This window comes from Mycobacterium sp. 94-17 (assembly GCF_035617725.1).
Classification (GTDB): domain Bacteria; phylum Actinomycetota; class Actinomycetes; order Mycobacteriales; family Mycobacteriaceae; genus Mycobacterium.
Genome location: NZ_JAPIYN010000004.1, coordinates 184,431 through 242,101, shown reverse-complemented (window position 1 = coordinate 242,101; position 57,671 = coordinate 184,431). Strand labels below are relative to the sequence as shown.

Annotated in this window: 51 protein-coding genes and 1 pseudogene (1 of these 52 only partly in view); 28 read left to right on the top strand and 24 right to left on the bottom strand. The window is 69.5% G+C overall.

The features are described 5' to 3' along the window. The 8 genes and pseudogenes from ctaD to OQ789_RS07385 all read left to right on the top strand — a co-directional run. A protein-coding gene (ctaD, locus tag OQ789_RS07420) for a cytochrome c oxidase subunit I (RefSeq protein ID WP_324684591.1) crosses the window boundary here: on the top strand, positions 1-1,301 show its 3' portion. The gene continues 460 nt to the left of window position 1, outside the view; only the last 1,301 of its 1,761 coding nucleotides appear in the window; its start codon lies beyond the left edge, outside the window; its stop codon occupies positions 1,299-1,301. A gap of 13 nt (positions 1,302-1,314) precedes the next feature. Beyond that, positions 1,315-2,550: a phosphoserine phosphatase SerB gene (serB, locus tag OQ789_RS07415; RefSeq protein WP_324684590.1), complete on the top strand. Its 1,236-nt coding sequence runs from the start codon at positions 1,315-1,317 to the stop codon at positions 2,548-2,550. A gap of 86 nt (positions 2,551-2,636) precedes the next feature. Next, a complete protein-coding gene (locus OQ789_RS07410) occupies positions 2,637-3,503 on the top strand; it encodes an ABC transporter ATP-binding protein (protein ID WP_324684588.1) in 867 nt (288 codons plus the stop codon). Continuing rightward, a complete protein-coding gene (locus OQ789_RS07405; protein WP_324684586.1) occupies positions 3,500-4,318 on the top strand; it encodes an NUDIX hydrolase in 819 nt (272 codons plus the stop codon). Before OQ789_RS07410 ends, OQ789_RS07405 begins: the two co-directional genes overlap by 4 nt. 8 nt (positions 4,319-4,326) lie before the next feature. Continuing rightward, positions 4,327-5,084 (top strand): annotated as a pseudogene (locus OQ789_RS07400) (enoyl-CoA hydratase). A 10-nt stretch (positions 5,085-5,094) separates the two neighbouring features. After that, positions 5,095-6,066: a class I SAM-dependent methyltransferase gene (locus OQ789_RS07395; RefSeq protein WP_324684584.1), complete on the top strand. Its 972-nt coding sequence runs from the start codon at positions 5,095-5,097 to the stop codon at positions 6,064-6,066. A gap of 17 nt (positions 6,067-6,083) precedes the next feature. Next, positions 6,084-7,271 (top strand): THUMP-like domain-containing protein, encoded by a 1,188-nt coding sequence (locus OQ789_RS07390; RefSeq protein WP_324684692.1) that lies wholly within the window; start codon positions 6,084-6,086, stop codon positions 7,269-7,271. A gap of 70 nt (positions 7,272-7,341) precedes the next feature. After that, complete coding sequence (locus OQ789_RS07385) at positions 7,342-8,025, top strand: esterase (RefSeq protein WP_324684582.1); 684 nt, start codon at positions 7,342-7,344, stop codon at positions 8,023-8,025. 33 nt (positions 8,026-8,058) lie between these two features. On the opposite strand, the gene OQ789_RS07380 is transcribed toward OQ789_RS07385, so the two are convergent. Both OQ789_RS07380 and OQ789_RS07375 read right to left on the bottom strand, forming a co-directional pair. Next, positions 8,059-8,448 carry a hypothetical protein gene (locus OQ789_RS07380; protein WP_324684580.1) on the bottom strand — a complete coding sequence of 130 codons (390 nt, stop codon included), beginning with the start codon at positions 8,446-8,448 and terminating at the stop codon, positions 8,059-8,061. An 18-nt stretch (positions 8,449-8,466) separates the two neighbouring features. Beyond that, on the bottom strand, positions 8,467-9,744 hold the full coding sequence (locus OQ789_RS07375; RefSeq protein WP_324684691.1) for a PQQ-binding-like beta-propeller repeat protein: 1,278 nt from the start codon (positions 9,742-9,744) through the stop codon (positions 8,467-8,469). Positions 9,745-9,925: 181 nt separating this feature from the next. On the opposite strand from OQ789_RS07375, the gene OQ789_RS07370 reads away from it, so the two are divergent. Beyond that, positions 9,926-10,663 (top strand): acetyltransferase, encoded by a 738-nt coding sequence (locus OQ789_RS07370; protein WP_324684578.1) that lies wholly within the window; start codon positions 9,926-9,928, stop codon positions 10,661-10,663. Between the two features lie 5 nt (positions 10,664-10,668). On the opposite strand, the gene OQ789_RS07365 is transcribed toward OQ789_RS07370, so the two are convergent. Genes OQ789_RS07365 through OQ789_RS07355 form a run of 3 tightly spaced genes read right to left on the bottom strand, consistent with a single transcriptional unit; the run spans position 10,669 to position 14,585 of the window. Continuing rightward, complete coding sequence (locus tag OQ789_RS07365; RefSeq protein WP_324684576.1) at positions 10,669-11,997, bottom strand: deoxyribodipyrimidine photo-lyase; 1,329 nt, start codon at positions 11,995-11,997, stop codon at positions 10,669-10,671. 12 nt (positions 11,998-12,009) lie between these two features. Then, on the bottom strand, positions 12,010-12,489 hold the full coding sequence (locus OQ789_RS07360; protein ID WP_324684574.1) for a TspO/MBR family protein: 480 nt from the start codon (positions 12,487-12,489) through the stop codon (positions 12,010-12,012). After that, a complete protein-coding gene (locus tag OQ789_RS07355; RefSeq protein ID WP_324684572.1) occupies positions 12,486-14,585 on the bottom strand; it encodes an MMPL family transporter in 2,100 nt (699 codons plus the stop codon). The genes OQ789_RS07360 and OQ789_RS07355 overlap by 4 nt, the downstream gene beginning before the upstream one ends. Before the next feature lie 123 nt (positions 14,586-14,708). On the opposite strand from OQ789_RS07355, the gene fni reads away from it, so the two are divergent. Next, complete coding sequence (gene fni, locus OQ789_RS07350; RefSeq protein ID WP_324684570.1) at positions 14,709-15,755, top strand: type 2 isopentenyl-diphosphate Delta-isomerase; 1,047 nt, start codon at positions 14,709-14,711, stop codon at positions 15,753-15,755. An 11-nt stretch (positions 15,756-15,766) separates the two neighbouring features. Continuing rightward, entirely contained in the window at positions 15,767-17,017 is a 1,251-nt protein-coding gene (locus tag OQ789_RS07345; protein ID WP_324684568.1) for a glycosyltransferase, read from the top strand. Here OQ789_RS07345 and OQ789_RS07340 read toward each other — a convergent pair. The 12 genes from OQ789_RS07340 to OQ789_RS07285 all read right to left on the bottom strand — a co-directional run bounded on the left by OQ789_RS07340 (position 17,014) and on the right by OQ789_RS07285 (position 29,133). After that, positions 17,014-17,586 carry a MarR family winged helix-turn-helix transcriptional regulator gene (locus OQ789_RS07340; protein WP_324684565.1) on the bottom strand — a complete coding sequence of 191 codons (573 nt, stop codon included), beginning with the start codon at positions 17,584-17,586 and terminating at the stop codon, positions 17,014-17,016. The two genes, OQ789_RS07345 and OQ789_RS07340, sit on opposite strands and share 4 nt — an antisense overlap. Positions 17,587-18,046: 460 nt before the next feature. Next, positions 18,047-18,415 (bottom strand): DUF2784 domain-containing protein, encoded by a 369-nt coding sequence (locus OQ789_RS07335; RefSeq protein WP_324684564.1) that lies wholly within the window; start codon positions 18,413-18,415, stop codon positions 18,047-18,049. A gap of 70 nt (positions 18,416-18,485) precedes the next feature. Beyond that, complete coding sequence (locus OQ789_RS07330) at positions 18,486-20,753, bottom strand: catalase (RefSeq protein ID WP_324684563.1); 2,268 nt, start codon at positions 20,751-20,753, stop codon at positions 18,486-18,488. A 144-nt stretch (positions 20,754-20,897) separates the two neighbouring features. Next, complete coding sequence (locus tag OQ789_RS07325) at positions 20,898-21,902, bottom strand: DUF5914 domain-containing protein (protein WP_324684562.1); 1,005 nt, start codon at positions 21,900-21,902, stop codon at positions 20,898-20,900. Then, the gene (locus tag OQ789_RS07320) at positions 21,899-23,425 is read right to left on the bottom strand and encodes an FAD-dependent oxidoreductase (RefSeq protein ID WP_324684560.1); all 1,527 of its coding nucleotides are present in this window, start codon (positions 23,423-23,425) and stop codon (positions 21,899-21,901) included. The genes OQ789_RS07325 and OQ789_RS07320 overlap by 4 nt, the downstream gene beginning before the upstream one ends. Beyond that, positions 23,422-24,141, bottom strand: a complete 720-nt coding sequence (locus OQ789_RS07315; protein ID WP_324684558.1) for a class I SAM-dependent methyltransferase — start codon at positions 24,139-24,141, stop codon at positions 23,422-23,424. Before OQ789_RS07315 ends, OQ789_RS07320 begins: the two co-directional genes overlap by 4 nt. Beyond that, entirely contained in the window at positions 24,128-24,439 is a 312-nt protein-coding gene (locus tag OQ789_RS07310; protein ID WP_324684557.1) for a lycopene cyclase domain-containing protein, read from the bottom strand. Before OQ789_RS07310 ends, OQ789_RS07315 begins: the two co-directional genes overlap by 14 nt. Then, positions 24,436-24,759, bottom strand: coding sequence for a lycopene cyclase domain-containing protein (locus OQ789_RS07305; protein WP_324684555.1), 324 nt, complete (start codon positions 24,757-24,759; stop codon positions 24,436-24,438). Before OQ789_RS07305 ends, OQ789_RS07310 begins: the two co-directional genes overlap by 4 nt. Further along, complete coding sequence (locus OQ789_RS07300) at positions 24,756-25,709, bottom strand: phytoene/squalene synthase family protein (protein WP_324684553.1); 954 nt, start codon at positions 25,707-25,709, stop codon at positions 24,756-24,758. The genes OQ789_RS07305 and OQ789_RS07300 overlap by 4 nt, the downstream gene beginning before the upstream one ends. After that, a complete protein-coding gene (gene crtI, locus OQ789_RS07295; protein WP_324684551.1) occupies positions 25,706-27,226 on the bottom strand; it encodes a phytoene desaturase family protein in 1,521 nt (506 codons plus the stop codon). The genes OQ789_RS07300 and crtI overlap by 4 nt, the downstream gene beginning before the upstream one ends. Positions 27,227-27,254: 28 nt before the next feature. Next, positions 27,255-28,370: a polyprenyl synthetase family protein gene (locus OQ789_RS07290; protein WP_420716061.1), complete on the bottom strand. Its 1,116-nt coding sequence runs from the start codon at positions 28,368-28,370 to the stop codon at positions 27,255-27,257. A gap of 319 nt (positions 28,371-28,689) precedes the next feature. Next, positions 28,690-29,133: an STAS domain-containing protein gene (locus OQ789_RS07285; RefSeq protein WP_324684549.1), complete on the bottom strand. Its 444-nt coding sequence runs from the start codon at positions 29,131-29,133 to the stop codon at positions 28,690-28,692. Positions 29,134-29,552: 419 nt separating this feature from the next. Between OQ789_RS07285 and OQ789_RS07280 the strand changes: the two genes are divergently transcribed. Beyond that, positions 29,553-30,278: a hypothetical protein gene (locus OQ789_RS07280; RefSeq protein WP_324684547.1), complete on the top strand. Its 726-nt coding sequence runs from the start codon at positions 29,553-29,555 to the stop codon at positions 30,276-30,278. Between the two features lie 4 nt (positions 30,279-30,282). On the opposite strand, the gene OQ789_RS07275 is transcribed toward OQ789_RS07280, so the two are convergent. Genes OQ789_RS07275 through OQ789_RS07260 form a run of 4 tightly spaced genes read right to left on the bottom strand, consistent with a single transcriptional unit; the run spans position 30,283 to position 35,333 of the window. Then, positions 30,283-31,638: a TIGR01777 family oxidoreductase gene (locus tag OQ789_RS07275; RefSeq protein ID WP_324684545.1), complete on the bottom strand. Its 1,356-nt coding sequence runs from the start codon at positions 31,636-31,638 to the stop codon at positions 30,283-30,285. Positions 31,639-31,658: 20 nt separating this feature from the next. Then, positions 31,659-32,903, bottom strand: coding sequence for a glycosyltransferase family 4 protein (locus OQ789_RS07270; protein ID WP_324684544.1), 1,245 nt, complete (start codon positions 32,901-32,903; stop codon positions 31,659-31,661). Between the two features lie 13 nt (positions 32,904-32,916). Further along, a complete protein-coding gene (locus tag OQ789_RS07265) occupies positions 32,917-34,503 on the bottom strand; it encodes a glycoside hydrolase family 57 protein (RefSeq protein WP_324684542.1) in 1,587 nt (528 codons plus the stop codon). Further along, on the bottom strand, positions 34,500-35,333 hold the full coding sequence (locus tag OQ789_RS07260; protein ID WP_324684540.1) for a class I SAM-dependent methyltransferase: 834 nt from the start codon (positions 35,331-35,333) through the stop codon (positions 34,500-34,502). Before OQ789_RS07260 ends, OQ789_RS07265 begins: the two co-directional genes overlap by 4 nt. Before the next feature lie 228 nt (positions 35,334-35,561). On the opposite strand from OQ789_RS07260, the gene OQ789_RS07255 reads away from it, so the two are divergent. The 6 genes from OQ789_RS07255 to mnmA all read left to right on the top strand — a co-directional run bounded on the left by OQ789_RS07255 (position 35,562) and on the right by mnmA (position 41,821). Beyond that, a complete protein-coding gene (locus tag OQ789_RS07255; RefSeq protein ID WP_324684538.1) occupies positions 35,562-36,353 on the top strand; it encodes an electron transfer flavoprotein subunit beta/FixA family protein in 792 nt (263 codons plus the stop codon). 53 nt (positions 36,354-36,406) lie between these two features. After that, positions 36,407-37,363 (top strand): electron transfer flavoprotein subunit alpha/FixB family protein, encoded by a 957-nt coding sequence (locus tag OQ789_RS07250; protein ID WP_324684536.1) that lies wholly within the window; start codon positions 36,407-36,409, stop codon positions 37,361-37,363. Between the two features lie 428 nt (positions 37,364-37,791). Next, positions 37,792-38,637, top strand: a complete 846-nt coding sequence (locus tag OQ789_RS07245; protein WP_324684534.1) for a GNAT family N-acetyltransferase — start codon at positions 37,792-37,794, stop codon at positions 38,635-38,637. After that, the gene (locus tag OQ789_RS07240; protein WP_324684532.1) at positions 38,634-39,533 is read left to right on the top strand and encodes a lysophospholipid acyltransferase family protein; all 900 of its coding nucleotides are present in this window, start codon (positions 38,634-38,636) and stop codon (positions 39,531-39,533) included. The genes OQ789_RS07245 and OQ789_RS07240 overlap by 4 nt, the downstream gene beginning before the upstream one ends. 33 nt (positions 39,534-39,566) lie before the next feature. After that, a complete protein-coding gene (locus OQ789_RS07235) occupies positions 39,567-40,748 on the top strand; it encodes a cysteine desulfurase family protein (protein ID WP_324684531.1) in 1,182 nt (393 codons plus the stop codon). Further along, a complete protein-coding gene (gene mnmA / locus OQ789_RS07230) occupies positions 40,745-41,821 on the top strand; it encodes a tRNA 2-thiouridine(34) synthase MnmA (protein WP_324684529.1) in 1,077 nt (358 codons plus the stop codon). The genes OQ789_RS07235 and mnmA overlap by 4 nt, the downstream gene beginning before the upstream one ends. Before the next feature lie 6 nt (positions 41,822-41,827). On the opposite strand, the gene OQ789_RS07225 is transcribed toward mnmA, so the two are convergent. Beyond that, positions 41,828-42,472, bottom strand: coding sequence for a sensor domain-containing protein (locus OQ789_RS07225; protein WP_324684528.1), 645 nt, complete (start codon positions 42,470-42,472; stop codon positions 41,828-41,830). Positions 42,473-42,570: 98 nt separating this feature from the next. Between OQ789_RS07225 and OQ789_RS07220 the strand changes: the two genes are divergently transcribed. Continuing rightward, positions 42,571-43,599, top strand: coding sequence for a methionine synthase (locus tag OQ789_RS07220; protein WP_324684527.1), 1,029 nt, complete (start codon positions 42,571-42,573; stop codon positions 43,597-43,599). Positions 43,600-43,617: 18 nt separating this feature from the next. Here OQ789_RS07220 and OQ789_RS07215 read toward each other — a convergent pair whose 3' ends face one another. After that, the gene (locus tag OQ789_RS07215) at positions 43,618-44,988 is read right to left on the bottom strand and encodes a PPE family protein (protein ID WP_324684688.1); all 1,371 of its coding nucleotides are present in this window, start codon (positions 44,986-44,988) and stop codon (positions 43,618-43,620) included. 1,038 nt (positions 44,989-46,026) lie between these two features. On the opposite strand from OQ789_RS07215, the gene ligA reads away from it, so the two are divergent. The 6 genes from ligA to OQ789_RS07185 all read left to right on the top strand — a co-directional run bounded on the left by ligA (position 46,027) and on the right by OQ789_RS07185 (position 53,891). Further along, positions 46,027-48,108 carry an NAD-dependent DNA ligase LigA gene (ligA, locus tag OQ789_RS07210; protein ID WP_324684525.1) on the top strand — a complete coding sequence of 694 codons (2,082 nt, stop codon included), beginning with the start codon at positions 46,027-46,029 and terminating at the stop codon, positions 48,106-48,108. A gap of 4 nt (positions 48,109-48,112) precedes the next feature. After that, positions 48,113-49,225 (top strand): cystathionine gamma-lyase, encoded by a 1,113-nt coding sequence (locus OQ789_RS07205; protein WP_324684523.1) that lies wholly within the window; start codon positions 48,113-48,115, stop codon positions 49,223-49,225. A gap of 53 nt (positions 49,226-49,278) precedes the next feature. Next, entirely contained in the window at positions 49,279-49,887 is a 609-nt protein-coding gene (locus OQ789_RS07200) for a TetR/AcrR family transcriptional regulator (RefSeq protein ID WP_324684522.1), read from the top strand. Between the two features lie 170 nt (positions 49,888-50,057). Beyond that, positions 50,058-50,504, top strand: coding sequence for an MmpS family transport accessory protein (locus OQ789_RS07195; protein WP_324684521.1), 447 nt, complete (start codon positions 50,058-50,060; stop codon positions 50,502-50,504). Next, positions 50,501-53,419, top strand: coding sequence for an MMPL family transporter (locus tag OQ789_RS07190; RefSeq protein ID WP_324684520.1), 2,919 nt, complete (start codon positions 50,501-50,503; stop codon positions 53,417-53,419). The genes OQ789_RS07195 and OQ789_RS07190 overlap by 4 nt, the downstream gene beginning before the upstream one ends. Positions 53,420-53,456: 37 nt before the next feature. Continuing rightward, positions 53,457-53,891, top strand: a complete 435-nt coding sequence (locus tag OQ789_RS07185) for a hypothetical protein (protein ID WP_324684519.1) — start codon at positions 53,457-53,459, stop codon at positions 53,889-53,891. A gap of 38 nt (positions 53,892-53,929) precedes the next feature. On the opposite strand, the gene OQ789_RS07180 is transcribed toward OQ789_RS07185, so the two are convergent. Next, entirely contained in the window at positions 53,930-54,586 is a 657-nt protein-coding gene (locus tag OQ789_RS07180) for an amino acid-binding protein (RefSeq protein WP_324684518.1), read from the bottom strand. Between the two features lie 110 nt (positions 54,587-54,696). Here OQ789_RS07180 and gatC point away from each other — a divergent pair, with 110 nt between their 5' ends. The 3 genes from gatC to OQ789_RS07165 all read left to right on the top strand — a co-directional run bounded on the left by gatC (position 54,697) and on the right by OQ789_RS07165 (position 57,582). Then, positions 54,697-54,996, top strand: a complete 300-nt coding sequence (gene gatC / locus OQ789_RS07175; protein WP_324684517.1) for an Asp-tRNA(Asn)/Glu-tRNA(Gln) amidotransferase subunit GatC — start codon at positions 54,697-54,699, stop codon at positions 54,994-54,996. Then, on the top strand, positions 54,993-56,474 hold the full coding sequence (gatA, locus tag OQ789_RS07170; RefSeq protein ID WP_324684515.1) for an Asp-tRNA(Asn)/Glu-tRNA(Gln) amidotransferase subunit GatA: 1,482 nt from the start codon (positions 54,993-54,995) through the stop codon (positions 56,472-56,474). Before gatC ends, gatA begins: the two co-directional genes overlap by 4 nt. A 76-nt stretch (positions 56,475-56,550) precedes the next feature. Beyond that, positions 56,551-57,582, top strand: a complete 1,032-nt coding sequence (locus tag OQ789_RS07165) for an ATP-dependent 6-phosphofructokinase (RefSeq protein ID WP_324684513.1) — start codon at positions 56,551-56,553, stop codon at positions 57,580-57,582. Positions 57,583-57,671 lie beyond the last annotated feature (89 nt).

Genomic DNA, 57,671 nt, shown 5'->3' with positions numbered 1-57,671 from the left:
ACACGCCGCTGTCTGACGCGGTGCACTCACCCGGTGCCGGCGGAGACCTGTGGATCACCGGTCTGATCGTCGCCGGTCTGGGCACCATCCTGGGTGCGGTCAACATGATCACCACCGTGGTGTGCATGCGCGCCCCCGGCATGACGATGTTCCGGATGCCGATCTTCACGTGGAACATCCTGGTCACGTCGATCCTCATCCTGATCGCGTTCCCGATCCTGACCGCGGCGCTGTTCGGGCTGGCCGCCGACCGACATCTGGGTGCCCACGTCTACGACGCCGCCAATGGCGGAGTGTTGCTGTGGCAACACCTGTTCTGGTTCTTCGGCCATCCCGAGGTGTACATCATCGCGCTGCCGTTCTTCGGCATCGTCACCGAGATCTTCCCGGTGTTCTCGCGCAAGCCCGTCTTCGGCTACACCACCCTGGTGTACGCCACCCTGTCGATCGCGGCGCTGTCGGTCGCGGTGTGGGCGCACCACATGTTCGCCACCGGAGCCGTTCTGCTGCCGTTCTTCTCGTTCATGACCTACCTGATCGCCGTGCCGACCGGAATCAAATTCTTCAACTGGATCGGCACGATGTGGAAGGGGCAGATCACCTTCGAGACGCCGATGCTGTTCTCGGTCGGCTTCCTCATCACCTTCCTGCTCGGCGGCCTGACCGGTGTGCTGCTGGCCAGCCCGCCGCTGGACTTCCATGTGACCGACAGCTATTTCGTGGTGGCACACTTCCACTACGTGCTGTTCGGCACCATCGTGTTCGCCACCTACGCCGGCATCTACTTCTGGTTCCCGAAGATGACCGGACGGCTGCTCGACGAGCGCCTGGGCAAGCTGCACTTCTGGCTGACCTTCATCGGGTTCCACACCACCTTCCTGGTGCAGCACTGGCTGGGCGACCTGGGCATGCCGCGCCGCTATGCCGACTACCTGCCCAGCGACGGGTTCCAGCCGTACAACATCGTCTCGACGGTCGGCGCCTTCATCCTGGGCGCATCGATGTTCCCGTTCGTCTGGAACGTCTTCAAGAGCTGGCGTTACGGCGAGGTCGTCACGGTCGACGACCCGTGGGGCTACGGCAACTCGCTCGAGTGGGCGACCAGCTGCCCGCCGCCGCGGCACAACTTCACCGAGCTGCCCCGAATCCGTTCGGAGCGCCCGGCATTCGAGTTGCACTACCCGCACATGGTGGAACGGCTGCGCGCCGAGGCACACGTGGGACGCCACGCGACGGCTCTCGAATCGCCGAAGGGCTTCGGTCCGCGGACCGAGGCCGATCGTTCGACTCCCGAGCAGTAGCGGGCCGTCGGGAGTGAACTCGCCACCCAAGGTGTCGGTGCTGATCACCGTCACCGGCGTGGATCAACCGGGCGTGACGGCGACGCTCTTCGAGGCCTTGTCACGACACGGGGTCGAGCTGCTCAACGTCGAACAGGTGGTGATCCGGCGCCGCCTGACGCTGGGCGTGCTGGTGTGCTGCCCGGTCGAGGTCGCCGACGGCGCGCAGTTGCGCGAGGATGTCGAATCGGCCATCCACCAGGTGGGCCTCGAGGTCAGCATCGAGCGCAGCGACGACGTCCCGATCATGAGGGAACCCTCCACCCACACCATCTTCGTGCTGGGCCGGCCCATCACCGCCGGCGCGTTCGGCGCGGTGGCCCGGGAGGTGGCCGGCCTTGGCGTCAACATCGATCTGATCCGCGGGGTCTCCGACTATCCGGTGATCGGCCTCGAGTTGCGGGTGTCGGTGCCGCCGGGCGCGGACGGATCGCTGCGGACCGCCCTGAACCGGGTGTCCCGCGAGGAACAGGTCGATGTGGCGGTCCAGGACTACAGCCTGGAACGACGATCTAAGCGGCTCATCGTCTTTGACGTCGACTCGACGCTGGTGCAGGGCGAGGTCATCGAGATGCTGGCCGCCCGCGCGGGCGCGGAGGGCAAGGTCGCGGCGATCACGGACGCCGCGATGCGCGGCGAGCTGGACTTCGCGCAGTCGCTCGAGCAGCGGGTGGCGACGCTGGCGGGCCTGCCCGCCAGCGTGATCGACGAGGTCGCCGGGGCTTTGGAGCTGATGCCCGGCGCCCGCACCACGCTGCGGACCCTGCGGCGCCTCGGTTACGCCTGCGGCGTGGTGTCCGGCGGATTCCGTCGCATCATCGAGCCGCTGGCCGAGGAGCTGATGCTGGACTATGTCGCGGCCAACGAGCTCGAGATCGTCGACGGCGCGCTGACCGGCCGTGTGATCGGACCGATCATCGATCGGGCCGGAAAGGCTTCGGCGCTAAGGGAATTCGCCGAACAGGTCGGGGTGCCGATGGCCCAGACCGTTGCGGTGGGCGACGGCGCCAACGACATCGACATGCTGGCCGCGGCCGGGCTGGGCATCGCGTTCAACGCCAAGCCGGCGCTGCGCGAGGTCGCCGACGCGTCGCTGAGCCACCCCTACCTGGACACGGTGTTGTTCCTGCTGGGCGTCACGCGCGGCGAAATCGAGGCCGCCGACGCGGTCCACGGCGAGGTCCGCCGCGTGGAGATCCCGCCCGGGTAATTCCGGCCGGCCGCGCGGCGACCCGGCACGTGTTCGGGCGTCGCGGTACGGCACGATGGTCGGGTGTCGGAGAACGGAAGCCGGAGGTGACACCCGGGGATTCGGGTGCAGCCGACCACAACAGCGACGCGGCCGACCCCGATCTGCTGCTCGACTTCAGGCAGGTGTCGCTGCGACGCGGCGGCAACGTCTTGGTCGGGCCGGTGGATTGGGCGGTAGAACTCGACGAACGCTGGGTGATCATCGGGCCCAACGGGGCCGGTAAGACCTCGCTGCTGCGGATCGCCGGGGCGGCCGAACATCCTTCGTCCGGCGTGGCTTTCGTGCTCGGCGAGCGCCTGGGCCGGGTCGACGTGAGCGAGTTGCGGTCCCGGATCGGGCTCAGCTCCGCGGCCTTGGCGCAGCGAATACCCACCGACGAGGTGGTGCGCGATCTGGTGGTGTCGGCCAGCTATGCGGTGCTGGGCAGGTGGCGGGAGAGCTACGACGACGTCGACTACCGGCGTGCGCTCGACATGCTCGAGAGCCTGGGCGCTGAGCACCTCGCGGACCGTCCCTACGGAACGCTGTCTGAAGGTGAGCGCAAGCGGGTGCTGATTGCCCGCGCGCTGATGACCGACCCCGAGCTGCTGCTGCTCGACGAGCCCGCCGCCGGCCTGGACCTGGGCGGCCGCGAGGAGTTGGTCGCCCGGTTGGCCGACCTGGCGGCCGACCCCGACGCGCCCGCCCTGGTGTTGGTCACCCACCACGTCGAGGAGATCCCACCCGGGTTCAGTCACTGCATGCTGCTCTCGGAAGCCGAGGTGGTGGCCGCGGGGCTGCTGACCGACGTGCTGACCGCCGAGAACCTGTCCACCGCGTTCGGCCAGGCGATCGCGCTCGACATCGTCGACGGGCGCTACTTCGCGCGGCGAGTTCGCACCCGCGCTGCCCACCGGAGGAGGCAGGAATGACCCCGAGCCCCGAGCCGCTGCCGACCCGACCGGCCGCCACCGTGATGCTGGTCCGCGACGTGCCCGGCGGCTTGAAGATCTTCCTGATGCGCCGCCACTCGAAGATGGAGTTCGCCCCGGGCGTCATCGTGTTTCCCGGCGGCGGCGTCGACGACCGCGATCGCAACGCCGATATCGCGTGGGCCGGCCCGCCGCCGCAGTGGTGGGCGCAGCGGTTCGGCATCGAGCCCGACTTGGCCGCGGCGCTGGTGTGCGCGGCGGCCCGGGAGACGTTCGAGGAGTCGGGGGTCTTGTTCGCCGGTCCGGCCGACGATCCGGATTCAATCGTGCGCGATGCCTCGGTCTACGCCGATGCCCGCCGCGCCCTGGCCGACCGGACGCTGTCGTTCGCCGACTTCCTGCGCACCGAAAACCTGGTGCTGCGCTCCGACCTGCTGCGGCCGTGGGCCAACTGGGTCACGCCCGAGGCCGAGCGGACCCGCCGCTACGACACCTATTTCTTCGTGGCCGCCCTGCCCGAGGGCCAGCGCGCCGACGGCGAGAACACCGAATCCGACCGCGCCGGCTGGGCGTTGCCGCAGGACGCCATCGACGACTTCGAGGCCGGTCGCAACATCCTGCTGCCGCCGACCTGGACGCAGCTGGACTCGCTGGCCGGGCGAAGCGTCGCCGATGTGCTGGCGGTGGAGCGCCAGATTGTGACGGTGCAGCCTCTTCTCGAAAAGCGAGGCGACAACTGGGTTTTCGAGTTCTTCGATTCCGACCGTTACCACCGGGCGCGGGAAGCGGGCGGTTCCATGAAGTGGCCATTGTGAGCGCACGGGTGAGCGAGTTCGTCAGCGTGGTGGTCAGCGACGGCTCGCGGGATGCCGGGCTGGCCATGTTGCTGCTGTCGCGCCCCCCGACCAACGCGATGACCCGCCAGGTCTATCGGGAGATCATCACGGCCGCAGAGGATTTGGGCCGGCGCGACGACGTCGCCGTGGTCATTCTCTTCGGGGGCCACGAGATCTTCTCCGCGGGCGACGACATGCCCGAGCTGAGGACGCTGCGGGGGCGGGAGGCGGACAGCGTGGCACGGGTCCGGCAGGAGGCCGTCGACGCCGTGGCGGGGATCCCCAAGCCGACCGTCGCCGCGATCACCGGATACGCGCTGGGCGCCGGGCTCACGCTGGCCCTGGCCGCCGACTGGCGGATCAGCGGGGACAACGTGAAGTTCGGCGCGACCGAAATCCTGGCCGGCCTGGTGCCCGCCGGCGATGCGCTGGCCCGCCTGACCCGGGCGGCCGGCGCGAGCAAGGCCAAGGAGCTGGTGTTCAGCGGCCGGTTCATCGACGCCGAGGAAGCCCAGACGCTGGGCCTGATCGACGAAATGGTGGCGCCCGACGACGTCTACGACGCCGCCGCCGCCTGGGCGCGCCGCTTTCTGGACGGCCCGCGGCAGGCGCTGGCCGCCGCCAAAGCCGGAATCAACGCCGCCCTCTGACCGCGATGCCGACCTCGGGCAGCCCGGTCGCTACGGCGAGGTGTTCTACCGCTGGTCAGGGCGGTGGCGACGGGGCGGCTCCCGCGGGCCGTTAGGCTTCCCTGCATGACCAGTTCGACCGACGCCGTTCCGACGCCCCATGCCACCGCCGAACAGGTGGAAGCCGCCCGGCACGACAGCAAGCTGGCCCAGGTGCTCTACCACGACTGGGAAGCCGAGACGTACGACGACAAGTGGTCGATCTCCTACGATCAGCGCTGCATCGACTATGCCCGGGGCCGCTTCGACGCGATCGTGCCCGACGAGGTGCGGCGCGAGCTGCCCTACGACCGCGCGCTCGAATTAGGCTGCGGCACAGGGTTTTTCCTGCTCAATCTGATCCAGTCCGGGGTGGCGCGCCGCGGATCGGTGACGGACCTTTCGCCGGGCATGGTCAAGGTCGCCACCCGCAACGGCCAGTCGCTGGGCCTCGACATCGACGGCCGGGTCGCCGACGCCGAGGGCATCCCGTACGAGGACAACACCTTCGACCTGGTCGTCGGGCACGCGGTGCTGCACCACATTCCCGACGTGGAGCTGTCGCTGCGCGAGGTGATCCGGGTGCTGCGCCCGGGCGGCCGGTTCGTCTTCGCCGGCGAGCCGACCAGCGCGGGCGATGTGTACGCCCGCGAGCTGTCTACCCTGACCTGGCGTATCGCCACCAACGTCACCAGGCTGCCCGGTCTGGGCGGCTGGCGGCGCCCGCAAGCCGAGCTCGACGAATCCTCGCGGGCCGCGGCGCTGGAGGCGATCGTCGACCTGCACACCTTCACCCCGGGTGACCTGGAGCGGATGGCGGTCAACGCCGGCGCCCGCGACGTGCGGACCGTCAGCGAAGAGTTGACCGCCGCGATGTTCGGCTGGCCGGTGCGCACCTTCGAGGCTTCGGTGCCGCCCGGGCGCCTGGGCTGGGGCTGGGCGAAATTCGCGTTCCACGGCTGGAAGACGCTGAGCTGGGTGGACGCCAACGTGTGGCGCCGCGTGGTCCCGAAGGGCTGGTTCTACAACGTGATGGTCACCGGGGTCAAACCCTCCTGAACCAAGCCGGTCGAGGCCTGTGCTTCAGCACGGACGACGTCAGCTACCTGCGGTCGCAAGCCGGTGCCGCGGCGCTGGCGACCGTTGCCGAGCTCGAACTGACGGACGCCACGCGGGTCGCCGACGTCGGCGCGGTGCGCGCCCGATTCGGAGACCGGACGGCCGTACTGGTGGAGACGACGCTGCTGCGCCGGCGCGCCTTTGAAAAACTCGAAAAACTCGGTGACGTGTCGGACTGGCTGTTCACCGATGAGGCGCTGCAGCAGGCGACCGCGGCGCCGGTGGCCGTGCACCGGGCGGCGCGGCTGGCCGGTGGCGGCAGCGGCGTCGTCGTGCACGACGTGACCTGTTCGATCGGCACCGAACTCGCCGCGCTGAGGGGCCGGGGGATAGCCGCGGTGGGCAGCGATATCGATCCGGTGCGGCTGGCGATGGCGCGGCACAACGTGGGCGAATCGGCCTGGATCTGCCGCGCCGATGCGCTGCGCCCGGTCACCCGCGACGCCGTGCTCGTGGTGGATCCGGCTCGGCGCACCGAGGGCCGGCGACGGCTGCGCATCGACGACTACCAGCCCGCCCTTGGCTCGCTGCTGGACGCCTACCGCGGCCGGGACTTCGTCGTAAAGTGCGCTCCCGGAATCGATTTCGAGCAGATACGCGGACTCGGTTTCGACGGGGAGATCGAGGTGACTTCCTTTCGGGGCTCCGTCCGCGAGGCATGCCTGTGGTCGGGCGGACTCGCGCACCCCGGCGTGGGTCGGCGGGCCAACCTGCTGGATCGCGGCGAGCGGCTCACCGACACCGACCCCGACGACTGCCCGGTGGGCCCGGTCGGGCAATGGATCGTGGACCCGGACGGCGCCGTGGTGCGCGCGGGGCTGGTGCGCCACTACGGGGCGCGGCACGGACTGTGGCAGCTCGACCCCGCCATCGCCTACCTCTCCGGCGATCGGCTGCCGGCGGCGGACCGCGGGTTCGAGGTGCTCGAGCAGCTGGTCTTCGACGAACGCCGGCTCTGCCAGGCGCTGGCGGCGCGGGACTGCGGGTCGCTGGAGGTCCTGGTGCGCGGGGTTCGGGTGGACCCGGACGCGTTGCGCAAGCGGATGCGGCTGCGCGGGAGCCGGTCGCTGTCGGTGGTCGTCACCCGCATCGGTGCACGCAACGCCGGCCGCGCGATGGCGTTCATTTGCCTACCCTCCCGGTAGCGCCGGGTACGCTGGCGGCGTCACGTCCGCGGGTCACCGGCCCTGGCGAGTTTGCGAGGACACTTCCACGATGCGTTATCTGATAGCCGCTGCGCTGGTCACGGCGGTGGTCTCGGTGGGCTGGCCGGCCACGGCCGCGCCGCCGTCGTGTGCGGGCCTGGGCGGCAGCGTCGAAGCGGGCCAGATGTGCCATATCCAGGCCGGCGGCCCCAACTACACGCTCAACATGAGCTTTCCCGCCGACTATCCCGACGCGCAGGCGATGGCCGACTACATCACCCAGAACCGGGACGGCTTCGTCGCCGTCGCGCAGAGTTCCGGGGGGCGCGACCGGCCGTACCAACTCGAAGCCACCACCGAGCAGCGCAACGCCGGGCAGCCGCCGCACAACACCCGCAGCGTCGTGCTCAAGTTCTTCCAGGATGTCGGCGGAGCGCACTCGTCGACCTGGTACAAGGCGTTCAACTACGACCTCGGCACCAAGCAGCCCATCACGTTCGACAATCTGTTCGCCCCCGGCACCGCGCCGCTGGACGCCATCTTCCCGATCGTGCAACGCGACCTGGAACGCCAAACCCCCTTGGGCGCCGCACTTTTGCCGTCGACGGGCCATGATCCCACGCACTATCAGAACTTCGCCATCACCGACGATCAGCTGATCTTCTACTTCGCTCCGGGCGAGATGCTGCCGGCGTTCGCCGGTCCGTTGCAGTCCCAGGTGCCGCGCAACGCCATCCCGCCGCTGGCGATATAGCCTTGCGGGCGCGGCCTGGCTCTGCGCAGCGGCTCAGACCGGTCCGGCCTGCAACTCCATCGCGACGGCGGCGAGCACCAGCGCCACCTGAGCGACGCAACCGATCAGCGGGACGAGAAAGGCCCGCCGTTTCCGGCGCACCAGGAGGTACCCGGCGACCCCGATGTCGGCGACCAACAGGGCGGCGCCGCCCCAGGTGCCCAACGTCATGGCCCGGTCGATCCAGGCGGGATCGCCGCACTTCTGGTAGCCGCAGGGGTCGGTGCTCATCACCAGCAGGCCCAGCAGCGCGAAGCTGGCCGCGTACAGGACGCCGTGGACGACCAGCAGGACGGCCGTCGCCACGGTGCCTGCGGCACCGAGTGGGCTTGCTGTGGTGTTGGTGGTCGCGGCGGCGGGCGCCGCGGGCTCGTTGATCGGCACTCCAGAGGTATGTCCCGGTCAGGCCGGCGCGAAACCGTAAACCTGGCCGTCGCTGGTGGCCGCCACCACCCGGCGGTCGGTGCCCACCGACACCCCGACCGGGTACCCGGTGGCCGCCGGCATCGGGTAGCTGGCCAGCGTGCGGCCGCTGCCCGGGTCGAAGACCAGCAGCGCCATGCCGGGCGCGCCGTCCGCCGGTGGCCCGCCGGCCACCGTGTATCCGACGCCGGTACCGGCCAGGCTCGACGACGACAGGGGCAGGACGTCATCGCGGCGCCACACCTGATCGGCGTGATCGCCTGCATCCTTGAACGCCGCCAGCCTGGTGTTGGGCCCGCCGCCGGCCACGATCAGACCCTGCGGGGTGACGGCGGGCGGCGTCTGCGCCAGGAACCCCAGCTGCACCGACCATTTCACCTTCGCGTCGGCCGCGCGCAGCGCCCACAGCCGCTGGTCGCGGCCGTTGACGTAGACCGTCGAACCGTCGGCCGACAGCACCGGGCTGGCGAGGACGCCGGCGCCCACGGCGTCGCTGGTCCATTCGCGGGTCAGCAGCGGGGTCTGCCCGGGGTGGTACTTCAGCCCCACCAGGCCCGCGGCCGCGGCACCGGGCTGCCAGACGCCGAGCACCACCATCCCGTTGGCGGGGGAGAAGGCGGGCGCCGCCGCGACGGGGCAACCGGGCCGCGCCTGCGCACAGTCGGCCAGCCCGCGTGTGGCGTCGGTGGGGTCGACGCCGTCGACCAGGTCGACCGGGCTGCCGGCGACCTGACCGCGGTGGGAGTCGAAGACCAGCACCTGGCCGAGGTGCGTGGCCACGAGCAGCTCGCCGTGCCCCAGGAACCGCGGCGTGGTGGGCATGCCGATCACCGGCTGACGCCACCGGGTCCACTGGGTCACCGGGAACGACAAGATCGCCCCCGGCTGGCCGACGTAGAGGTTGTCGAATCCGTCGAGCAGGGGGCCGCCGAAGCCGCCGCCCTGGACCAGCCGCACGCACCAGCGCTGCCGCCCGTTATCGTTGTTCTCCCATTCCATCAGCGAGCATCCCGCCGAGGTCTGGGCGTTGAAGGCCAGATAGCCGCGCGGGCTCAGCGCCGGCCCGGCGCCCAGAGTGCCCTTCACCGAACGGGTCCACTGCAGCGAAAGCTTGTCGGCGCCGCCGGTGGTGGTGTAACTGCTGTTGGCGGCGTCGGCATACTGCGCCGGCCAGCCCTGCGCGGCCGAGGCGTCGACCCACGGGTCGGTATTGCCGCAGGCGGCGAGCACGAGCGGCGGCACGGCCGCCAGCACCACGGACGACCAACGCCGGAGCCCACTGACGAGTTGTCGGGCAAGCACCTTCGGTTTCCCAAATCCTTCTTGCGGGGCGGGCCGCTCGCGGGCAGACCCGGCCGTTCGGGGGCAATCGAGTACAGGTGAGGGTAACCCGTGGCGGTTCGCGCGCCGGTAATCGATCGAGTTAGGCTGTCCGGCCATGACGAGCATGTGGGGTGCCCCGATCCATCGCCGCTGGCGTGGATCGAACCTCCGGGACCCGCGCCAGGCCAAGTTCCTCACGCTGGCCTCGCTGAAATGGGTGCTGCGCAACCGCGCGTACACGCCGTGGTATCTGGTGCGCTATTGGCGGCTGCTGAAATTCAAGCTGGCCAACCCGCACATCATCACGCGCGGCATGGTGTTCCTCGGCAAGGGTGTGGAGATCCACGCGACGCCCGAGCTGGCGCAGCTCGAGATCGGCCGGTGGGTGCACATCGGCGACAAGAACACCATCCGCGCGCACGAGGGCTCGCTGCGGTTCGGCGACAAGGTGGTGCTGGGTCGCGACAACGTCATCAACGCCTACCTCGACGTCGAACTCGGTGACTCGATGTTGATGGCCGACTGGTGTTACGTGTGCGATTTCGACCACCGGATGGACGACATCAACATGCCGATCAAGGACCAGGGCATCGTCAAGTCGCCGGTGCGGATCGGCCCGGACACCTGGGTGGGGGTGAAGGTCTCGGTGTTACGGGGCACGTCCGTCGGGCGGGGTTGCGTGCTGGGGTCTCACGCGGTGGTCCGCGGCGTGATCCCGGACTACTCGATCGCGGTCGGAGCGCCGGCCAAGGTGGTCAAGAACCGCCAGCTCGCCTGGGAGAGTTCGGCCGCGCAACGCGCCGAGCTGGCCGCGGCGCTGGCCGACATCGAACGCAAGAAGGCCGCCCACTAGCTCGGTCAGATGTTCTGGTAGCGCCGCAGCGCCTCGGCGCGCTCGGCGGCATGGTCGACCAGGGGCTCGGGGTAGCCGTCCGGCCGCCGGCCCTTGCGCAGGTGCGCGTCGTCGGCCGAGCGCAGTTCGGGCACCCAGCGCCGGATGTAGTCGCCCGCCGGATCGAACTTCTCGCCCTGCGTGATCGGGTTGAACACGCGGAAGTAAGGCGCGGCGTCGGTACCGCAGCCCGCACACCACTGCCAGCCGTGCTGATTGTTCGCCATGTCGCCGTCGACCAGCTGGTCCAAGAACCATTCGGCGCCCCACTGCCACGGCAGATGCAGATCCTTGACCAGAAACGAGGCCACGATCATCCGCACCCGGTTGTGCATGAAACCGGTGTCGCGCAGCTGACGCATCCCGGCGTCGACGACCGGAAAACCGGTCTCGCCGGCTTTCCACGCCTCGAAGCGCCGTTTGGCCTCGGCCCCGGTGTCGGTCGCAATGTTGTCGAAATCGCCGTTCCAATTGCGCCAGGTGCTGGCCGGCCAGTGGTGCAGCACGTCGGCGTAGAAATCGCGAAAAGCCAACTCCCGCAGGAAGGCCTGCGCCCCGCCGCTGCGCAGGTCCAGGTCGACGACCAGGGTGCGCGGATGAATGGCGCCGAACTTCAGGTGCGCCGACATGCGGCTGGTTCCGTGCAGGTCGGGCCGGTTGCGGTCGTCGGCGTAGCTGCGTAATCCGTTGTCGACGAACGACTTCCACTGCTTGCGGGCCGCCGCCTCGCCCGCGGCCACCTCAAGGGTGGGCCCGGGGTCGGGGATCTCGCACTGCTTGATGCGCAGCTGTGCCGGATCCAGCCAGCGCGCGGACTTCGCGTTCGACTTCGCCGGTTCGCGCCAGCCCGACTTGCGCCACTGGCGCAGAAACGGGGTGAACACTTTGTAGGGTGAGCCGTCCGGCTTGGTGACGCGCCCGGGCGAGACCAGATAGGGCGACCCCGTCGCCACCAGCGGGACCGAGTCCAGCGCCGCGCGCACCCACTCGTCACGGCGCTTGCCGAACGGCGCGAAGTCCTCGGAGATGTGCACCGAGGAGGCGTCGATTTCCTGGACGATGCGCGGAATCTGGGTGTGCGGCTGCCCGCGGGTGATCAGCAGCCGGCCGTCGAGATCGTCGCGCAACCGCCGCAGCGCATCACCCAGATACTGCAGCCGGCGTTGTCCCGACGACCCCTCCAGGCGTGGATCGAGCACGAAACAGGCGAGCACCTCCTCGTTCTCGGCCGCGGCGACGAGCGCCGGATGGTCACGCAACCGCAGATCGCGGCGAAACCACAACAGTGCCGGCATGATTCGAGGTCCTCAGCGGTTGAGTCGCCAGATGTGGGTGGACAGGGCGGTCGCGAAGCCGCACCACAGCGGGTAGGGCAGCAACGCCAGCCCGCCGCGCGGGGTCACTTGCGCCGTGCGGCGGACCAGATCGGCGCTGCTGGCGGTCAGCGCCGCGGCGCCCAGCGCGGACGCGCCGAGTTTGTGGTAGCCGAAGAACAGCCAACTCCAGCCTGCGTTGAGGAGCAGGTTCGCCGCCAGCGCCGCGGTGTAGGCGCGAGCCTTGTCTCGCTGGCCGCTCGCGCGGAACCGGTCCAGCGCCACCGCCGACGCGACCGCGATGTCGCCGTAGAGCGTGGTCCACACGGTGGGGAAGGCGGCGTGGGGCGGTTGGTAGGAGGGTTTGCGAAGCCGCGCGTACCACCGGGGAATGGCGTTGCTGCTAGCGATGCTTCCGCTGCCTGCGGCTGCGGCGACGGCCAGGCCGGTCGCGGCCAGTGTCGAGGGTCTCACGAAGTGCTCCGTTCTGGTTGTTTCTGGTTGGCTTGTCGCGCAACGGGTTTAGCGTGGCCAGGGTCTGCGCGCCACCAGATCCGGTTGCCGATGAGGGCGAACAGCGCCGGGATGACCAGCGTGCGCACCACGAAAGTGTCGAGCAGGATGCCGAGGCCGACGATGATGCCCAGCTGGGTCAGGACGACCAACGGCAACACCCCGAGCACGCAGAACACCGCGGCCAAAACGATTCCCGCGCTGGTGATTACGCCACCGGTGGCCGATACCGCGCGAACCATCCCCGCGCGGGCGCCGTGCTGCGCGGCTTCCTCGCGCGCCCGGGTGACCAGGAAAATCGTGTAGTCCACGCCGAGGGCCGCCAGGAACAGGAAGGCGAACAGCGGGGTGGTGTTGTCCAGCGCGGGGAAGCCGAAGACGTGCAGGCTCGCCCAGCCGCCCATGCCCAGCGCGGCCAGCGCACCCAGGATGGTCGCGGCCAGCAGCGTCGGTGGCGCCAGTGCCGAGCGCAGCAGGGCGTAGAGGACGACCAGGATGACGGCCAGGATCGCCGGGATCAGCACCACCCGGTCGTGCCTGGCCGCGTTGCGAACGTCCAGGGCCTGCGCGTCGGCGCCGCCCACCAGCGCGTGGGGGTCGGCGACGCATGTCGAATTCCGCAGCGCGGCAACGATCCTGAAGGCCTGGCGGGACGACGGCGGTGCGTCGATCACCACGGACCACTTGGTCAGGCCGGAACCCGACCGGCCGGATTCGGTCACCGAGACGACACCGGGGGTGGACGCGATGGCCTGCCGGACTGTCGACGCGTGGTCGGTGGGGCTGACCACCAGCGTCGGGTTGGCCAGGCCGGCCGGAAAGTGTTCGGCCACAATGCCGTAGCCCGTCACCGAGTCCGCGCGCACCCGGAACTGCTCGGTCTGCGACAAGCCGATGCGGGTTCCCAGCAGGCCGGTGCCGAGGGCCGCCAGCACCGCGATGGCGACGCCCGCGACCAGTGCGGGATGCCGGTCCACCCAGCGCGCGACCCGATACCAGCCACCGGAATCCAGCGTTTCGCCGTCGCCGGCCTGCGGGATGAACGGCCAGAACAGCCCGCGCCCGCAGAGGGCCAGCAGCGGCGGCAGGATCACCAGCACCGAAATCGCGGCGATTACCAGGCCACACGCCCCCAGCGCGCCGAGGCTGCGGGTGCTCGGGGTGGAGGCGAACAGCAGGGTGAGCAGCGCCAGCACCACGGTGGCGTTGCTGGCGACGATGGCCGGCCCCGCCCTTCGTACGGCGCGCCGCAACGCCGCGCGGTGCCCGGAATCGTGGCGGAGTTCTTGCCGATACCGCGAGATCAGCAATAGCGCGTAGTTGGTGCCGGCACCGAAAACCAGCACGCTGGTGATCCCGGAGGTGGCGCCGTCGAAGGTCAGCCCGGTCAGCGACGCCACCGCGGTACCGACGGTCGCGGCCACGCGATCGGCGAAGCCGACCGCGAGCAGCGGGAGCAGCCAGAGCACCGGGGAGCGGTAGGTGGCGATCAGCAGCAGCGCCACCACCGCAGTCGTCACCGCGAGCAGGGTGATGTCGGCATCGGCGAACGCGCCGGCGATGTCGGCGCCGAACGCCGGGCCCCCGGTCACGTGCGTGCGCAGATCAGCGGGCAGGCCATGCGCCGCCGCCGTGCGCAACGCGGTGACGGCGTCGGCGAGCGCAAGGCCCGACAGGCGGGCGCTGATCGGCACGATCCCGAGGGCGGCCTTCGCGTCTTGGCTGGGGATCAGCGGTGCGGCCGGCGCGGTCGCGCCGATTCGCGCGGCCGCGCGGTCGCGTGAGGCCTGGGCGGCCTGGATGTCGGACGGGCTCAGGACACCGCCGTCGCTGCGGCTGACCACCACGATCAGTGGGGCTTTGTGGCCGCCGGGAAACTGCTTGGACAGCGCGTCGACCTGGGCGGACTGCGCATCGAGTGGAACGGATTGCGGTGACGTTCCCGCCGCCGCGTTGGCGCCGACGAGGCACATCATCGCGACTCCCAGGAGCGCCGTGGCCACAGCGAGCAGCCATGAGCGCCGGCCGGTCACAGCAGCGGCCACAGAATCCCACACCCGACAACCCTTTCAATTTGTTAAACATTAATCAACTGAAATGAGGCATCGCCACGCGAGAGGGCACTATGGAGATTATGAACGCGGGGGCGGGGCGGTGCCGGATGCCAGGGGGTGCCCGCGATGAACGCTGAGCGGGGGGAGATGACCACGCGCAAGCGGCGGCACATCGACGTCTGTCTGCACGAGCCGGTCGGCTATGCGACCGTCACCACCGGGCTGGAGCGCTACGCACTGCCGTATAACGCGCTTACTCAGACGAATCTGGGCGATATCGACTTGTCCACCAGCTTTTTCGGCGTCGACCTGCGCTCGCCGATCCTCATCGGCGCGATGACGGGGGGCGCCGAGCTGTCCGGGACGATCAACCGGAATCTGGCCGCGGCCGCCCAGCAGCTGGGCCTGGGCATGATGCTGGGCTCGCAGCGGATCATGCTGGGCAGCGCCTTGGGGGAGCGCGCCGCGGACAGCTTCACGGTGCGCGACGTCGCCCCGGATGTCTTGCTGTTCGGCAACATCGGCCTGGCTCAGCTGGCGAAGGCCGCGATGCCGGATCTGGCGAAGGCGCTCGACCGGGTGGGCGCCGATGCCCTTGCCGTGCATACCAATCCGTTGCAGGAAGCGATGCAGCACAACGGTGACACCGATTTCTCCGGGTCGCTGAGCCGGTTGCGCGAGGCCGCCGACACCATCGACTATCCGATGCTGCTCAAGGAGGTCGGGCACGGGATCGGCGCCGCGGCGGTCGCGGAGCTCGTCGGTGCGCACAGCGAACTGCCGATCGCCGGAATCGACGTCGCGGGTGCCGGCGGCACGTCGTGGTCGCGGGTCGAGCAGTTCGTGCGATACGGCGAACTTCGCCATCCGCAGCTGGCCGATTGGGGGATCCCCACCGCCCGCGCCGTCGTGGAGGTGCGCGAGGCGCTGCCGGCGATTCCTTTGGTGGCCTCCGGCGGCATCCGTACCGGCATGGACGCCGCCAAGGCGATCGCGCTGGGAGCCGACGTGGTGGCGGTGGCGCGCCCGCTGCTGCCCGCCGCGATCGAATCGACTGCCGCCGTGGTTGATTGGCTGCAGCCCTTCATCGACGAGCTGCGGATCTGCCTGCACGGCTGTGGCGCGGCGAAGCTGGCTGACCTGCGTGACGTCGGCCTGCGCGGCGCGTCCTAGGCACCCGCGGCGTGGCAGTCATCCTGGCGTACGGATCGCCCGCCCTGGGGCACCTGCTGCCGACCGGGGCCCTGCTCGCCGAGCTGGCCCGCCGCGGGCATGACGTCCACCTGCGCACCATGTCTTCGGGCGTCTCGGCGATGCGCTCGGTCGGTGTGCACGCCGAGCCGGTCGATCCGGCCATCGAGACCATCGCCGGCAACGACTGGCAGGCGCGAAACGCCTTGGGAGTGCTGAAGTCGTCGATCGACGTTATGTGCCGGCGGGCGGTGCTGGAAGTCGACGACCTTCGCCGCGCGGCCGACGCGATCCGGCCGGATGCGGTGATCGTGGACGCGAACTGCTGGGGCGCCCTGTCGGCCGCGGACGCCGGACACATTCCGTGGCTGGTCTTCTCGCCGTTCACCCCGTACCTGCGCTCCCGTGGGGTGCCACCGTTCGGCCCCGGACTGCGCCCATTGCCCGGCATCGCCGGCGCCATCCGCGACGCCGGGGTACGACCGATCGTCAGGCACGTGTTCGACCGGCCGATGTTGCCCCGCATCAACGCCATTCGCGCCGGGCTGGGTGTGCCGCGGGTGCAGTCGGTGGACGAATTCATCCGGCGCGCGCCCCTGGTGTTGGCGGTCGGCGGCGAGCCGTTCGAATACCCGCATTCCGGATGGGCGGGCCTGGTGCACCATATCGGCGCGTGCGTGTTCGAACCCGCGCCGGCGGCGACACCGGAGTGGATCGACGCCATCGATCGTCCGCTGGTGCTGGTGAACACGTCCTCGTTGCGGCAGGCCGACGAGGTCCTGGGGCGAATTGCCTTGCGCGCGCTGGCCGACGAGGACGTTCATGTGGTGGCGACGTTCCCGGCCGGTATCCCCGCCGGCCTGCCGCGCGCGGCGAACGCGACCGTGTGCCGGTTCGTGCCGCACACGGCGATACTCGACAGGGCCGGCTGCGCCATCACGCACGGGGGGATGGGCACGACGCTGAAGGCCCTCGATCGCGGCGTACCGGTGTGCGTCGTGCCGTTCGCGCGCGACCAGGCCGAGGTCGCGCGGCGGGTGGAGGTCGCAGGCTGCGGTACCCGCCTGGCCGCGGGCAGGCTCACCGCCCCTCGATTGCGGGCCCGCGTGCGTGACGCGATGACGATGGTCGACGGCGCACACCGGGTGGCCGCCGGATTCGCCGCAACGGGAGGGGTCGCCCGCGGTGCCGAACTGATCGAGCAGCGGCTATTGGGCTGCGCCGCGGGGCGGCCGGTGCACTAGACGCCGCGTTTCACCGGAGTGCGGCGGCGTTTCGCCGCCGCCCGCTTCGGCTCGGCCTCGGACGCTTTGGGAGTTGTTGCGACGAGCCGGGATTCGAAGCTGGCCATCGCCTCGATCATCGTCGTCAACACCCGATGCGCCGCCGCCAGGTCGCGATCGGGAAGGCCGGCCAGCGCGGTATGTAGTTCGGCGCCAAGGGGAGTGAAAAACGACCGGGCCAGGGCCATGCCCGGTTCCTCGTAGCGGAGCAGGGTCTTGCGCCGGTCCTGTAGATCGCGTTCGCGCCGGACGTGGCCGGCCTCGATCATCCGATCCACGAGATAGGTGATCGCGGCCGGTGACACGTCCATGCGCCGTCGCAACTGTGCCGCGGTCAACGGTTCCCCGGCGCTCTCGGCAACCATGATGTGCAGCAATGCGTGGAAGTCGGTGCCGCTGACATCGTTCCTGCGGGCGAAGTGCCTACCGATGCGGTCGGACTGCGCAGTGACCGCGCGCAAATCGGCCGACATCAATTTCTCGAGTTCGGCCCGGTCTAATCGCCGGTCAGCGGCGGCGTGCTTGGTCACTTACCCGCATCCTTCTTGCAAGATACGCTGGTCAGCGTATCGGGCGACCGCTGATCGCGACCGGCGAAACGCTGGCGCGTTCGCCTTTGCATCTTGGGCAAACACTGTAGAGCAAACACGCCCGCAGCGTCCGCGGTGCGATCGGTGGGCCCCTCAGCCTACGGCACGGGGCACGGCTCGGCCCCACCCGGCGGGCACCACCGCCACTTCGCGGGATCGTGGGCCGAGCTCGTCAGCGGCTATCGCCACGGGCTCTCGTCGGGTTTGCCGGACGGGCGCCGCGCCCAACCGGCGGGTGGCCGACGCACCCGGGCCGCCCGGTGCCGAGAGTCGGTCATGGGCTCGCCGGCATGGATGCCGTTGGGGCGCAGGATGTTACGCCGCGTAGCGCCTCAGCTTTGTGCATCGCGCCCGCGCCCGTCTTGTTGCCCGTGCTGAATTCGGTGTCGCCCAAAGGAATTCACCCGATTTTGTGGGCCCGCCTGTGCGCGGCGACTGCCCAGGAGACGGCGGCGAGGGTGAACGCCGATACCTGTGCGGTGCCGACACGTCCGGACGGCACGAATCGATCCTCGACGTAGCGGCCGATGAACCCCGACGCCGGCAGGGGGTCCATGCCGGCGCGCCGGCGTGCCCACGATTCCAGCGACGTCAACGGACACCGGAGTCCGAGCACGACGACGGCGACTCCCCAGGCGACTGCCGCAATGTGCAGGGCAATGGTCCGCGGCCAGCGCAACGCGAGGAAGCCCCCGCCGGGCACATAGAGCAGGTAAGCCAGGTGGGCGCTGGCCGTCGCCGCGACGACGGCGGCGTAGCGGTTCGTCACGGCGGGCCATGCCTGGGAATCAACGTGATTCGATATCCCGCGGAACAGCCAGGCCGCCGCGGAACACCCGTCACGCGGGGACGACGCGGTCCCACACCCGGTGCTCCTCGAGGCGGTCGGCCAGCGACGAAACGAGCTCCGACACGTCCGCGCCGGCGAAGATGCCCTCTCCGTCCGCGGGAACGCCCGCTGCCGCAAGCAGATTCGTCCCCTCGGGCAGCGCGCCGATCGGTTTGAGGTGACGGAACGCCTCGTCGACGAGTGTCCGCGCACTGGCTACGGCCGGCGACCCGGCGACGAGAACGGCGTCGACTTCCACGGATCGGCCCGTCGAATACGTGCGGGAGACCGGCGGGCCGCCGCCGGGGTTGAGCGTTCCGCCGTGCGAAGCGAACACCAGGGGAACCAGCTTGGCCGCGGTGATCGCGGCCACCGCCGCCGTTACCTGTCCGGTGTCGGAGTCCGCGTCGGTGAGGATGCCGCCGCGGCGGCCCGCGACCGGCCACCGCTGTCCGATTTGGGACAGCGCCGGGCTGGCCGCCGGCGCGGCGGGCGCGTCGCCCGGGACGGGCGCCGGCAAACCCAGTCGCGCGGCGACGGCGGCACACAGCTCGGTGTCGATCTTCGCCAGGACAACGAGCTCGCGTTCCTTGATCGCCGGTTCGTAGCATTTGCCCAACTCGAAACCGAACGCGTCGATGACGTGGGCTTGTTCGACCGGCTGCAGGCTGCGGTAGAACAAGGTCGCCTGGCTGAAGTGGTCGTCGTAGCTCGCGGGGTTCGCGCGCCGTTTGGTCGACGCGGGCAGCGGTACGGGGGACTCGATGAAGGCGGCGAGATCGGCTCCCGCGGCGAATGGGCACCCGCCGTCGATCGAGTTCGGACGGTACGGCGCGTTACCGGGATGCACGCCGTGCTGGTGCAAGCCGTCCCGCAACATGTCGTTGACCGGCGCGTGCGGGCGGTTTATCGGGATCTGCGCGAAGTTCGGGCCGCCCAGCCGCGTGATCTGCGTGTCGAGGTAGGAGAACAGCCGCGCGTGCAGCAACGGGTCGTCGGTGACGTCGATGCCGGGCACCAGGTGACCGGTGTGGAACGCCACCTGCTCGGTCTCGGCGAAGAAGTTGGTCGGGTTGGCGTTGAGTTGCATGGTGCCGACGATCTGAACCGGTGCCAACTCCTCGGGCACAAACTTGGTCGAGTCGAGCAGGTCGATGCCTTCGAAGGTTTGCTCCGGGTTGTCCGGGAACACCTGGATGCCCAGGTCCCACTCGGGATAGGCGCCCGACTCGATGGCGTCGGCCAGGTCACGACGGTGGAAGTCGGGGTCGACCCCGGCGGCGATCTGCGCCTCCTCCCACACCAGCGAATGCACGCCCTGGCGTGGCTTCCAGTGGAACTTCACCAGCGACGTCGTGTTGTCCGGCGCGACCAGCCGGAACGTGTGGACGCCGAAGCCCTCCATCGTCCGATAGGACCGCGGGATCGCCCGGTCGGACATGGCCCACATGGTGTGCGCGGTCGCTTCGGTGTGCAGCGAGACGAAATCCCAGAACGTGTCGTGCGCGGTCTGGGCTTGCGGGATCTCGCGATCGGGGTGCGGCTTGGCCGCATGGATGACGTCGGGGAATTTGATGCCGTCCTGGATGAAGAACACCGGGATGTTGTTGCCGACCAGATCGAACGTGCCCTCGTCGGTGTAGAACTTGGTGGCGAACCCGCGGGTGTCCCGCACGGTGTCGGCCGATCCGCGTGCGCCGATCACGGTGGAGAACCGGACGAATACCGCGGTCTCGACTCCGGACTTGAGAAACCCTGCCTTGCAGAGTTTCTCGGCCGCGCCGTTGCCGCGGAACACACCGTGGGCGCCCGCGCCGCGAGCGTGCACCACCCGTTCTGGAATGCGCTCGTGATCGAAGTGGGTGATCTTCTCGCGAAGATGGTGGTCCTGCAGGAGTGTCGGGCCGCGTTCACCGGCCTTCAGCGAATGATCGGTGTCATACAGCCGCACACCGTCAGCGGTGGTCAGGTAGCCGTCCTGCTGGCCGCGCGCGGTCGCCGGGCCCTTCACCGGCGTCCCGGTCGCGGTGCGAAGATCCGGGGCGATTTGATCATTCTTGGGCGGCAACGGCTCTCGCGGCGTCGTCGGCTCGGCCGCCCCTGGGGGTTCGGCGCCCGGTGCGCTGGGGATGTAGCCGCTGGCCTGAGCCTTTTGGGCCTTTCCCTCGCGAACCAGATAGTCCTGGCCTGACACCGCGCCGATGGCCTGCTTGGCCGCTGCTTTGACGCCCTCGACAAGACCTTTGACCGGGCTGCTGCGCCCGTTGTCCTCCGCCATCGGATTCTCCTCGATAAGCCTGAATGTGATACGCCTGCCTGAGGCGTCAGGCGGCTTACTCCCGCGTTCCCGCCACCGGCGAGGCGAAACCCCGAGCGGCGTACCGAAGTGGAAACCGGCAGAACCCGCGCGCGTGAGCGCCCCCTACGACGTTGCGCGCACCTGATAGCGGCGTTCGGCGTACGCGAGGTCATCGCGCCAGAGCCTGGCGGCCGCATAGCGCATGAGGGGTGTGATCAGCGGCGCCGCCCGGGTGGCGCGCCGGAAACCGGGCCGGTCCGAGTGCGCGACAGTGGCTTCGAGGACCGCGGTGCGCGGTCGGCCGTCGGGCCCCAAACCGATTGGGGTGGCGTGGGTTTCGACGACGCTGCCGGTGCCCTCCCCGTCCACGATGCGCATGACGATGGTACGCGCCCCGGGGCAACTGAACTCCGCGACGACGGGAGCCCCCAGGCGCCCCAGGCGAAAGGTCACCGCCACCAGGAATCGGTCAAGCTGTTCGGTGGGTGTGGTGAGCACGTCGAGCCGGGTGAACGAGTAGGGGTGAAACCAGGCTCCGTGCCAAGGATCGAGCCTGTTGGCCACGACGTCGGTCGGCTCGCAGACGCCCGTCATGCGGGCGACCGCGCTCAGGGTGGCCCCGGCCGGCCGGTGCGCAGTCACCGGCCGGTCCAACGGTTCTTCCTTGCCCACCGCGTCGAGCCGCACCCATGCCAGGACGCCGTCGTCGTGGCCGGGCAACGGGCTCCAGCCGAATTCGCGAGCGTGCCCGTCCAATGTCAGCCCGTGCCAGCGGCAAATCAGCGCACCCCGGTGCACCGTGCCGGTGGCGAGGTCGGCGCCCAGATGGGGACAACTGCGCGGCCCCACACACAGCCGGGCCTGTTCGTCGCGCCAGGCGACGACGTCGACACCGGCGACGCGTGCGCCGAAGGGCCGCCCGGCGGTTACTTCCTCGCTGGCGGCGAACGCGTACCAGTTGCCGGTGGGCTTACGCTGCGAGCGCTGCAGCGCGGCCTCGATGATGGCGGGTTGTGCGTCCCGATAGGTCGGGCGCTGATCGGCCCACGACATGCGCGGGATAACCTGCAGCGGCCACCCCTTGGTCCCGGTGGCGCCGAGGCGTTGCAGCCGGTCGCGAATCGTCATGGTCGGGGCGGTCTTTCGCGGGTGGCAAGCCATCGCAGCAGTGATGACCGGCCTTGGGTGGGTACCGTGGCCAGCGGGTGTCCGGCCAACCCCCATCGTTGCAGGAGTTGGTTCGCGGCGCACCAGCCGGTGGTGGCGGCCCGCTCCATGAGCGCCACCGGCAAGTCGATGCGGATGGCGTCACCGGCGAGCACCAAGCCCGGCGTGGGCGTGCATACCGGCGGGCGGCAGGCATACGAGCCGGGCGAAAACAGTGGGCAGTCGTTGCGCTGCAGCAGCCTCTCGTGGACGATCTGCGCCGCAGCGGTTTCCGGATACACCCGGTGCAGCTGCCGCAGCGCGGCATCGCGCGACGGCGCGGAATGCAATGCGTACGAGTGCAATTCGACGACTGAACCATGGTGTGCGGCGGCCCAGCCGCGGGCCTGGCATTCGTAGCGCTCCAGCACGCTGATGTTGTCGAGCGGCTCGTGGCCGGCCGTGCCCAGGAAGGCCGGCCGGCGCGCGGCGACCGGACGGTCGAGCCACAATCGATGCACGGCGAACGGTGGCGCGGTGCGCAGCCGCGATATCCGGGCGCGCCAGTCGTCGGAGCCCACCTCGCCCGACGCCGCAACGATGCGCTGCAAACCCGCGAGGTCGGTGGCCAATACGACGGCGTCGACGTCGGCCTGCACGCCGGAATCGGTGTGCACGCGGAAGGGCTTGGCCCGCTGCGTGTCGATGCGCAGGACTTCGGTGCCGAGCCGGAACCGCACGCCCCGCCCCTCCAGGTAGCCGCGCAACGGCTGCCACAGGGCGGTGTCGTAGTTCGCCGAGGGCACGTCGAAGATCAGGCCTTCGGACGAGCCCAGGAAGTAGATGTGGAACATGGTCGCCAGCTCGGCCGCGGAAAGTGCGGCGGGGTCGGCGAAGAAGCTGCGGGAGAACACCTCGAACGCCAGGTGGCGGGCCGCGTCGGGGAATCGGATCTCCTCGAGAAACGTTGCGGCGTCGGTGTGGTCCAGGCGCTGGTAGGTGCCTGGCACCGACACGGCGGCCAGCGGTGCGGCGGCGCGGGCGTCGATGCGGGTGAAGTCACGAAGCCGGAACGTCGGGCTGCGCGCCGCGAACACCACGGCATTCAGCGGCGGGGTGCGCGGCAGCCCCCGAAAGCTGTCACGCCGCCCCGCCCCGTCGATCAGCGGGTAATCCGCGACGGGGGTGAGCATTCGCAACTGCCGGTCGATCCGGCTCAGCAGGGCGCGCAGGTTGTAGTACTGCCGGAAGAACGCGTGGAAGCCACGGTTCATCGCGAGCTCGGCGCCGTCGTCCCGCTCGGTCCAGCCGCCCGCGCGCCCGCCGAGGTAGCGCTCGCGTTCGATGAGCTCGACGGCGACGCCGCGCTCGGCCAGCCCGGTGGCGGCCGCCAGACCGGCGATCCCGCCGCCGACGACGGCCACCCGCGGGCGCGACGGCAGCGCATCGACGTTTGCCAATCCCATTGGGGCGGCGAAGGTTCGGCGACGACGATCGGGGCTCATCGCGGCGCGTCCGCGAGGAAGGTGTGCACGATCTGGGCCTCCCACCCCGGCATCGTCTCGCTGTGCACCGCGGTGAAGCCCGCATCTTCGAGGCGAGTCCGGAATCGCGCCGCGCCGTCGAATGCCAGCACGCTGCGCCACAGGTAGCGGTACAAGCCGGCGTCGCGGGTGCGCCACCACCCGGCGGGGATGATGATGCCCCAGCACACGGCGTGCCAGATGCGGGTGGCCGCGGGGGAGTCGCGTACCGAATACTCGTGCACCGCCAGTGTTCCCCCCGGGCGCAACAGCTCGCGGAACCTGCGCAGCTGCGCGTCGCGGTCGGCCACGTTGCGGATCAGGTAGGCGGCCAGGATCCCGTCGAACGGTCCGGTGATCCCGTGCTGTGCCAGCATTTCCACCGGGGTGTGCACGAAGCGGACCGAGGCGGGCCACCGTTTCGCGCTCGCCGCGTCGAGCATTCCCCGCGACGCGTCGACGGCGACGATCTCGGCCTCGGGCGCGGCGGCGAGCAACGCGGCCGTCGAGGCGCCCGTGCCGCATCCGGCGTCGAGCAGCCGTAACCCCTTGCCGCGGGCCGGAATCCGCATCCGGCGGGCTGACAGGATCAGCTGCGCGTGGTAGCCCGGACTGGCGCCGACCAGCCGGTCATAGGCCGGTGCACCCGCATCGAAGGCGGCCGCCAACTCAGCCGGGCGCGCGTCACCGACGCGCACGTTGCCGCTCCCACAGCAGCAGCACCGCGGTGACCAACGCGAAGCCGAACAGGAAGTCTTCGACCGGGATGTCGAACGGGAAACGCACGCCGCTGAGCTGCCGATCGTCGTAGCGGACGATGGGGGAACTGAGTTTGGTCAGCCAGCCGTCCACCGGGATCTGGAATCCGAGCACGATCAGCATCGACAGCCAGTAGGCCGGCCGCCGGAAGAGACCCGTCCGCAGTACCGCTAATTCCATTGCGCAGACCAGCAATACGGCCAGCACCGCCGGCAGGGTGTAGCCGAGCCCGGTCATCGGCGGTGCACCTTGTCCAGGATGGTGTTCACGGCGTTGTAGGTCAGCAGCGCGCACACCGGGATGACGAGGAAGAACAGCACCTCTTCGATCGGCACCCGGAACGGGATGCGCAGCCCGCACAGGTAGGCGCCGTCGTAAGTCCAGACGCCCGCGGCGATCGCGATCTCATCCCAGACCAGGAACACCGCGGCAACCGGGAGTACCGCTTTGCCGGCCCGCCGCCACTGGCGGTAGACGCCGGGGCCGAAAACTTCCAGGGGCGCGGTGACCGCCAGGCATGCGGCGAGTACGGCCAGGTATTGCCACCGATCGCTCATGCGGCCCCCGACTGACGAACGCCTCGCGCGCTGTTGCGCGCTCGCCACGACCGTAGCAGTCCCGCGCCGGCGACCCGAAGCCGTCGCGCCTTGCCCACGGTGGCCCGGTGATCGAACACCGCGAAGTCGCTTCGTTCGATGCAGTCCAGGATCTCCGAATACAGCGCGGCCGCGGTCGCCACGCACGGTCGCGAGCGGCGGGCGAGCGTGGCGATCCCCTTGCCGGCGAATCGGTAAGTCTGCCGGGCGATTTCGTGCTGGGCCACCAAGGCCCGCCGTACCCGCGGATCGGTGCGGCGGTGCGCGTGACACCACATCAACAGCTCGCGGTCGACGCCGTCGGCGGCCAGTTCGTCGGCGGGCAGGTACACCCGGCCGCGCTGCAGATCCTCGTCGACGTCGCGCAGGAAATTGGTGAGCTGAAACGCCCTGCCCAAAGCCGCGGCGTACGGCGCGGACTCCGCCACGGGCGTCACCGTCCCCAGTATCGGCAGCACTTGGAGCCCAATGGCTTCCGCGGACCCGCGCATGTAGTGGTTGAGAGCCTTGCGGTCGGGATAGTCGGTGACGGTGAGGTCCATCCGCATGGACGCCAGGAAGTCCTCGAAGAGTTCGGCGCCGATGCGGTAGCGCCGTGCGGTGTCGGTGACCGCGGCGACCAGCGGGTCGTCCAGCTGGGCACCGCCGGCGAAGAATCGCTCCGACAGCTGCTGCAGCCGCCGGGAGCGAATGTCGGCGCCGACCCGCGGGTCGAGATCGTCCAGGATGTCGTCGGCGTGACGGGCGAAGCCGTACAGCGCGTGCACGGGCGGGCGCTGGTCGGGCGCGAGCAGCCGGGTGGCCAGAAAGAAGGTGCGGCCGTGCGCGGCATTGAGCTCGCGGCATCGGCGGTAGCCGGCGCGCAGCCGCGGATCGTCGATACCGGCCGCGCTCAACTCGCCGCGCATCATGGCAGCCCGGCCTTCATGTCGATGTGCGTCCCCGACCGCGCGGCGATGCCGGTGATGCGGTCGGCGGCGAGCCGGCCGGAGATCAGCGTGGTCGGGACGCCGACGCCGGGCACCGTGGAGGACCCGGCGAGCACCGCGTTGTCGACGCCGCGCACCATGTTGCCCGGACGGAACGGCCCCGTCTGCCCGAAGGTGTGGGCGAGCGCGAACGGGCTGCCGGCCACCATGCCCCGGCGCGCCCAGTCGGCCGGCGTGACGACATCCAAAACCGTTGCATCGTAGGGTAAATCGGGCAGCAGCCGGTTGGCGACGTGGGTGATCAACTCCTCGACGTAGACGCCGGTGTCGCCCGCCCAGTCGATGCCGCCGCGGTCGAGGTTCGGCGCCGGGGCCAGCACGTAGAGCAGATCGCGTCCCTCCGGAGCCAGGGCCGGGTCGCCGGCCGTCGGCCGGGTCACCAGAAGCGACGGGTCCCGCATGACTCGCCCGTCGTCGATGATGTCGGTGAACGTTTGATCCCACGCGTCGCCGAACAGGATGGTGTGGTGGGCCGTTCCGGGTGCGACCGCGGGACAACCCAGATGTGCCACGACGGCCGAGGGGGAGGGGCGCAGCCGCGCCACGCGGCGCGGCGTGCGGCCCAGCAGCGCGTAGGTCTGCGGCAGTTCGGTGGTCAGCACCACCGAGTCGCAGGCGATACGACCGCACCCCTCGGCCACCACGGCCCTGACGCGGCGGCCGGCGCGTTCGAGCCCGGTAACGGTTGCGCCGTAACAGAATCGGACGCCCGCGTCGGCGGCGGCCGCGGCCAGCGCGTCGGGCAGGGCGCGCACGCCGCCGCGGGGGAACACCACACCCGAGATGGTGTCCATGTAGGCGATGACCGCATACACCGCCAGCGCGTCGCGCGGCGCCACGCCGGCGTACAGCGACTGGAAGGTGAAGATCCGCTGTAGACGTGGGTCGCTGATGTACCTCTTGACCATGCGGTCCCACTTGCGGAAGCCGCCGATCGCGATGAGCTGCGCCAACTGCGGGGTGAGCAGTGAGAGCGGGGAGTCGAAGTTTGCGGCGATGAAGCCGTCGAATTCGTTGCGGTACAACCGCGTCAACCAGTTCCGCAGCCGCAGGTAGCCCGCTGCCTGCCCGAAGCCGGCGAACTCTGCGACGGCGTCGGCCATCCGCTCGGCGTCTCTGTGCACGTCGAGCGAACTGCCGTCGGCGAATACGGCGCGATACGCCGGATCGACCTCGAGCAGCTCGAGGCGGTCGGTGAGTTGTTCGCCGACGGCCGCGAACGTCTCCTCGATGATGTCCGGCATGGTGAGCACCGTCGGCCCGGTGTCGATGCGATAGCCGTCGACGTCGAGGCGGCCCGCGCGGCCGCCCGGCCACGCCTCGCGCTCCACCACAGTCACCGCGCGCCCGCGGCCGGCCAGGTGCAGCGCCGCGGAGAGTCCTGCCAGCCCGGCGCCGACCACCACCACGTGATCCGAGCGCCCTTCGATGGTTCGCATGTTCAGCAGCCCTTCCGGTCGGTGCCGCTCATTGCGCGCGATCCGTGCAGACGGTCGCCATTTCGGTCAGCGCGGTGCGGACGGGCTCGTCGATCGGCAGGTCGCCGAGATGCCCGCAGGCCGAGGCGACGCGCTCGCCGATCATCCGCTCGATCATCAGCACCGCCCCCGTCTCGACGATCAGCGCCTTCCACCGCCCGATCGCGACGTCGTCGAGGGTTTCACGGTGTGCGAGCTCGCTGAATTCACGCCGGGTCGGCGCATCGGCCAGCTGGTGGGCGGCCACCACGACGCTGGTCGCCTTGCGCTCGAGCAGATCGCCGGCATCGGGCTTGCCGGTGAGCGCCGGTGCGCCGAAGACGCCGAGCATGTCGTCGCGAAGCTGGAACGCCTCGCCGATGGCGGCGCCGTAGCGGCCCAGCTGGGACAGCGTCCGGTCGTCGCACTGGCCCATGGCCGCGCCGATTTCCAGCGGCCGGCGCACCGTGTAGTTGCCCGATTTGCGCCGCGCGACGTCGAGCACGAAATCCAGGCCGGGGGTCTGTCGCGCGTCGTTGGTCAGATCCGCGAACTGCCCGACGGCCAGTTCGGTGCGCATGGCGTCGTAGCGCGGCCATGCGCGCTGCAGACGCCGTGGATCGACGCCGCTGTCGCGCAGCATCTGTTCGGCCCAGATGAGGCACAGGTCGCCCAGCAGGACGGCGGCGGATTCGCCGAATCGGCGCGACGAGCCGGACAATCCGCGGTCCCGATGCCATTGGCCGAACTGGCGATGCGCCGAGGGGCGGCCGCGCCGTTCGTCGGAACCGTCCATGACGTCGTCTTGCAGCAGCGCGAAGGCGTGCAGCAACTCGAAACTGGCCGTGGCCCGCCGCGCGGCATCGTCGGGCGGCGCGCCGCACAGCCAGCCCAGGTAGGCGAATGTCGACCGCAGGCATTTACCGCCCGAGACGAACTGGATAAGGATGTCGCCTGCGGCATCGACGCGGGCATCGTCGAGTTCGCCGACGCATCGCGCGGCGACGAAATCTGCCACATCGCCCAGCACCATCCGCCGCAGATTCGATCGCCATGCGCCGAAATCGTCAGCGCTGAGCCAGCCGATCGCGACCGACGGCGCAGCCGCGGCGGGTGAAAACGACAAAGCTCCGATAGTGCCCAAAACGCTCCCTCCCGAACGGGTTGGTGTCTGCCCAGGTCCGCGCGACCCAAACGCGTGCGGCCCAAACGCGCGATCAATCCGGGCATAACCGGGCAACGCTGACCGTCAGACGCGCCCTTGCGCCGCCCGCTTCGAGGTACCCGCGTTGTTCAATAACTTAAACATTAATTTAATGAACCGTGATCGGCCGCCGGCCGGGGGCGGGAGGCCCGGCGGGGGCGCAATAGGTGGCGCGTCGACGCGCTGCGGTGTTTCCGGGGCGAACTGGGCGGCCAGGCGAAAACCTGACCGCCGCAAGGGGTTAACCGGCCCTGCGCACGCTACGGCGCGGGTGGCGCGGACCCGACCGGGTGGTGGCCCCGGTCAGATCGGACAGAAACTGTCGCCGCGCCCGCAGAATGTCGTCGATGTCCTGGAAGGCCTCGGCCACCGAACCGGCTGTCCGCAGCCCATTGTGATGAACGATCAGCAACAGCGGCCGAACCGCCGCGCCGCCGACCACTCTGCAGTACACGTGGGCCTTGCGAAGCTCGTCGTTGAGGGACAGCAGCGCCCGGAAACCCTCGACGCTGACGAAGCGCAGACTGCTCAGGTCGAGGACCAGGGGAGTCTTGAGCCGGGTGAAATTCCGGATCGCGCGGGTGAGGTCCGTTGCGTTCGACGCGTCGATCTCGCCGTCGACGCGCAGGACGGTGCACAGACTTCGGGCAGCGACGGCCAGATGTGCCCGGTCGAAGTGAGCCACGTACCGGCAGTGTGCCGGGTCATGCCGGTCAGCGGACTGTGCGCAGTGAACAGCAGCCATGAGAGCGCCTATCGAAGTTGGTGAGTTGGGAGTGAACGGCGTTTCGCAAACCGCTCCCGTTGGAGACGCAGCTGTGAACTCAACTAAATCGGTAGCTTACCGCCGAAATGAGTGCTGGGATATCGCTTCACGGTGGCCCCCGGCGGCCTGGCGACCGTCCCGGGGGCGCGATCAGCGCGTGCACCGGCGTTCGATCGTTCATGCGTCCGCGAGTTTTCGTTTCCCGGCCTTTCGGTGCCGATAATCTGTTCGTTTGCGGGCCGAACGCTGGTGGTTTGGCGCTTTCGGAGGCGGGTATACGCGTGTGCAACAATAATCGCGGTAAACCCCTTGATGGACGTGAGAGGTGATGCGTCCCAATGGAAGAGCTCGGACGAAGACGCTGTCGGCTGGCAATCGCATGCGCATTCACCGCGACGCTTTTTGCCGGGGCGGGCGAGGCGGCCGCCGAGCCGGGCGGCGCCACCGTGTATCCGGGAATGCAGATCCGCCAAGGCAATACGGTGTGCATGGTCGGGCTCGTCGAGCCGCGGCTGCGCCTCGCCCTGACCAGTGGCCAGTGTGACGACGGCCAGCCGGTGGTGACCGACAGCGACCGCAGGCCGATCGGCAACGTCGTCCTCGGCCGCCGCCAGGTCGACACGGACTCGACGGGGGACACCTCGATGCTTCCAGTGGAGTACGAAGTCATCTCGATCGCGCCGGACGTGACGGCCACCGACGTGCTGCCGACGGGGCGCCGGCTGGGATCCGCGCCCGCGGCGCGCGCCCAGGCCGGCATGCCGGTGTGCCAGCTCCGCAGCGCGACCGGCCAGCAGTGTGGCTCGGTCAGCGCGGTGGGTAACGGCCGCTTCGCCGTCACCGAGATGGGCTTCGACCGCCGCGACTTCGGCGGTCCTGTCTATACCCTGACCGACGACCAGAACGCGGTGATCGTGGGACTGGTCGAGGGCACCTGGCGGTCGTCGCCCCAGATCGAGTCGTGGCAGGCGGTCATGGCGCAGGTGTACATCGACAGCCACACGTACAACCCGCCGCAAGAGTCGTCGTCGCCACGCATGATCAGCCGGCGCACCGCGACGTAGTCGGTCAGCCGGTGCGCCCCAACAGGTGACGCAGCGCCCCGTCGATGTCGGGCCTGCGGAACCGGTGTCCGGCGGCGGCGAGCACGGCGGGCGCCACGCGCTGGCTGGCGCATGCCAACTCGCGGGCGCCCTGGCCGCCCAGCAGCAGCCGAGGCCCCAGCGACGGCACCGGCAGCACCGCCGGCCGGTGCAGCACCCCGGCGAGGGCCGCGGTGTACTCGCTGTTGCGCACCGGTTGCGGCGCAACGGCATTCACGGGCCCAGACAACCTGGCGTCCCACAGCGCGCGGTGATAGACGTCCACTAGATCGTCGATCCCAATCCAGGACAGCCATTGCCGCCCGTCGCCGAGCCGGCCGCCCAAGCCGGCGCTGAACAGCGGGCGCATCAGCTTCAGCGTGCCGCCGGCCGGCGATTGCACGATGCCGGTGCGCACCTGCACCACCCGCATCCCGGCTTGCCGCGCGGGTGCGGTCGCCGCTTCCCACTCGGCCACCACGTCGGCCAGAAAACCGTCGCCGCGCCCGCTGTCCTCGGTGAGGGACTCATCGCCCCGGTCGTAGCCGTAGTAGCCGATCGCCGACGCCGAGATCAGCACGCCGGGCCGGCTTTCGTTGCGGCCCAGCACTTCGGCCAGCCGCCGGGTCGGCCCGATCCTGCTGTCCCGGACGGCCCGCCGGTGCCCATCCGTGAATCGGCCGGCGATCGAGGCACCCGCCAGGTGGATCACCGCGTCGACCCCGTCGAACAGACCCTGGTCGGGATGGTCGGGATTCCACCGCCGCTCATCGCCGGCGCGCGCGGAGTGCCGGACCAGCCGGATCACCCGATGCCCACCGGTGCGCAGGAAGGCGGTCAGCGCCGAACCGACGAGCCCCGAGGATCCGGTGACCGCGACGGTCAGGGGCCGCAGTCCACTCTCGGCGGCCAGCCGGTGCGCGGCCAAGTCGTCGGCCAGCTGCCGGTGCCGGTAGGCGAACATGGTTAGCAGCAGCGACCCGGGCACGCCCGTGTCGACCCTGTCGATCACCCTGGTGCGGTTGTCTCCGAGATCTTCGAACTCGTGGGTGTGGCGCCAGCGCAACGCAATTCGCGCCGGGAGCGTGGCCAGGCCGTCGCCGCCGATCGCGTCGACGAAACGCCGCGGCGGGTCATAGCCGTCGGGCTGATGGACGGCGACCCAGCGCAGGCCCCCGGGCAGCGCCAGCGTGGCCCGCCCGTCACGCAGTGAGCCGGCCTCGGTGACCAGCCGCATCGGCTGCCACGGCGGCGAGAGCCGGGCGAACGCACCCGGCCTGGCATACCAATCGAAAACGTCGGTGATCGAAGCGTCCACGACGCTCGAATAGTCCAGCCCCATCCCTCGAAGGTAGGAACGGTCTACCGGTTCGGCAAGGCGTGTTCGACGATGGGCAGCCGGGCCTGCGGCTGTCGCACCCCACGCTTGGCCGACAGATACACCTGCGCCGTCTTGTCGGCCACCGTCCCCCAATCGAAATCGGACGTGAGTCGCTTGCGGGCGGCGTGGGCGCGCCGCTGCGCGGCCTGCGGGTCGTCGAGCACGGTGCGCACGGCTGCCGCCAGCCGGGCCACGTCGCGAGGCGGGCATGACACACCGGTCCGGCCGTTGATCACCGCTTCGCCCAGGCCGCCGATGTCCGACGTCACCAGGGGGGTCCCGGCCGCGGCGGCCTCCAGCGCCACGATGCCGAACGGCTCGTAGTGGCTGGGCAGCACCGCGGCGTCGGCGCGGTGCAGGGCGGCCAACAGCTCGGCGTGTTCGAGGTGCCCGACGAAGCGGATTGCCTTGAGCACCCGGTGTTTACGGGCCTGCTCGGCCAGCCAGCCCTGCTGGGTGCCCTCGCCGGCGATGGTCAGCGTGGTGCCGGGGTGGCTACGCCTGATCCGCGGCAGCGCGGCGATCGCGTCGTGCACACCCTTCTCGTACTCCAGCCGGCCCACGTAGAGGAGTTCGGCCGGCCCGGTGCGCGGCCGGCGCGCGGCGAAGGGCCAGCGCGCCGTCTGGATGCCGTTGCAGATCACCGTGGTCTCGGCCAGTCCGGGGCCGAACAGTTCGGTGATCTCGTCGGCCATCGACGCCGAACACGTGATCAGCGAGTCGGATTCGCGCACCAACCATGATTCGATCGCGTGCACCTGACGGCTGATCGCGCCGCTGACCCAGCCGGAATGGCGACCGGCTTCGGTGGCGTGGACAGTGGAAACCATTGGGGCATCGTAGAATTGGGCGAGTGCGATCGCGGGGTGGGCCACCAGCCAATCGTGGGCGTGCACGACGTCGGGTCGCCAGGCCCGGCTGGTGCCCGGCCTGGTCAGGGGCAGCCCGGCGCGAATCATGGAGTGGCCCATGGCGAGCGTCCACGCCATCATGTCGGTGCCGAAACTGAACTCGTGCGGGTCCTGGGCGGCCGCGATCACCCGGACGCCCTCGCTGATGTGATCGGACGACGGATGGCTGCGGGGATCGGTTCCGGTGGGACGTCGCGACAGCACGACGACGTCGTGACCTGCGGCCGCCAACGCGGTCGACAGGTGATGCACGTGCCGGCCCAGCCCGCCGATGACCACCGGCGGGTATTCCCACGACACCATCAGGATTTTCACGCCGCGGCCCGCCTCATCGCGGCAACCTGCGGGCATCGAGGGCGCCGAACAGGCCGTCGGCGCGGTTCCATCCCTCCGCCAGCCGCTGCGCGCTGTCGCGGCGCCCCGATGCCAGCGCGCCGGCGATCTCGCGGGTGGCATGCGCGTGCAGGTGTGCGCGGTAGCGTGCGTAGTCGGCGGCCGAATCCTTGCTGACCATGAACGGCCAGTCGCTGGACACCGTGAGCAGCGTTTCGCGCAGGATCTGGTCGGCGACGTGATCGCGAGGCAGGGGCCCGTCCAGCGACGCCGTCTGAGGCAGCGCCTTGTCGACGGTGCTCAGCGCCATGTCGACCACTTCGTTGTTCAGCGTGACCAGGTCGGCGACCTGGTCGCCGGCCCACACCTGCCAGTCCTTGCCCGAGCCCCATGAGCTGGGCGGCAGGGCGACCGGGTCCCCGACGAAGCCGTCGGCGATGGCGTCGTTGAGCGTGCCCACCCGAACGCCGGCCTCCGGCAACGCCCGCAGCACCCGCTCCAGCCACGTCGGGCCCTCGTACCACCAGTGACCGAACAGCTCGGTGTCGAACGCGGCGACCACATGGGCCGGTCGCCCGATGCGCTCGGACTCCGAGACCAGGCGGTTGCGGACGATGTCGACAAAGTCGGCGACGTGGGTGTCGACGGCGTGATCGGCGCGCTCGGGATCGTAGGGCGCCTTGTCCTCCGAGGACACGTGGCGGCCCGTCACCCTGGCCGGCTTGAGGCCGGTGAGGTGGTCGTAGGTGTGGAAGTCGCGATATGCCGCGTGCCCGGGATAGCCGGATTTCGGTGACCACACCCGGTAGCTGACCTGCAGATCGCGGCCGAACGCCACCACATCGGTGTCGCCGACCGGCCGGCCCAGCGCGGTGTCGCCGTGCAGCGACGGGCCGTCGACCATGAAGTGGGTGACGCCCGCGGCGGCGTAGTCGTGCTCCATGCCCGGCGCGTAGGCGCATTCGGGAGCCCAGATCCCGCCCGGTCCTCGTCGCCCCCCGAGGCGCGCCTGCGCGTCGGCCAGTCCCTCGCGCAGCGCGAACTCTCGCAGCCGCGGCGCCAACAGCGGCTGGAACGGATGGGCCAGCGGGCCGCCGAGCAACTCCACCGCGCCGGCGTCGAGCAGGCTGCGCAGCAGCGGGCTGCCGCCGTGCCGCCACAGGGTGCCGAAGTCGTCGAGCGCCCGCTGGGCCTCGGAGGATTCGCGAATCCCCAAGTCGCGCAAGGCTTCCGGTGTACATGATTGGTAGCCGGCCGACTTCGAGCGGGGGGCGGATCGCACGCTGGTGGCCTCCAGTGCGCGCAGCCGCCAGTTGGCCAGCCAGTGATGCATGCCGTCCAGGCAGTAGGGATCGTCGAGCTGCGCGTTCACCACCGGCGTGACGCCCAGCGTGAGCACGCCCCGGCGGTCTTCGCCGGCCAAGGTATTCAGCACCCGCATCAGCGGCAGGTAGGCCGCCGCCCAGGATTGATACAGCCATTCCTCGCCGACCGGCCAGCGGCCGTGATGGGCGAGCCAGGGCAGGTGGGTGTGCAAAACCAACGTGAAGAGGCCGGGAACCCGGGTCTGCGGCGCGCTCACGGGGCTACCGCGATCGCGATCAGGTCGAGGCTGTCGTCGATGTGGTGGCCGGCGCGCGCGCCCGCGCCGGCCTCGACCAGCTCGAAGTCGGCGGTGGTGACCGAGGCGACGTCGGCGGCCAGCTCGGGCGGCCACGGCGCCCCGGGGTCGGCGGCCATCGCGCGCTCAATCTGTGCGTCGATGATCGAGCCGCCGTGCCGGGCATCCATCTCACGCAGCCGCGGGCCGTGGAACAGGCCGCTGATCGAGACGTTCGAGAAGCCGCCGTCGACGAGCAGACGGGTCAGCTCGGCGGCGTTGAGCTCGCGGGTGTGGAAGGGGTTGATCGGGGTGTCGCGGCCCGGGGAGAAGGTGATCCGGTTGGGCGTCGACATCATCAACAGGCCCGCCGGCCGCAGCACCCGGGCGCATTCGACGACGAACTGTGTCTGGTCCCACAAATGTTCGATCACCTGGAAGTTGACCACAACGTCCACCGACGCGTCGGGCAGCGGCAGCTGCGCGAGGTTGGCCTGCATGACGTCCACCCGGGGGTACCGGCTGCGGACATGGGCCACCGCGGCATCGTCGTAGTCCACCGCGATGACGCGGCGGGCGACACCGGCGATCAGGTCGGCACCGTAGCCCTCGCCGCAGCCGGCCTCGAGGACGTCGGCGCCCACGCAGCGCTCGGCCAGCCGCTGGTAGACGACCTCGTGACGGCGAAACCAGTAATTCTCGATGTCCAGACCCGGGATGGTGCGCTCGCCCGTCAGCATCATCACGGCGTCTCCCGCCGACGCGGTGTCGCCGGGGGGCTGCTGGGGGACGTCAGGGACCAGTGCGCTCATTGCATAGGCAGGCTAACGCGAAGTGCGGGATTAGCGAACCGGGGCAGTGGGCCTGCGCATCTTCGGACGGGGGAGGAGCGGGCAATATGCCCTGAGCGACCAGCTATGGTGTGAAGGCACACCGCACAAAGTTACCGAGCAGTAACACCGCTGTGCGTTGCGAAAAACGCGTACCGAGGTCTCGCGGTCGATCGCTGCGGACCCCTTCGAGGAGGACGAACCACACTCATGACGAACATCGTGGTCCTGATAAAGCAGGTCCCAGACACCTGGTCGGAGCGCAAGCTGTCGGACGGCGACTGGACACTCGACCGCGAGGCCGCCGACGCGGTGCTGGACGAGATCAACGAGCGCGCCGTCGAAGAAGCCTTGCAGATCCGTGAGCGGGAGGGCGGCGAAGGCTCGGTGACCGTGCTGACCGCGGGCCCCGAGCGGGCCACCGAGGCCATCCGTAAGGCCCTGTCGATGGGCGCCGACAAGGCCGTCCACCTCAAGGACGACGGCCTGCACGGTTCCGACGTGGTGCAGACCGGATGGGCCCTGGCGCGCGCGCTGGGCGCCATCGAGGGCACCGAGCTGGTCATCGCCGGCAACGAGTCCACCGACGGCACCGGCGGCGCGGTGCCGGCCATCATCGCCGAGTACCTGGGCCTGCCCCAGCTCACCCACCTGCGCAAGCTCTCCATCGAGGACGGCAAGGTCACCGGCGAGCGCGAGACCGACGACGGTGTTTTCAGCCTCGAGGCAAGCCTGCCCGCGGTGGTCAGTGTCACCGAGAAGATCAACGAACCGCGCTTCCCGTCCTTCAAGGGCATCATGGCCGCCAAGAAGAAAGAGGTGACGGTGCTGACCCTGGCGGAGATCGGGGTCGAGAGCGACGAGGTCGGCCTGGGCAACGCCGGGTCCTCCGTGCTGTCGTCGACGCCGAAGCCGCCGAAGACCGCGGGTGAGAAGGTCACCGACGAGGGCGAGGGCGGCAGCGAGATCGCCAAGTACCTGGTTGCCCAGAAGATCATCTGACCCGATTCCGTTTAAGACGAGTCCCTTTTAAGACGAGAAGAGCGAGATAACCCATGGCTGAAGTACTGGTGCTCGTCGAGCACGCCGAAGGAGCGGTGAAGAAGGTCACCGCCGAATTGATCACCGCCGCCCGAGCTTTGGGCGAGCCGTCCGCCGTCGTCGTCGGCGCCCCCGGCACGGCCGCCCCCCTGGCCGACGGGCTGAAGGAAGCCGGCGCCGCCAAGATCTACGTCGCCGAGTCCGACGATGTCGACAAGTACCTGGTCACCCCGGTCGTCGACGTGCTGGCAGCGCTGGCCGAGTCGAACGCTCCGGCGGCGGTGCTGCTGGCCGCCAACGCCGACGGCAAGGAAATCGCCGGCCGGCTCGCGGCTCGCATTGGATCGGGTCTGCTGGTCGACGTGGTCGAGGTCAAGGAAGGCGCCAAGGCCATCCACTCCATCTTCGGTGGCGCGTTCACCGTCGAGGCCCAGGCCAACGGCGACACCCCGGTGATCACGCTCCGGGCCGGAGCCGTGGACGCGGAGCCGACCGCCGGCGCCGGCGAAGAGGTCAAGGTCGAGGTCCCGGCCCCCGCCGAGAACGCCACCAAGATCACCGCCCGCGAGCCCGCGGTCGCCGGTGACCGCCCGGAACTGACCGAGGCCACCATCGTCGTCTCCGGTGGTCGCGGTGTCGGCAGCGCGGAGAACTTCAGCGTTGTCGAGGAGCTGGCCGACTCGCTGGGTGCGGCCGTCGGTGCGTCGCGCGCGGCCGTCGACTCCGGCTACTACCCGGGCCAGTTCCAGGTGGGCCAGACCGGTAAGACAGTCTCGCCACAGCTCTACATCGCGCTGGGCATCTCCGGTGCCATCCAGCACCGCGCCGGCATGCAGACGTCCAAGACGATCATCGCGGTCAACAAGGACGAAGAGGCGCCCATCTTCGAGATCGCCGACTACGGCGTGGTCGGCGACCTGTTCAAGGTCGCCCCGCAGCTGACCGAGGCGATCAAGACGCGCAAGGGCTGAGTTTCTCGGTTGCACGAGCCCCGGCACCGCGAGGTGCCGGGGTTTTCGCGTTCGGGCCCGTCACGCCGGGGCTGTGTTCCCACCATGAACCGACCGCCGAATCCGCTAGCGCCCGCGCTAGCGGATTATGAAGTCGCACATGGGTTCTCGGACCCGGCCCTCAGCGCACGTCGGCCGCCGGCATCACGATGCGCCCTGCCCGAGCCGGCGCTGCTGTTCGACGACGTCGTCCAGATCTGTCTGGTCGGCGAAGCACCAGCGCCGCGCGCCGGCGTTCATCGGGCCTCCGGGGGCGCAGTCGCCGGTCCAGGTTGCGGCATGAGAGCCGCATACCCGAAATGGCGCGGCGATATCTCGTCATCTCACGTGCACCGACACGTCACAGCGGCGATGCCGACTAGCTCATCGACTACGCCACGTTGGGGGTCATGAGCATTGCTTCGGTCCTCATCCCCAGCGATACGCCCACCAGCACGACGACCACCCCCCGCTACTCGGTGTTGCTGTCCACCGACGCCGGCATGATCGAGGCGGCGCAGCGCCTCCGCTATGACGTCTTCACCAGCACACCCGGCTTCGCACTGCCGGCCGCCGGCCAGGTAGGGCGCGATGTCGACCGGTTCGACGAGCACTGCGACCACCTGCTGGTGCGCGACGACGACACCGGTGAGCTGGTCGGTTGCTACCGCATGCTGGCCCCGGCGGGGGCCATCGCGGCCGGCGGGCTCTACACCGCCACGGAGTTCGACATCCGCGCGCTCGACCCGCTGCGGCCGTCGCTGGTGGAGATGGGGCGCGCCGCGGTGCGCGACGGACATCGCAACGGCGCCGTCGTGCTGTTGATGTGGGCGGGCATCCTGGCCTATCTGGACCGATACGGCTACGACTACGTGGCTGGGTGCGTGTCGGTGCCCATCGCGGGCGAATCGGGCGAACAGGCGCCGGGCAGCCGGCTGCGCGGCGTCCGCGACTTCGTCCTGAGCCGGCACGGGGCAGCGCCGCAATACCGCGTGTATCCGCACCGGCCGGTGGTCGTCGACGGGACCGGAATCGACGACATCCCGCCGCCCGCGCGGCCGTCGGTTCCGCCGCTGATGCGCGGTTATCTGCGGCTGGGCGCCAAGGTGTGCGGCGAGCCCGCGCACGACCCGGCCTTCGGCGTCGGCGATTTCTGCGTCCTGCTGGACAAGGAGCATGCCGACACCCGATATCTCAAGCGGCTCCGATCGGTGTCCGCCGCTGCCGCGATGGCCGACGCGGGCCAACGGCGATGAACGCGCCCGCGGGCACCGCGCACTCCTGGCTGCCGCACGCATCATGCGACGCCGGCTGCGTGCGGGCCGGCAACGCGGCGTCGCGGCCGCTGCTGCGCGCGCTGCGGGTGACGCTTCGCCTCGGCCTGGCGCTGCTGTTGGCGCCGGGCCTGCCGCTGCTGGCGGTGCCGCTGCCGGGCCGCACCCGCGTGCAGCGCGTCTATTGCCGCCTGGTGCTGCGTTGTCTGGGTGTCCGAATCACCGTGACGGGTAACCCCATTCGCAACCTGAGCGGGGTGCTGGTGGTGAGCCCGCACATGTCCTGGCTCGACGTCTTCGCGATCGGTTCGGTGCTGCCCGGCTCGTTCGTCGCGCGAGCCGACATGTTCACCGGCCCGGCGACCGGGATCGTGGCCCGGCTGCTGAAGATCATCCCGATCGAGCGGTCCAGCCTGCGGCGCCTGCCCGGTGTGGTGGACGCCGTCGCCCGCCGGTTGCGGGCCGGGCACACGGTGGTGGCGTTCCCGGAGGGCACCACCTGGTGCGGCCAGTCCGGTGACGATGGCGCCCGGGGAGCGGGCGGAGGAGGAGGCGGACCATCCCACCGAGGTCGTGGCGCCTTCTACCCGGCGATGTTCCAGGCCGCCATCGACGCCGGCCGCCCGGTGCAGCCGCTGCGGCTGACCTACCACCACGTCGACGGCAGCCCATCGACGGCGCCTGCCTTCGTCGGCGACGAGACCCTGCTGAGCTCGGTCCGCCGAATGCTCGGCGTGCCGCGCACGCTGGCGCGGGTGCATGTGGAGTCGCTGCAGCTCCCCGGGACCGACCGGCGCGCCCTGGCCGGCCGGTGCCAGTCCGCGGTGGGTGCCGGGACCGCCCGTCGCGCTGGTCACGGGCACGTGCTGGTGGCCTGAGCAAACCGGCGGGCCGGTATCGTGGGTCGCGTCATGGTCTATTTGGATCACGCAGCCACCACCCCGACGCACCCCGCCGCCGTCGAGGCGATGACGGCCGTGCTCGGCACGGTCGGCAACGCATCCTCGCTGCACACCAGCGGTCGGGCGGCGCGGCGCCGCGTCGAGGAATCCCGGGAGCTGATCGCCGACAGGCTGGGCGCGCGCCCCTCGGAGGTCATCTTCACCGCCGGCGGCACCGAGAGCGACAACCTGGCGGTCAAGGGAATCTACTGGGCCCGCCGCGACTCCGAGCCGCGGCGCCGGCGCATCGTCGCCAGCGAGGTGGAACACCACGCCGTGCTGGACTCGGTGAACTGGCTCGTCGAGCACGAGGGCGCCGAGGTCACCTGGCTTCCGACCGCCGCCGACGGGTCGGTGTCGGCGGCGGCGCTGCGCGAGGTGCTCACGCGGCACGACGACGTCGCGCTGGTGTCGGTGATGTGGGCCAACAACGAGGTCGGCACCGTCATGCCGGTCGCCGAACTCGCCGCCGTCGCGGCCGAATTCGCTGTCCCGATGCACAGCGACGCCGTCCAGGCCGTGGGCCAGCTGCCGGTCGACTTCGCCGCCAGTGGGTTGTCGGCGATGAGCTTGGCCGCGCACAAGTTCGGCGGGCCACCCGCCGTGGGGGCGCTGCTGCTGCGCCGCGATGTCGCGTGCGTGCCGCTGGCACACGGAGGCGGCCAGGAGCGTGACATCCGTTCGGGCACCGCCGATGTCGCCGGTGCGGTCGGAATGGCCGCGGCGGCCCGGATCTCGGTCGACGGGCTGGAGTGCAACAGCATCCGGCTGCGGGCACTGCGCGACCGGCTGGTCGACGGGGTGTTGGCCGGCATCGAGGACGTCAGTCTCAACGGGGCCCGCGATCCGCTGCGCCTTCCCGGCAACGCGCACTTCACGTTCCGTGGCTGCGAGGGCGATGCGCTGCTGATGTTGTTGGACGCCAACGGAATCGAGTGCTCGACCGGATCGGCCTGCACCGCCGGTGTCGCGCAGCCCTCGCACGTGCTGATCGCGATGGGTGCCGACCCGGCCAGCGCCCGCGGTTCTCTGCGACTTTCCTTGGGGCACAACAGTGTCGATGCAGACGTCGACGCCGTGCTGCGGGTGCTGCCCGGGGCGGTGGACCGCGCCCGGCGCGCCGCGCTGGCCGCCGCGGGGGCATCCTCGTGAAAGTGCTTGCCGCCATGAGCGGTGGCGTCGACTCGTCGGTTGCCGCCGCCCGGATGGTCGACGCCGGACATGACGTGGTCGGCGTGCACCTGGCGCTGTCCAGCGCGCCGGGCACGCTGCGCACCGGCTCGCGCGGCTGCTGCTCGAAGGAAGACGCCTCCGACGCGCGACGCGTCGCGGATGTGCTCGGAATCCCGTTCTACGTATGGGATTTCGCGGAGCGATTCAAGGCGGACGTCATCGACGAATTCGTGTCGTCCTATGCGCGCGGCGAGACCCCAAACCCGTGTGTGGTCTGCAATCAGAAGATCAAGTTCTCGGCGCTGTCCGCGAAGGCCGTTGCGCTCGGATTCGACGCGGTGGCCACCGGGCACTACGCCCGGCTGCGCGACGGCCGGTTGCGCCGCGCCGTCGATCACGACAAGGATCAGTCCTACGTGCTGGCCGTCTTGAGCGCCGAGCAGTTGCGCCACGCGGCGTTTCCGATCGGGGACACCCCCAAGCCGCAGATCCGGGCCGAAGCCGCCCGGCGCGGGCTGACCGTCGCCGACAAGCCGGACAGTCACGACATCTGCTTCATCCCCTCGGGTAACACCCGGGCCTTCCTGGGCGAGCGCATCGGGGTGCGCCGCGGGTCCGTGGTCAATGCGGACGGCACGGTGCTCGCCGAGCACGACGGCGTGCACGGGTTCACCGTCGGCCAGCGCAAGGGGCTCGGCATCGCCGGGCCGGGGCCGGACGGCGCCCCGCGCTACGTGACCGCGATCGACGCGGAGACCTCCACTGTCCGGGTGGGCGCGGCGGCCGATCTCGCGATACGCGAAATCAGCGGGCGCGCACCGATTTTCACCTCGGGTATACCGCCGGCCGGTCCGCTGGAGTGCGCCGTTCAGGTGCGCGCGCACGGCGAAACCGCGGATGCGGTGGCTGAGCTGGTCGACGACGAGCTCGTGGTGCGGCTGCGCGCCCCGATGCGCGGCGTGGCCCGCGGCCAGACGCTGGCGCTCTATCGGCCCGACGCCGACGGTGACGAGGTGCTCGGTAGCGCCACCATCGCCGCCACCAGCCGCTGAGTCCGGCTACCGCGGCATGTTCCCGGAAATGTTCGTCATCACGATGTCGGACACCGACTGGGCGAAGCCGCAGGAGGTGACCTCCAGCATGGCCACCGACAGGATCCGGTAGTCGCGGCCGCACGCACCGGGCCGCAGGTGCAGGGAGGAGGCATCGGCGTTCCAGTCGCCGACGTAGAGCTCGCCGCCCGAGCCGCTCGCGCAGTCGCCGACGGTGCTCACCAAGGCGCCGAAGGCCCGCCGCGCGGTGTCGGCGTCGCGATAGGCCGCGGCGCCCTCGGAGATCAGCGCGCCATCGGGAGGGTCCTGAAACGTCGTCTTGTGAAACGCCTCGAGATCGCGCCCGAACGTCGCCGTCTCGGCGTAGACGAACCGGCACTCGCGCGGCGCGGTATCGGCCAGCGCGTCGATGTCCACCGGGCTGGTGCCGTCCATCGAGGGAATGATGGTCAGATGCTCGCCGGCGCCGGTGATCGCCCGCATCCGGGACTGGTCCAGCAAAATCGTGTCGACGTCGACGCCCTGCACCACCTTGTGGCCCGCGCCGAATCCGGCCACGGCCGCGCCGTCCACCACCCGCGTGCACGCCGCCACCAGCGCGACCACCGCACACGACACCGGTAGCCACGCCGATTTCGCCTTCTGCGCCACGTTTTCGCACCCCTTTGGCGTTGAACCTACCCGCGCTCCGCGCGCCGTGCAGGGCCCTGCCGGCCCGCGGCTGATGCGACGTCGAATACGGTTGTCCGGTGAGCGTTTTCACCCATCCTTTTGCCAATGCCAGCGGTGTCGGATCGTGGCCCGGCGTCGCCGCGCGCGCAGCCGCCGAAGTCGTCGTGGGTGAACTCGCGGGCGCACTCGCGCACATCGTCGAGCTGCCCGCGCGCGGGGTGGGTGCCGACATGCTCGGCCGGGCCGGCGCGCTGCTGGTCGACGTGGCCATCGACACGGTGCCGCGGGGCTACCGGCTTGCCGCCCGGCCCGGGGCCGTCACGCGTCGCGCCGTCAGCCTGCTCGACGAGGACATGGACGCGCTCGAAGAGGCCTGGGAAGCCGCCGGCCTGCGCAACGACGGCCGGGTGGTGAAGGTGCAGGCGCCGGGCCCGATCACGCTGGCGGCCGAGGTCGAGCTGGCCAACGGCCACCGGGCGATCACCGACCCCGGGGCGCTGCGCGACCTGGCGGCGTCGCTGGCCGAGGGCGTGTCGGCGCATCGCGCTGGGCTGGCCCGCCGGCTGGAGGCCGACGTGGTGGTGCAGTTCGACGAGCCGTCGCTGCCCCGGGCCCTGGGCGGCGGCCTGCGCGGGGTGACCGCGCTGAGCCCGGTGGCGCCGATCGACGAGGAGGTGGCCGCCGGGCTGCTCGACGCCTGCGCCCGAACCGTGGGCGGTGCGGTGCTGGTGCACTGCTGTGCCCCCGACCTGCCATGGAATCTGTTGCAGCGCAGCGTGTGTCAAGCTATCTCGGTGGACGCCGGGGCGCTGCGCGCGGCGGACCTGGACGGCGTCGCCGCGTTCGTGGAGTCCGGCCGGACGGTCGCGCTGGGGGTGGTCGCGGGCACCGCCCCGCCGCGCCGCCCGTCGGCGGAGGAGGTGGCCGCCGCGGTGGTCGCGGTCACCGATCGCCTCGGTTTCGCCCGCACGGCGCTGCGCGACCGCATCGGTGTCACGCCCGCGTGCGGTCTGGCCGGCGCGACGCCGCAGTGGGCGCGCACCGCCATCGAGCTCGCCTGCAAGGCGGCGGAGCTGTTTGCGGAGGATCCGGACGCGATCGAATAGGCAACCAGGAGGTTTGCCTTACCCAGTCACCGGCGAATGCGGAATTAGCGATGCGCGTAAGCCGACGCGCTGAACAGCACCCTCGGACCCGCGACCGACCATGCCGCCCAATGGCACCTTGGACACCGTCGCGCCGGGTGAGGGCGTTGCGGCGGCCCATCCACCTGGCATGGCGCCACTGTTGAAAGCCTGCAGCGGAGTGACCGACGAAACTGTTGCCGCCCAACTCGGGGGGACGGACAGGGTGCTGAGCGAAGTGGCCTGGCCCACGCTCGCCGACGTGCTGTGGCCCAATCCCGCGACGGGTTCAAGATTTCCCAGACCGGTCGCAGCGCCCGCGCCGCCCATGTTCGCTATTCCTCCGCTACCCTCGGCCCCCAAGATTGAGCCGGCGCCCGCTTCATCCAGCGCTAATCCCTGGTAGTCCAGATCGAGGCCGTAGAGGTCAATGCCGATTCCACCGCCGTCGGCGATCAGACCCGCGCCGTCGGCACCGTACCCGGCCGCCTCGGACGCCAGGCTGGCAGTGGCTGCGTCCGCCGCGGGTGCGCCGGCCAGGGTTGAGGCTAATCCTGAGGCCGCGCCCGCACCGGTGCTCGCGCCTTTTGTAGCACCCTTGCCCGAGGCGCCGGTCAGACCCGACAGTGAACTGAACGGAGCGGAGGCTCCCGACGATCCCAGCGACGCTCCCATGTCCATCGCCGCCGGAGACAGGCTGCCGCTCGACGATGAGCCGGGGGTAGAGAGCCCTTGCAAAGTTTGAGGCACCGAGGAGAGCCACTGCGTCGTCGATGTCTGTGCGCTACTGGCGGATTGAGCTTCTCCGTGGCTGACGCAGCCGATCTGGCCGCCAACGCCGGCCGCATTGGTCGCCTGCGGCGGCCGCGGCAGGGGAGAATACGTCGAGGCCGAAGCTGAAGCGGCCGCGTAGCTGTACATTGCAGTGGCGTCCTGGGCCCACATCTCGGCGTACTCGCCCTCGGTGGTCATGATGGCCGACGTGTTCTGCCCGAAGATGTTGGATTTGATCAACGCCAGAAGCAGAGCGCGATTGGCCGCGATCACCGGAGGGGGAACCGTCATCGCGTATGCGGTTTCGAAGGCTGAAGCCGCGGCAGCAGTCTGCGCGGCGGTCTGCCCACAATGTTCAGCGGTCGCCGTCATCCATGCGATGTAGGGGGTCACTGCGGCCGCCATCGACATTGACGCTGGGCCCAACCAGGACTCGTCCGTCAAGCTCGTGATCACGGTCTGATAGCTGTTGGCGGCGTCAGTCAGCTCGGCGGCCAGCGACTCCCATCCGGTGGCCGCGGCGAGCAAAGTCGCGGGTCCCGGCCCTGAATAGATGCGACCGGAGTTGATTTCTGGTGGTAACGCGCCAAAATCCATGTGTGTAGTCCAATCCGTTAAGTCTTTGGTCTGGCCTTGGCGATGCTGTGGCATCGAGGTCACGTTGGCGACGCAGCGCACAACGTTTGTTCAGGACGATGTGCTGAATAGGTGAAGTGTTTAAGGCAATGAGCGCCAGCGACATGGACGTTCGCGAGAGCGCGGGTTTGAGTGACGGACCAAGTCCCAAGACAGCGTGGATGAATCAGCGCCGCTGGTAGGACGTGGAAGCTACTACCGGCTAACGTGAAGCTGGCGAAATGGTGCCATGTGCGGACGAGCCGCCAACTCAATCAGCAACGGGCGACGCAGAATCGAATCAGACTATCGTGCACGACAGAGCCGGACGCGGGCGGGCGTGCGGGCGTGTCGAACCGCTGCTGAGGGCAAGCGTTTCCAACCAGCGGTGGCGTTGCAGACCCGGACGATCGCGGCGTGGAAAGCGCCAAAGTGGTTGCCCGATCGCGCTTTAATCCGAAATTTCCGAACGCCTTGTCGTCGTTCACGGTGGACGCGCCCCCAAGTCGGCGGACGGGGAAGGCCGCGCTGTGTACCTGCGTGGGGGCCGCCTCCGGACTGGCTGATGCGGACGTCTCTACCTGCGACCGCGGCGAGTTTGCTGCCATGTCGGCGTGTGCAGCCGCGCAACCAAGGACAGCAGCGACGAGAGCCAGCGCAGCAACGATGGCCCACGCAGATCGTCGTTGTAACCAACGTGATCGCATACTCAGTCCGAAACCCACAGTGCCCCAAACGTTACCAGTTAGCCGTCGTTTGCCGCCGAGCCGCACCGCTCAAAGGCACGATTCCAATGCGCTAGGAAAACACCAAGGTGTGGTCGTCCGCCACGGTAAGCAGGGCTTCAGTGTTGGCATTACGCGTCAGCGTCAGCACGATTGAGCCGACATAACCCAGCGCTAGCCGACCATACCGGCCATTGTTGCCCTGTGCAGCGGCCGGCCATCAAGTAGGCTGTCAGGATCGTTCAGATCCCGATGCGGCCGGTTTCGCGTCGGTGCCCTCGGATAGCCTGCCAAGGTGAGCGCAGCAGAAGCTGATTCGGTATTTCCCGAGGTTCGCCGGCAGTGGCAGGACCTGGCCGAGGAGGTCCGCGAGCACCAGTTCCGCTACTACATCAAGGATGCTCCGATCATCTCGGACGCGGACTTCGACGCGATGTTCAACGAGCTTCTCGCGCTCGAGGAGCGTCACCCCGAGCTCCGGGTGGCGGATTCCCCGACACAGCTGGTCGGCGGGGCGGGTTTCGCCACCGAGTTCGCCGAGGCGCAGCACCTGGAACGGATGCTGAGCCTCGACGACGTCTTCGATCGGGACGAGCTGGTGGCCTGGAACAACCGCGTCGAGAACGAGGTCGGCACCGACCCGCATTACCTGTGCGAACTCAAGATCGACGGGGTGGCGCTGTCGCTGGTGTATCGCGACGGACGCCTGGAACGCGCCGCGACGCGCGGCGACGGCCGGGTCGGCGAGGACGTGACGCTCAACGCGCGCACCATCGACGACGTCCCCGAGCGGCTGGCCGGAGGCAAGGACTTCCCGGTACCCGCCCTGCTCGAGGTGCGCGGCGAGGTGTTCTTCCTGCTCTCCGACTTCGAGGCGCTCAACGCCAGCCTGGTCGAGGACGGCAAGGCGCCGTTCGCCAACCCGCGCAACAGCGCCGCGGGGTCGTTGCGCCAGAAGAACCCGGCCGTCACCGCCCGGCGCAAACTGCGGATGATCTGCCACGGCATCGGCCGCACCGAGGGGTTCGCACCGAAGACTCAGCACGAGGCCTACACCGCGCTGAGCGCCTGGGGGCTTCCGGTGGCCGAACAGACCGCGCGCGTACGCGGCCTGGCCGCTGTGGAGGAGCGGATCGCCTACTGGGGCGAGCACCGCTACGAGCTCGAGCACGAAATCGACGGCGTGGTAGTAAAAGTCGACGACGTGACGCTGCAGCGCCGGCTCGGGGCCACCTCCCGCGCGCCGCGGTGGGCCGTCGCCTACAAGTACCCGCCGCAGGAGGCGCAGACCAAGCTGCTCGACATCCGCGTCAACGTCGGCCGCACCGGGCGGGTCACCCCGTTCGCGTTCATGACGCCGGTCAAGGTGGCCGGGTCGACGGTGGGGCTGGCCACCCTGCACAACGCCGCCGAGGTGAAACGCAAGGGCGTATTGATCGGCGACACCGTGATGATCCGCAAGGCCGGCGACGTGATCCCGGAGGTGCTCGGTCCCGTCGTCGACCTGCGCGACGGCTCCGAACGCGAATTCGTCATGCCCACCACGTGTCCCGAATGCGGCACCACGCTGGCGCCCGCCAAGGAGGGCGACGCCGACATCCGCTGCCCCAATGCCCGGTCGTGCCCGGCGCAGTTGCGAGAGCGGGTATTTCACGTCGCCGGCCGCGGTGCGTTCGACATCGAGGGGCTCGGTTACGAGGCGGCCACCGCGCTGCTGAAGGCAGGCGTGATCGCCGACGAGGGCGACGTGTTCACGCTCACCGAGGACGACCTGCTGCGCACCGAGCTGTTCCGGACCAAGGCCGGCACCCTGTCGGCCAACGGCAAACGGCTGCTGGACAACCTGGACAAGGCGAAGAAGGTGGCATTGTGGCGCGTGCTGGTGGCGTTGTCGATCCGGCACGTCGGGCCGACGGCCGCGCGCGCCCTGGCGACCGAATTCGGCGATCTCGACTCGATCATGTCGGCGTCGACCGAGCGGCTGGCCGCGGTGGAAGGCGTCGGCCCCACGATCGCCGCGGCGCTCACCGAATGGTTCACCGTCGACTGGCATCGCGCGATCGTCGACAAGTGGCGCGCGGCGGGCGTGCGGATGGCCGACGAGCGCGACACCAGCGTGCGGCGCACGCTGGAAGGACTGACGGTGGTGGTCACGGGGTCGCTCACCGGTTTTTCCCGCGACGACGCGAAGGAGGCGATCCTGACGCGCGGGGGCAAGGCCGCCGGCTCGGTGTCGAAGAAGACCGACTATGTCGTGGCCGGCGATTCGCCGGGCTCCAAGTACGACAAGGCGATCGAGCTGGGGGTGCCCGTCCTGGACGAGGACGGCTTCCGCACGCTGCTCGCCGAGGGCCCGCCCGAAACCCCGGCGGAATGAGCCAATGAGCGGTCGCTACGGTGATTCCACCCGCAGCCTCAAAGCCGTTGACACTGACGCGGTTTCGGGACAGCCGGTGGCGCCGCAGGCGGTGCTGGCCGCGACCTATCATCTGTCCGGCGACGAAACCGATGGCGTGGACAACTATGGCCGCAACTCCAATCCGGCCTGGCGGCAACTGGAGTCGGCGCTTGCCGCGCTGGAGGGAGCCGTCGGCGCGCTGGTGTTCGGCTCCGGGATGGCGGCCATCAGTGCCGTCTTGTGCGCAGTGGCCGCGCCGGGATCGACCGTGGTGATACCGGCCGACGGCTATTACCAGGTGCGCCGTTACGCCCGCGAAGACCTGGTGCCCGGCGGTGTGACGGTCATCGAGGCGTCGAGCACGCAGATCTATGACGCCGCCGCGACCGCGGACGTGGTGCTGGCGGAGACGCCGACCAATCCGGGGCTGGACGTGATCGATCTGCACCGGCTGGCCAACGTCTGCCACGATCGGGAAGCGCGCCTGGTGGTCGACAACACCGCCGCCACGCCGCTGGGGCAGCAGCCGCTGTCGCTGGGCGCCGACGCGGTAGTGGCCAGCGCCACCAAGGCCCTCTCCGGTCACGGCGACCTGCTGGCCGGCTACGTCGCCGCCAACCAGCCCGAGCTGCTCGCCGCGGTGGAGCGGCACCGTCTGCTCGCCGGCGCGATCCTCGGCGGGTTCGAGGCGTGGCTTCTGTTGCGCAGCCTCGGAACTGCCGGACTGCGCTTCGAGCGCCAATGCCAGAACGCCCGCGCGGTGGCGACGCTGCTGGCCCGTCACCCGGCGGTGCGCGCGGTGCGCTACCCCGGGTTGGCCGAGCACCCGGCGCATTCGGTGGCGATGGCCCAGATGCGCCGCTTCGGATCGCTGGTCTCGGTCGAACTGGCCGACGCCGCCGCGGTGCACGCGCTGGTGCACCGCAGCGAACTGCTGATCGCCTCCACCAGTTTCGGGGGCCTGCACACCTCGGTGGACCGCCGGGCGCGCTGGGGAGATCCGGTCGCCGACGGCTTCGCGCGCATCTCGCTGGGTATCGAAGACACCGATGACCTGCTCGCCGACATCGAACGCGCCCTGATGGCCGCGCGCTGACGAATCGCCGGGTCAGCTGCACCGAAATTGGTCCGCATCGCCGCCGCGGATCTATGGTGGGCGCTATGACCCAGACGGCCGACGAGTGCGAGCAGGCCTCGGCGTGGTCGCCGCGTGAGGCCGAGATACTCGCGGTGACCTTGCGGTTGCTGCAGGAACACGGATATGACCAGTTGACGGTGGACGCGGTGGCCGCTGCCGCTCACGCCAGCAAGGCCACCGTGTACCGGCGCTGGCCGTCGAAAGCCGAACTGGTGCTGGCCGCCTTCATCGAGGGCGTGCGCCAGGTGGCCGTCCCGCCCAATACCGGTACGTTGCGTGGCGACCTGCTGGCCCTGGGGGAGAAGGTCAGCGAGCAGGTCGGCAAGCACGCCAGCACCATTCGCGCCGTGCTGTTCGAGGTGTCCCGGCACCCGGCGCTCAACGATGCGCTGCAGCACCAATTCCTGGACCGGCGCCGGGAATTGATCGAGCACGTGCTGCAGCAGGCGGTCGATCGTGGCGAGATCAGTGCCGACGCCATCTCCGACGAACTCTGGGACCTGCTGCCCGGCTACCTCATCTTCCGGTCGATCGTGCCCACTCGGCCGCCCACCCGTCACACCGTGCGGGCGCTGGTCGACGGGTTCCTCATCCCCGGCCTGACCAGGACCAGCCGGTGAGCACCGCGGGCGCCGAGGGGGCCGGGCTCCGATCGGCGAGAGATCCGCGGGCCTCACTTGTGCAGTACGGTCCCGTACCGTACTGTCATACCTGTCGATCCCGCTGATGACGTTGGCGGCCGCCCTCGCCTAGGGCGTCACCCAGTCACCCGAATTCGAAAGGCTAACGGGTGAAACGTTTTTCGTTAACGTCGCTGGTCAAGCGAGGGTGGATCGTGCTGGTCTTCGTCGTGGTGCTCGGTGTCGCCGGGTTGTGCGTGTATCGGCTGCACGGGGTCTTCGGCTCCCACAACAACACGTCGGCCGCCGGCGGCATCTCCGACCAGACCGAACCGTTCAGCCCCAAGCGCATCACCCTCGAGGTGTTCGGCAACCCGGGCACGGTGGCGACCATCAACTACGTGGACATCAACGTCCAGCCGCGGCAGGTGCTCAATGCGGCCCTGCCGTGGTCGTTGACCATGGTGACGACGCAGCCCGGAGCCTTGAGCAACCTTGTGGCACAGGGCAACAGCGATTCGCTCGGTTGCCGCATCACGGTGGACGGTGACGTCAAGGACGAAAGGATCGTCAACCAGGTGAATGCCTACACCTTCTGTCTGGTGAAGTCCGCATGACCGACGATCACGCCTCCAGGCCCGTTGTCGCACAAACCATTCGCCGGCTTTCGGTGCCCATCCTGCTGGTGTGGGTGGGGCTGGCCGCCATCTCCAACATCGCGGTACCGAACCTGGAGGATGTGGCCAAAGCGCACAACGTATCCCTGAACACCCCGGCCGCGCCGTCGTTTCAGGCGATGCAGCACATCGGCAAGGTGTTTCACGAATTCGATTCCGACAGTGCGGCGATGATCGTCTTGGAAGGCGACAAGCGGCTGGGCGACGACGCCCACCGGTTCTATGACGCCTTGGTCCGCAAGCTCGAGCACGACACCAAACACGTGGAGCACGTTCAGAACTTCTGGGGCGACCCGCTGACCGCGGCGGGCTCGCAAAGCAAAGACGGCAAGGCCGCTTACGTCCAGGTCTATCTCGCAGGCAATCAGGGCGACGCGTTGGCCAACGCGTCGGTCGACGCGATCCGCAACATCGTGGACCAGACGCCGCCCCCGCCGGGGGTCAAGGCCTATGTGACCGGCGCGGCACCGCTGGTCACGGATCAGTTCGAGGTGGGCAGCAAAGGCATCTTCAAGGTCACCGTGGTCACGGTGCTGGTGATCTTGGCCATGCTGTTGTGGGTTTACCGTTCCGTCACGGCGGTTTTCGTGCTGGTCACGGTGATCGTCGAAATGGCCGCCGCCAGGGGCATCGTCGCATTCCTGGGCAGCGTCGGGTTGATCGGGCTGTCCACGTACGCGACGAATCTGCTCACGCTGCTCGTCATCGCCGCAGGCACCGACTACGCGATCTTCTTCGTCGGCCGTTACCACGAGGCGCGACACGAGGGGCAGGACCGCGAAACCGCCTTCTACACCATGTATCGCGGGACCACCCATGTCGTGTTGGGGTCGGGACTGACCGTCGTCGGCGCGGTGCTCTGCCTGCGCTTCGCCCGACTCAATTACTTTCAGAGTCTTGGCATTCCGGCCGCCATCGGAGTGGGCGTCGCGTTGGCGGCGGCACTCACCCTGGCCCCGGCGGTGATCACGGTGGGCACCCTGTTCGGGCTGTTCGATCCGAAGCGCCAGATGGCGACCCGGGGATGGCGGCGCATCGGCACGGCAATCGTCCGCTGGCCGGGGCCGATACTCGTGGTGGCGATCGGGATCGCCCTCATCGGACTGCTCGCCCTGCCCGGCTACCAGACCAACTACGACGCTCGCACCTACATGCCGGCCAGCGCCCCGGCCAACGTCGGGTATGCGGCCGCCGAGCGACATTTTTCGCAAGCCCGGCTCAACCCCGAGTTGCTGATGATCGAAACCGACCACGACATGCGCAATCCGGCCGACATGATCAATTTGGAACGGGTGGCGAAGGCGATCGCGCACCTGCCCGGCATCGCGCAAGTCCAGTCGATGACCAGGCCGCTGGGGACGCCCCTCGAACACACCTCGCTGGCCTTCCAGATCAGCGCGGGCAGCATCGGCAGCATCGAAAACCTGCATTACCAGAAAGAACGGGCGCAGGATCTGCTCAAGCAGGCCGACAACCTGAAAGACACGATCGGCATTCTGAACCGGCAATACGGTCTGCAGAAGCAGCTGGCCGCCTCGACGCACGACGAGACCCAAAGCTTCCACGATACGATCGCCATCATCGACGACCTGCGGGACAAGATCGCGGATTTCGATGATTTCTTCAGGCCGATCCGCAGTTATTTCTACTGGGAGAAGCACTGCTTCGACATTCCGGCCTGTTTCGCGTTCAGATCCATCTTCGACGCGCTCGACGGTATCGATCAGCTCAGCGCGCAGTTCGAAAAGCTCACCGCGAGCCTGGACAAGCTGGATGCGGGCCAGCAGAAGCTGGTGACCCTGCTGCCACCTCAGATCGCCGACCAGGAGAAGAACCTCGGCCTGACGCTGTCCAGCTACGCGACGAATCTCGGGATCAACGCTCAGACGCAAGCCAATACCGACACCGCGACCGCCCTCGGCCAGGCCTACGACGCCGCGAAGAACGACGATTCCTTCTACCTGCCGCCCGAGGCTTTCAGCAACCCCGAGTTCAAAAGGGGACTGAAACTGTTCCTCTCGCCGGACGGCAAGGCCGCGCGCATGATCATCTCCCACGAGGGGGATCCCGCTACCCCCGAAGGCATCTCGCACATCGACCCGATCAGGAACGCGGCCAAACAGGCGGTGAAGAACACCCCGCTGGGAGACTCCAACATCTATATCGCCGGCACGGCCGCCACCTACAAGGACATCGCCGAGGGCGCCAAATACGACCTCCTGATCGCAGGAATCGCCGCGCTGAGCCTGATCCTGCTCATCATGGTGGTCATCACCCGAAGCATGGTCGCCGCGATCGTCATCGTCGGCACGGTGGCACTTTCGCTGGGTGCCTCGTTCGGCCTTTCCGTGCTGGTGTGGCAGGACATCCTGGGAATCAAGCTGTACTGGATCTGCCTGGCGCTGTCCGTCATCATCCTGCTCGCGGTGGGATCCGACTACAACCTGCTGCTGATCTCCCGGTTCAAGGAGGAGATTCACGCCGGATTGAACACCGGCATCATCCGGGCCATGGCGGGCAGCGGGGCGGTGGTGACCTCCGCAGGCCTGGTGTTCGCCTTCACCATGGCCTCCTTCGTCTCCGCCTCGCTGTTGGTGCTGGGGCAGATCGGGACGACGATCGCCCTGGGACTGCTGTTCGACACCTTGATCGTGCGGTCGTTCATGACGCCGTCGGTCGCGGCGCTGCTCGGACGCTGGTTCTGGTGGCCCCAGCGGGTGCGCCCCCGGCCGGCCAGCGCGATGCTGCGGCCCTACGGCCCACGAACGGCGGTTCGTCAGCTGTTGCTCTGGGAAGACGGAGACCCCGCGGTGGCGCCCGAAACACCCTCAGCTGCAAGCTATTCGCATCGCTAGTCGTTCGGCGAGGCGTTCGACAAAGGAGTGAACGAAGTTGGGCTTGTTTGGGTATCTGGCGGTGTTCGCCGGCGTGGCCGAATTGGTGTTAGCCGCCTTTGTCTTCGCTTACGTGAAGCGCCTCCTGAGCCGCCCCACGACGCCGACCAGCGAGGAAGTCGGTGGCAGCAGAAGAGCTTTGAGCAAACTGCGCAAGGGTGAGCCGATGTCTGCGGAAGAACTGGATTGCGCGGTGCAAACCATCACCGAACGTAGCTCGTTGATGGCCTTCTCGATCCCGGCCGCCGTCTTCACCATCGGATGTTTCATCGTGTTCAGCACTCTCGAGCTGCACGGGATCAGATCGCTGCGGATCTATATCGGGTTGTTCCCGATGCTGGGATCCATCAACTTGACCATTCAGCTACTCCGGGTCGTTGCCTTGAAACGGCGTCTGCGGGAAGTCGGCGTGCCTACTTCGAGTAGGATTTGAGTTGTTGCGCTGCAACATAATTCGGATTTACGGCTGAGTCAGCGGAGCATGGTGGCGACGATCCCGGCGAGGTAGCCCAGCCGGGCCACCTCCGAGGGCCGGAATTCCGGACCGGGACGGCCGAGCACCACCGCGGTATGCGGGTCGCCCAGCGGGGCCGCGACCATCGTCACGTCCATGTCGCGCCACGCCTTGGGCACCCACTCGGCGCTGCCGTCGAGCGCCGCGGCGCGCTCCAGCGGCAGCCACGGCGCCGAGTCGGCCTTGGTTTCCGGGGCGCCCGGGCTGCCGGCCAGGCGTTCCAGCTCGCCGCCCGAGCCGCGCAGCACCGTGCACCAACTGACGCGTAGGACCTTGGGCGCCTCGTCGGCGAGAACCTGCAGTCGTGCCGCATTGCCGTCGGCCGCCGCGACGTGGTCGAGCAGCTCGAGCTCACGATGCGCCTCCAGCAGGCCGGTGTGGGGGCGCACGCTGTCCACCCGGACACCGGACAGGGACTCGGCGGCAGTGATCAGCGCGTCCGGCATCGCCCCCGGCGGCAGTTCGATCACCAGGTCGTCGGTCGCGTATCCCGCGCTGCGCTCCACGACATCGAGTGACAAGATGTCGGCTCCCACCGATCCGAGCACCACCGCCAGCGACCCCAGGCTGCCCGGCCGGTCGACGAGCTCGATGCGTAACAGATAAGAGGGCACGGCCAACACTGTCGCACAAGCATGTGTCGACGGCATTTCGGCTTCGTCGGGCCGCGTGATCGGCGACGGGCGTGCAGCGGGCAACACGCTCGCGACTAGTCTTTGCAGTCGTGTCCCAGATCTCCCGTGACGAGGTAGCGCACCTGGCCCGGCTGTCCCGGCTGGCGTTGACCGACGTCGAGCTCGACGGCTTCGCCGGCCAGCTCGACGCTATCCTTGCCCACGTCAGCCAGGTGCAGGCCGTCGATGTCACCGGCGTCGAGGCGACCGGTAACCCGCTCAAGGACGTCAACGTCACCCGCCCGGACGAGCCGGCGCCGTGCTTGACGCAGGCCGAGGCGCTGGCGGAGGCGCCCGCCGCCGTCGACGGCCGATTCGCGACGCCGCAGATCCTCGGGGACAGCGAGTGAACGAGATCATCCGGTCCGACGCCGCCACGCTGGCCGCCCGGATCGCCGCCAAAGAGGTGTCGTCGGTCGAAGTCACCCAGGCGTGCCTGGACCAGATCGCCGCGACCGACGACCGCTACCACGCGTTCCTGCACGTGGCGGCCGACGAGGCGCTCGCCGCGGCCGCTGTGGTCGACGAGGCGGTAGCGGCGGGCGAACGGCTGCCGTCGCCGCTGGCCGGGGTGCCGCTGGCGCTCAAGGACGTCTTCACCACCGTCGACATGCCCACCACCTGCGGGTCCAAGATCCTCGAGGGCTGGCGCTCACCGTACGACGCCACCGTCACCACGCGGCTGCGCGCGGGGGGCATCCCGATCCTGGGCAAGACCAACATGGACGAGTTCGCGATGGGCAGTTCCACCGAGAACTCCGCCTACGGCCCGACCCGAAATCCGTGGGACGTCAAGCGCGTGCCCGGCGGCTCCGGGGGTGGCAGCGCCGCCGCGCTGGCCGCGTTCCAGGCCCCGCTGGCGATCGGGTCCGACACCGGGGGCTCCATCCGGCAGCCCGCCGCGCTCACCGCGACGGTGGGCGTCAAGCCGACCTACGGCACGGTGTCGCGGTACGGCCTGGTGGCGTGCGCATCGTCCCTGGACCAGGGCGGCCCATGCGCGCGCACGGTGCTGGACACCGCGCTGCTGCATCGGGTTATCGCCGGACATGACTCCCGCGACTCCACCTCCGTCGACGCGGCGGTGCCCGACGTCGTCGCTGCCGCGAGGGCCGGCGCGGGCGGTGACCTCAAGGGCGTGCGCGTCGGAGTGGTCAAGCAGCTGCGCGGCGAGGGCTACCAGCCCGGCGTGCTGAGCGCGTTCGAGGCCGCGGTCGAGCGGCTGACCTCCCTGGGCGCCGAGGTCAGTGAGGTCGACTGCCCGCACTTCGAGTACGCGCTGGGCGCCTATTACCTGATCCTGCCGTCGGAGGTGTCGAGCAACCTGGCCCGCTTCGACGCGATGCGCTACGGGCTGCGGGTCGGCGACGACGGCAGCCACAGCGCCGAGGAAGTGATGGCACTGACGCGGGCTGCGGGTTTCGGGCCGGAGGTCAAGCGGCGCATCATGATCGGCACCTACGCGCTGTCGGCCGGCTACTACGACGCCTATTACAACCAGGCCCAGAAGGTGCGCACCCTGATCGCGCGCGACCTGGACGAGGCCTATCGCTCGGTGGACGTGGTGGTGTCGCCCGCGACCCCGACGACGGCGTTCCGGCTGGGTGAGAAGGTCGACGATCCGCTGGCGATGTACCTGTTCGATCTGTGCACGCTGCCGCTGAATCTGGCGGGCCACTGCGGCATGTCGGTGCCCGCCGGTCCGTCGCCGGACGACGGCCTGCCGGTCGGCCTGCAGATCATGGCGCCCGCACTGGCCGACGACCGGCTCTACCGCGTGGGCGCCGCCTACGAGACGGCCCGCGGGCCGCTGCCGTCGGCGATCTAGGGCCGCCCGCTTCTGGTCCCGTGCGAATTCGCGCCTGCTCGCGCCACGGAGGCGCCGCCCCAGGCAAGATGAGGGGATGCGTATCGGAGTGCTCACCGGAGGCGGCGACTGCCCCGGTCTCAACGCGGTCATCCGGGCAGTGGTGCGAACGTGCGACTCCCGCTACGGCTCGTCGGTGGTCGGATTCCAGGACGGCTGGCGCGGCTTGCTGGAGAACCGGCGCGTCCAGCTGCACAACGACGACCGCAACGACCGCCTGCTGGCCAAGGGCGGGACGATGCTGGGCACCGCCCGGGTGAACCCCGACAAGCTGCGGGCCGGGCTGGACCAGGTCAAGCAGACCCTCGACGACAACGGCATCGATGTGCTGATCCCCATCGGCGGGGAGGGCACCCTGACGGCCGCGCACTGGCTCTCGGAGGAGAACGTGCCCGTTGTCGGGGTGCCGAAGACCATCGACAACGACATCGATTGCACCGACGTGACTTTCGGCCACGACACCGCGCTGACCGTCGCCACCGACGCCATCGATCGGCTGCACAGCACCGCCGAATCGCACCAGCGGGTGATGCTGGTGGAGGTGATGGGCCGGCACGCCGGCTGGATCGCGTTGAACGCGGGCCTGGCTTCGGGTGCGCACATGACGCTGATCCCCGAGCAGCCCTTCGACGTCGAAGAGGTCTGCCGGCTCGTCAAAAGGCGCTTCCAGCGCGGGGATTCGCACTTCATCTGCGTGGTCGCCGAGGGTGCCAAGCCCATCCCCGGGTCGATTGCGTTGCGGGAAGGCGGGATTGACGAATTCGGCCACGAGAAGTTCACCGGGGTGGCCGCCCAGCTCGGCGCCGAAGTGGAGAAGCGGATCAACAAAGACGTCCGGGTGACGGTGTTGGGTCATGTCCAGCGGGGCGGTACCCCGACGGCCTACGACCGGGTGCTGGCCACCCGATTCGGGGTGAATGCGGCCGACGCGGCGCATGCCGGGGAGTACGGCCAGATGGTGTCGCTGCGTGGGCAGGACATCGGCCGGGTGGCTCTGGCGGACGCGGTGCGCCAGCTCAAGCTGGTGCCGGAAAGCCGCTACGACGACGCCGCCGCTTTCTTCGGTTAGCGACGTCGGGCGGCCGCGCTCGCGATCACCACTGTGCGGGATGGTGCTGACCCGCTTCGCCCGGCTCCGCCGCGCTCGCGATCACCACT

Coding starts and splice junctions, on each gene's coding strand:
- OQ789_RS07250 (WP_324684536.1), top strand. CDS start 36,407: ATGGCTGAAGTACTGGTGCTCGTCGAGCACGCCGAAGGAGCGGTGAAG.
- OQ789_RS07320 (WP_324684560.1), bottom strand. CDS start 23,425: ATGAGCCCCGATCGTCGTCGCCGAACCTTCGCCGCCCCAATGGGATTG.
- OQ789_RS07365 (WP_324684576.1), bottom strand. CDS start 11,997: ATGCCGGCACTGTTGTGGTTTCGCCGCGATCTGCGGTTGCGTGACCAT.
- crtI (WP_324684551.1), bottom strand. CDS start 27,226: ATGCGAACCATCGAAGGGCGCTCGGATCACGTGGTGGTGGTCGGCGCC.
- OQ789_RS07205 (WP_324684523.1), top strand. CDS start 48,113: ATGAGCGGTCGCTACGGTGATTCCACCCGCAGCCTCAAAGCCGTTGAC.
- OQ789_RS07405 (WP_324684586.1), top strand. CDS start 3,500: ATGACCCCGAGCCCCGAGCCGCTGCCGACCCGACCGGCCGCCACCGTG.
- OQ789_RS07260 (WP_324684540.1), bottom strand. CDS start 35,333: ATGAGCGCACTGGTCCCTGACGTCCCCCAGCAGCCCCCCGGCGACACC.
- OQ789_RS07240 (WP_324684532.1), top strand. CDS start 38,634: ATGAACGCGCCCGCGGGCACCGCGCACTCCTGGCTGCCGCACGCATCA.
- OQ789_RS07325 (WP_324684562.1), bottom strand. CDS start 21,902: ATGACGATTCGCGACCGGCTGCAACGCCTCGGCGCCACCGGGACCAAG.
- OQ789_RS07245 (WP_324684534.1), top strand. CDS start 37,792: ATGAGCATTGCTTCGGTCCTCATCCCCAGCGATACGCCCACCAGCACG.
- OQ789_RS07370 (WP_324684578.1), top strand. CDS start 9,926: ATGACGAGCATGTGGGGTGCCCCGATCCATCGCCGCTGGCGTGGATCG.
- fni (WP_324684570.1), top strand. CDS start 14,709: ATGAACGCTGAGCGGGGGGAGATGACCACGCGCAAGCGGCGGCACATC.
- OQ789_RS07330 (WP_324684563.1), bottom strand. CDS start 20,753: ATGGCGGAGGACAACGGGCGCAGCAGCCCGGTCAAAGGTCTTGTCGAG.
- OQ789_RS07275 (WP_324684545.1), bottom strand. CDS start 31,638: ATGGGGCTGGACTATTCGAGCGTCGTGGACGCTTCGATCACCGACGTT.
- OQ789_RS07385 (WP_324684582.1), top strand. CDS start 7,342: ATGCGTTATCTGATAGCCGCTGCGCTGGTCACGGCGGTGGTCTCGGTG.
- OQ789_RS07305 (WP_324684555.1), bottom strand. CDS start 24,759: ATGAGCGATCGGTGGCAATACCTGGCCGTACTCGCCGCATGCCTGGCG.
- OQ789_RS07280 (WP_324684547.1), top strand. CDS start 29,553: ATGGAAGAGCTCGGACGAAGACGCTGTCGGCTGGCAATCGCATGCGCA.
- OQ789_RS07310 (WP_324684557.1), bottom strand. CDS start 24,439: ATGACCGGGCTCGGCTACACCCTGCCGGCGGTGCTGGCCGTATTGCTG.
- OQ789_RS07215 (WP_324684688.1), bottom strand. CDS start 44,988: ATGGATTTTGGCGCGTTACCACCAGAAATCAACTCCGGTCGCATCTAT.
- OQ789_RS07395 (WP_324684584.1), top strand. CDS start 5,095: ATGACCAGTTCGACCGACGCCGTTCCGACGCCCCATGCCACCGCCGAA.
- OQ789_RS07200 (WP_324684522.1), top strand. CDS start 49,279: ATGGTGGGCGCTATGACCCAGACGGCCGACGAGTGCGAGCAGGCCTCG.
- OQ789_RS07255 (WP_324684538.1), top strand. CDS start 35,562: ATGACGAACATCGTGGTCCTGATAAAGCAGGTCCCAGACACCTGGTCG.
- OQ789_RS07300 (WP_324684553.1), bottom strand. CDS start 25,709: ATGATGCGCGGCGAGTTGAGCGCGGCCGGTATCGACGATCCGCGGCTG.
- OQ789_RS07165 (WP_324684513.1), top strand. CDS start 56,551: ATGCGTATCGGAGTGCTCACCGGAGGCGGCGACTGCCCCGGTCTCAAC.
- OQ789_RS07235 (WP_324684531.1), top strand. CDS start 39,567: ATGGTCTATTTGGATCACGCAGCCACCACCCCGACGCACCCCGCCGCC.
- OQ789_RS07190 (WP_324684520.1), top strand. CDS start 50,501: ATGACCGACGATCACGCCTCCAGGCCCGTTGTCGCACAAACCATTCGC.